Annotated in this window: 50 protein-coding genes and 1 pseudogene; 26 read left to right on the forward strand and 25 right to left on the reverse strand. The window is 73.2% G+C overall.

What is annotated here, in order from left to right; genetic code table 11:
- Positions 1-196 precede the first annotated feature (196 nt).
- Entirely contained in the window at positions 197-1,048 is an 852-nt protein-coding gene (locus tag ACPFP2_RS26555; RefSeq protein ID WP_424092477.1) for a hypothetical protein, read from the forward strand.
- Positions 1,049-1,140: 92 nt separating this feature from the next.
- Here ACPFP2_RS26555 and ACPFP2_RS26560 read toward each other — a convergent pair whose 3' ends face one another.
- From ACPFP2_RS26560 to ACPFP2_RS26570, 3 genes are all read right to left on the reverse strand, one after another.
- Positions 1,141-3,198: a glycogen debranching N-terminal domain-containing protein gene (locus tag ACPFP2_RS26560; protein WP_424092479.1), complete on the reverse strand. Its 2,058-nt coding sequence runs from the start codon at positions 3,196-3,198 to the stop codon at positions 1,141-1,143.
- Positions 3,195-3,572, reverse strand: a complete 378-nt coding sequence (locus ACPFP2_RS26565) for an SCP2 sterol-binding domain-containing protein (RefSeq protein ID WP_424092481.1) — start codon at positions 3,570-3,572, stop codon at positions 3,195-3,197. The genes ACPFP2_RS26560 and ACPFP2_RS26565 overlap by 4 nt, the downstream gene beginning before the upstream one ends.
- Positions 3,573-3,653: 81 nt before the next feature.
- Complete coding sequence (locus ACPFP2_RS26570; RefSeq protein WP_424092483.1) at positions 3,654-4,028, reverse strand: DsrE family protein; 375 nt, start codon at positions 4,026-4,028, stop codon at positions 3,654-3,656.
- 12 nt (positions 4,029-4,040) lie between these two features.
- Between ACPFP2_RS26570 and mtfM the strand changes: the two genes are divergently transcribed.
- Both mtfM and ACPFP2_RS26580 read left to right on the forward strand, forming a co-directional pair.
- A complete protein-coding gene (gene mtfM / locus ACPFP2_RS26575) occupies positions 4,041-4,145 on the forward strand; it encodes a small membrane protein MtfM (protein ID WP_424092485.1) in 105 nt (34 codons plus the stop codon).
- A 63-nt stretch (positions 4,146-4,208) separates the two neighbouring features.
- Positions 4,209-4,799: an FABP family protein gene (locus ACPFP2_RS26580; RefSeq protein WP_424092487.1), complete on the forward strand. Its 591-nt coding sequence runs from the start codon at positions 4,209-4,211 to the stop codon at positions 4,797-4,799.
- A 95-nt stretch (positions 4,800-4,894) separates the two neighbouring features.
- Here ACPFP2_RS26580 and ACPFP2_RS26585 read toward each other — a convergent pair whose 3' ends face one another.
- Positions 4,895-5,749, reverse strand: a complete 855-nt coding sequence (locus ACPFP2_RS26585) for an aminotransferase class IV (protein ID WP_424092489.1) — start codon at positions 5,747-5,749, stop codon at positions 4,895-4,897.
- A 30-nt stretch (positions 5,750-5,779) separates the two neighbouring features.
- Positions 5,780-6,229 carry a hypothetical protein gene (locus ACPFP2_RS26590; RefSeq protein ID WP_424092490.1) on the reverse strand — a complete coding sequence of 150 codons (450 nt, stop codon included), beginning with the start codon at positions 6,227-6,229 and terminating at the stop codon, positions 5,780-5,782.
- 98 nt (positions 6,230-6,327) lie between these two features.
- Between ACPFP2_RS26590 and ACPFP2_RS26595 the strand changes: the two genes are divergently transcribed.
- From ACPFP2_RS26595 to ACPFP2_RS26615, 5 genes are all read left to right on the forward strand, one after another.
- Positions 6,328-7,011, forward strand: coding sequence for a TetR family transcriptional regulator (locus ACPFP2_RS26595; protein WP_424092492.1), 684 nt, complete (start codon positions 6,328-6,330; stop codon positions 7,009-7,011).
- A gap of 31 nt (positions 7,012-7,042) precedes the next feature.
- On the forward strand, positions 7,043-7,447 hold the full coding sequence (locus ACPFP2_RS26600) for a Fur family transcriptional regulator (RefSeq protein ID WP_424092558.1): 405 nt from the start codon (positions 7,043-7,045) through the stop codon (positions 7,445-7,447).
- Entirely contained in the window at positions 7,444-8,556 is a 1,113-nt protein-coding gene (locus ACPFP2_RS26605) for a YgfZ/GcvT domain-containing protein (RefSeq protein WP_424092494.1), read from the forward strand. Before ACPFP2_RS26600 ends, ACPFP2_RS26605 begins: the two co-directional genes overlap by 4 nt.
- Before the next feature lie 125 nt (positions 8,557-8,681).
- On the forward strand, positions 8,682-9,509 hold the full coding sequence (locus ACPFP2_RS26610) for a 3-keto-5-aminohexanoate cleavage protein (protein WP_424092495.1): 828 nt from the start codon (positions 8,682-8,684) through the stop codon (positions 9,507-9,509).
- A 94-nt stretch (positions 9,510-9,603) separates the two neighbouring features.
- Positions 9,604-10,563 (forward strand): asparaginase, encoded by a 960-nt coding sequence (locus tag ACPFP2_RS26615; RefSeq protein WP_424092497.1) that lies wholly within the window; start codon positions 9,604-9,606, stop codon positions 10,561-10,563.
- Positions 10,564-10,660: 97 nt separating this feature from the next.
- On the opposite strand, the gene ACPFP2_RS26620 is transcribed toward ACPFP2_RS26615, so the two are convergent.
- Positions 10,661-11,458 carry an alpha/beta fold hydrolase gene (locus tag ACPFP2_RS26620; RefSeq protein WP_424092499.1) on the reverse strand — a complete coding sequence of 266 codons (798 nt, stop codon included), beginning with the start codon at positions 11,456-11,458 and terminating at the stop codon, positions 10,661-10,663.
- Between the two features lie 111 nt (positions 11,459-11,569).
- Here ACPFP2_RS26620 and ACPFP2_RS26625 point away from each other — a divergent pair, with 111 nt between their 5' ends.
- From ACPFP2_RS26625 to ACPFP2_RS26645, 5 genes are all read left to right on the forward strand, one after another.
- A complete protein-coding gene (locus ACPFP2_RS26625) occupies positions 11,570-12,184 on the forward strand; it encodes a helix-turn-helix domain-containing protein (RefSeq protein ID WP_424092500.1) in 615 nt (204 codons plus the stop codon).
- Positions 12,181-12,840, forward strand: coding sequence for a hypothetical protein (locus ACPFP2_RS26630; protein ID WP_424092502.1), 660 nt, complete (start codon positions 12,181-12,183; stop codon positions 12,838-12,840). Before ACPFP2_RS26625 ends, ACPFP2_RS26630 begins: the two co-directional genes overlap by 4 nt.
- Before the next feature lie 73 nt (positions 12,841-12,913).
- Positions 12,914-13,228: a DUF2516 family protein gene (locus tag ACPFP2_RS26635; RefSeq protein WP_088979414.1), complete on the forward strand. Its 315-nt coding sequence runs from the start codon at positions 12,914-12,916 to the stop codon at positions 13,226-13,228.
- Positions 13,225-14,112, forward strand: coding sequence for an alpha/beta fold hydrolase (locus ACPFP2_RS26640; RefSeq protein WP_424092504.1), 888 nt, complete (start codon positions 13,225-13,227; stop codon positions 14,110-14,112). Before ACPFP2_RS26635 ends, ACPFP2_RS26640 begins: the two co-directional genes overlap by 4 nt.
- 11 nt (positions 14,113-14,123) lie before the next feature.
- Complete coding sequence (locus ACPFP2_RS26645; protein ID WP_091300089.1) at positions 14,124-14,858, forward strand: alanyl-tRNA editing protein; 735 nt, start codon at positions 14,124-14,126, stop codon at positions 14,856-14,858.
- On the opposite strand, the gene ACPFP2_RS26650 is transcribed toward ACPFP2_RS26645, so the two are convergent.
- The gene (locus ACPFP2_RS26650; RefSeq protein WP_424092507.1) at positions 14,855-15,448 is read right to left on the reverse strand and encodes a CGNR zinc finger domain-containing protein; all 594 of its coding nucleotides are present in this window, start codon (positions 15,446-15,448) and stop codon (positions 14,855-14,857) included. The two genes, ACPFP2_RS26645 and ACPFP2_RS26650, sit on opposite strands and share 4 nt — an antisense overlap.
- Before the next feature lie 55 nt (positions 15,449-15,503).
- On the opposite strand from ACPFP2_RS26650, the gene ACPFP2_RS26655 reads away from it, so the two are divergent.
- Entirely contained in the window at positions 15,504-15,968 is a 465-nt protein-coding gene (locus tag ACPFP2_RS26655) for a VOC family protein (RefSeq protein ID WP_424092509.1), read from the forward strand.
- Between the two features lie 42 nt (positions 15,969-16,010).
- Here ACPFP2_RS26655 and ACPFP2_RS26660 read toward each other — a convergent pair whose 3' ends face one another.
- On the reverse strand, positions 16,011-16,748 hold the full coding sequence (locus ACPFP2_RS26660; protein WP_424092560.1) for a nucleotidyltransferase domain-containing protein: 738 nt from the start codon (positions 16,746-16,748) through the stop codon (positions 16,011-16,013).
- A 77-nt stretch (positions 16,749-16,825) separates the two neighbouring features.
- Here ACPFP2_RS26660 and ACPFP2_RS26665 point away from each other — a divergent pair.
- A pseudogene (locus ACPFP2_RS26665) lies at positions 16,826-17,742 on the forward strand (SDR family oxidoreductase).
- On the opposite strand, the gene ACPFP2_RS26670 reads toward ACPFP2_RS26665, so the two are convergent.
- From ACPFP2_RS26670 to ACPFP2_RS26680, 3 genes are all read right to left on the reverse strand, one after another.
- Positions 17,733-18,707: a helix-turn-helix transcriptional regulator gene (locus ACPFP2_RS26670; protein WP_424092511.1), complete on the reverse strand. Its 975-nt coding sequence runs from the start codon at positions 18,705-18,707 to the stop codon at positions 17,733-17,735. The pseudogene ACPFP2_RS26665 and the gene ACPFP2_RS26670 overlap by 10 nt on opposite strands.
- Before the next feature lie 120 nt (positions 18,708-18,827).
- Complete coding sequence (locus ACPFP2_RS26675) at positions 18,828-19,916, reverse strand: ubiquinol-cytochrome c reductase iron-sulfur subunit (protein ID WP_424092513.1); 1,089 nt, start codon at positions 19,914-19,916, stop codon at positions 18,828-18,830.
- A 19-nt stretch (positions 19,917-19,935) separates the two neighbouring features.
- Positions 19,936-20,751, reverse strand: a complete 816-nt coding sequence (locus ACPFP2_RS26680) for a cytochrome c (RefSeq protein WP_424092515.1) — start codon at positions 20,749-20,751, stop codon at positions 19,936-19,938.
- 293 nt (positions 20,752-21,044) lie between these two features.
- Here ACPFP2_RS26680 and ACPFP2_RS26685 point away from each other — a divergent pair, with 293 nt between their 5' ends.
- Both ACPFP2_RS26685 and ACPFP2_RS26690 read left to right on the forward strand, forming a co-directional pair.
- Positions 21,045-21,839, forward strand: coding sequence for an EI24 domain-containing protein (locus ACPFP2_RS26685; RefSeq protein WP_424092517.1), 795 nt, complete (start codon positions 21,045-21,047; stop codon positions 21,837-21,839).
- A gap of 1 nt (position 21,840) precedes the next feature.
- Positions 21,841-22,356 (forward strand): O-acetyl-ADP-ribose deacetylase, encoded by a 516-nt coding sequence (locus tag ACPFP2_RS26690; protein WP_424092519.1) that lies wholly within the window; start codon positions 21,841-21,843, stop codon positions 22,354-22,356.
- On the opposite strand, the gene ACPFP2_RS26695 is transcribed toward ACPFP2_RS26690, so the two are convergent.
- The 8 genes from ACPFP2_RS26695 to ACPFP2_RS26730 all read right to left on the reverse strand — a co-directional run bounded on the left by ACPFP2_RS26695 (position 22,357) and on the right by ACPFP2_RS26730 (position 30,385).
- A complete protein-coding gene (locus ACPFP2_RS26695; protein WP_424092520.1) occupies positions 22,357-23,253 on the reverse strand; it encodes a GNAT family N-acetyltransferase in 897 nt (298 codons plus the stop codon).
- Entirely contained in the window at positions 23,254-23,667 is a 414-nt protein-coding gene (locus ACPFP2_RS26700) for a RidA family protein (RefSeq protein WP_424092522.1), read from the reverse strand.
- Positions 23,668-23,777: 110 nt separating this feature from the next.
- Complete coding sequence (locus tag ACPFP2_RS26705) at positions 23,778-24,785, reverse strand: LacI family DNA-binding transcriptional regulator (RefSeq protein ID WP_424092524.1); 1,008 nt, start codon at positions 24,783-24,785, stop codon at positions 23,778-23,780.
- 19 nt (positions 24,786-24,804) lie between these two features.
- A complete protein-coding gene (locus tag ACPFP2_RS26710) occupies positions 24,805-26,184 on the reverse strand; it encodes a GH1 family beta-glucosidase (protein WP_424092526.1) in 1,380 nt (459 codons plus the stop codon).
- A complete protein-coding gene (locus ACPFP2_RS26715; protein WP_424092528.1) occupies positions 26,181-27,014 on the reverse strand; it encodes a carbohydrate ABC transporter permease in 834 nt (277 codons plus the stop codon). Before ACPFP2_RS26715 ends, ACPFP2_RS26710 begins: the two co-directional genes overlap by 4 nt.
- Positions 27,011-28,000: a carbohydrate ABC transporter permease gene (locus ACPFP2_RS26720; RefSeq protein ID WP_424092530.1), complete on the reverse strand. Its 990-nt coding sequence runs from the start codon at positions 27,998-28,000 to the stop codon at positions 27,011-27,013. Before ACPFP2_RS26720 ends, ACPFP2_RS26715 begins: the two co-directional genes overlap by 4 nt.
- A gap of 74 nt (positions 28,001-28,074) precedes the next feature.
- The gene (locus ACPFP2_RS26725; RefSeq protein ID WP_424092531.1) at positions 28,075-29,379 is read right to left on the reverse strand and encodes an ABC transporter substrate-binding protein; all 1,305 of its coding nucleotides are present in this window, start codon (positions 29,377-29,379) and stop codon (positions 28,075-28,077) included.
- 247 nt (positions 29,380-29,626) lie between these two features.
- Positions 29,627-30,385, reverse strand: coding sequence for a maleylpyruvate isomerase family mycothiol-dependent enzyme (locus ACPFP2_RS26730; RefSeq protein ID WP_424092533.1), 759 nt, complete (start codon positions 30,383-30,385; stop codon positions 29,627-29,629).
- 71 nt (positions 30,386-30,456) lie between these two features.
- Here ACPFP2_RS26730 and ACPFP2_RS26735 point away from each other — a divergent pair, with 71 nt between their 5' ends.
- Positions 30,457-31,548, forward strand: a complete 1,092-nt coding sequence (locus tag ACPFP2_RS26735; RefSeq protein WP_424092535.1) for a UDP-N-acetylmuramate dehydrogenase — start codon at positions 30,457-30,459, stop codon at positions 31,546-31,548.
- 142 nt (positions 31,549-31,690) lie between these two features.
- Here the strand turns inward: ACPFP2_RS26735 and ACPFP2_RS26740 are convergent, their stop codons facing one another.
- Positions 31,691-32,509 carry a class I SAM-dependent methyltransferase gene (locus tag ACPFP2_RS26740; protein ID WP_424092537.1) on the reverse strand — a complete coding sequence of 273 codons (819 nt, stop codon included), beginning with the start codon at positions 32,507-32,509 and terminating at the stop codon, positions 31,691-31,693.
- Positions 32,510-32,554: 45 nt separating this feature from the next.
- Entirely contained in the window at positions 32,555-33,322 is a 768-nt protein-coding gene (locus tag ACPFP2_RS26745; protein WP_424092539.1) for an SDR family NAD(P)-dependent oxidoreductase, read from the reverse strand.
- A 181-nt stretch (positions 33,323-33,503) separates the two neighbouring features.
- Here ACPFP2_RS26745 and mshA point away from each other — a divergent pair, with 181 nt between their 5' ends.
- The 3 genes from mshA (at position 33,504) to ACPFP2_RS26760 (ending at position 36,468) form a co-directional block, all read left to right on the forward strand.
- Positions 33,504-34,868: a D-inositol-3-phosphate glycosyltransferase gene (mshA, locus tag ACPFP2_RS26750; protein WP_424092540.1), complete on the forward strand. Its 1,365-nt coding sequence runs from the start codon at positions 33,504-33,506 to the stop codon at positions 34,866-34,868.
- A gap of 57 nt (positions 34,869-34,925) precedes the next feature.
- On the forward strand, positions 34,926-35,441 hold the full coding sequence (locus ACPFP2_RS26755) for a YbjN domain-containing protein (RefSeq protein WP_424092542.1): 516 nt from the start codon (positions 34,926-34,928) through the stop codon (positions 35,439-35,441).
- Positions 35,442-35,628: 187 nt separating this feature from the next.
- Positions 35,629-36,468 (forward strand): hypothetical protein, encoded by an 840-nt coding sequence (locus ACPFP2_RS26760; protein WP_424092562.1) that lies wholly within the window; start codon positions 35,629-35,631, stop codon positions 36,466-36,468.
- 398 nt (positions 36,469-36,866) lie between these two features.
- On the opposite strand, the gene ACPFP2_RS26765 is transcribed toward ACPFP2_RS26760, so the two are convergent.
- Both ACPFP2_RS26765 and ACPFP2_RS26770 read right to left on the reverse strand, forming a co-directional pair.
- Positions 36,867-38,153 carry an MFS transporter gene (locus ACPFP2_RS26765; RefSeq protein WP_424092544.1) on the reverse strand — a complete coding sequence of 429 codons (1,287 nt, stop codon included), beginning with the start codon at positions 38,151-38,153 and terminating at the stop codon, positions 36,867-36,869.
- A gap of 137 nt (positions 38,154-38,290) precedes the next feature.
- Positions 38,291-39,601, reverse strand: a complete 1,311-nt coding sequence (locus ACPFP2_RS26770; RefSeq protein WP_424092546.1) for an MDR family MFS transporter — start codon at positions 39,599-39,601, stop codon at positions 38,291-38,293.
- A 151-nt stretch (positions 39,602-39,752) separates the two neighbouring features.
- Between ACPFP2_RS26770 and ACPFP2_RS26775 the strand changes: the two genes are divergently transcribed.
- A complete protein-coding gene (locus ACPFP2_RS26775; RefSeq protein ID WP_424092548.1) occupies positions 39,753-40,520 on the forward strand; it encodes a phosphoglyceromutase in 768 nt (255 codons plus the stop codon).
- A gap of 54 nt (positions 40,521-40,574) precedes the next feature.
- Here the strand turns inward: ACPFP2_RS26775 and phoU are convergent, their stop codons facing one another.
- Entirely contained in the window at positions 40,575-41,228 is a 654-nt protein-coding gene (phoU, locus tag ACPFP2_RS26780; protein WP_424092549.1) for a phosphate signaling complex protein PhoU, read from the reverse strand.
- A 201-nt stretch (positions 41,229-41,429) separates the two neighbouring features.
- Between phoU and ACPFP2_RS26785 the strand changes: the two genes are divergently transcribed.
- Positions 41,430-42,722 (forward strand): sensor histidine kinase, encoded by a 1,293-nt coding sequence (locus tag ACPFP2_RS26785; protein ID WP_424092551.1) that lies wholly within the window; start codon positions 41,430-41,432, stop codon positions 42,720-42,722.
- Positions 42,723-42,743: 21 nt separating this feature from the next.
- Positions 42,744-43,427, forward strand: a complete 684-nt coding sequence (locus ACPFP2_RS26790) for a response regulator transcription factor (protein ID WP_088976257.1) — start codon at positions 42,744-42,746, stop codon at positions 43,425-43,427.
- A 21-nt stretch (positions 43,428-43,448) separates the two neighbouring features.
- Here the strand turns inward: ACPFP2_RS26790 and ACPFP2_RS26795 are convergent, their stop codons facing one another.
- On the reverse strand, positions 43,449-44,258 hold the full coding sequence (locus tag ACPFP2_RS26795; RefSeq protein ID WP_424092554.1) for a hypothetical protein: 810 nt from the start codon (positions 44,256-44,258) through the stop codon (positions 43,449-43,451).
- Between the two features lie 74 nt (positions 44,259-44,332).
- Between ACPFP2_RS26795 and ACPFP2_RS26800 the strand changes: the two genes are divergently transcribed.
- Together ACPFP2_RS26800 and ACPFP2_RS26805 are read left to right on the forward strand one after the other, a co-directional pair.
- Positions 44,333-45,277 carry a Ppx/GppA phosphatase family protein gene (locus tag ACPFP2_RS26800; RefSeq protein ID WP_424092555.1) on the forward strand — a complete coding sequence of 315 codons (945 nt, stop codon included), beginning with the start codon at positions 44,333-44,335 and terminating at the stop codon, positions 45,275-45,277.
- Between the two features lie 76 nt (positions 45,278-45,353).
- Positions 45,354-46,160 (forward strand): sugar phosphate isomerase/epimerase family protein, encoded by an 807-nt coding sequence (locus ACPFP2_RS26805; RefSeq protein WP_424092557.1) that lies wholly within the window; start codon positions 45,354-45,356, stop codon positions 46,158-46,160.
- The last annotated feature ends 20 nt before the right edge of the window (positions 46,161-46,180 follow it).

Genomic DNA, 46,180 nt, shown 5'->3' on the forward strand with positions numbered 1-46,180 from the left:
TTCCTCCCTCCCGCCCACCCCCCCCGACCTCTCCCGGCCCCCGACCGTTTCGCCGCACGCGGCGGTCCTCGGCGCCACCGGGCCGCCCCGATGTCGGCGTCGGGGCGGGGGTCCCTGCCGGGGCTGGCCCGCACCGGGTGGTGGGCCCGACCCGGGTCAGCGGAGACGGGCGGCGCACGCGTGACACCATGGCCGGGTGAGCGGTGCTGTCCAGGCGGGGTGGGCCCCGCCGAGTGGTCCCCCCGAGCCGACCCCCCGCAGCGGGTGGCCGCGCTGGCTGCTGGTCGTGACCGTGCTCTGGACGGTGCTGCTCGGCGTGTCGACCTGGTGGTCGGTGCGGACCGACACGCCGACCGTGCGCGAGCAGCGCACTCTCGGTCAGGCCGTCCCGGTGGTCGACCGCTCGGTCGGGCAGCTGGTCGCCGCCGTCGGTGACGGCGCCTGGGCGATGACCGGGCAACGGGTCGAGGAGGGCTGCCGGGTCACCCCGGTGGACGACGGCGCCGAGCTGACCCGGGGCGTCGACGTGGTGGTGGCCGAGGGCGGCGAGCGGGCGCTGTTGGAGTCGGTCGCCGACCGGCTCCCCGACGACTGGCGGGCCGGGGTGCGGGCCGGCTCGACCGGCCCCCGCCTGCGCGCGGACGCGGGCGAGTTCGTGCTGGTCGAGGGGCGGGTGGTCACCCCTGGGCGGGTCCGGTTCGACGTGCAGACCGGCTGCCGGCCGCTGGATGACGTGGCGATCGCCGACCTGCTGCCGGGCTACCCCGGTGAGCCCGCGTTGGACGAGGCGCTGGCGGCGTTGGGCCGCCCGGCCGACGACTCGGTCGAGCAGGTCGTCGCGAGCTGCCCCGGTGGCGGGACCGCGCGGACCGGATGGGTCGACGGCGGCGCCGCGCCGGTGTCGCTGGCCGGGCTGAAGCCGCTGGCCGCCGGCGCCGCGCTGGTCGACACCCCCGAGGTGTACGCCTGGCGGCGCGGCCCCGTCGTCGTCCTGGCCGACGCGACCGGCGAGCGGGTACGCCTCGCCGCCTCCACCGGCTGTTCCTGACCGCCGCGCCGGGCCTGATCGGCACGTCGGCCGCGGATGTCCGGTCCGCGCGGCGGCCCGGGGCCCACGGTCCGGACGGCCCGGGCCCGGGGTCAGTAGGCGCGCACGTTGTCCTGGGCGGTCCGGCTGCGGCCCAGGGCGTCGACCTTGCCCCAACGGCCGGGGATGTCGAGCAGCTCCACCCGGCCCATGCCCTCCGGCACCGCCGGGTCGATGATCAGGTGCTCGCCCTGCGGCTCCAACCCGAGCAGCACCCGGAGCAGCAGCAGGGGCGTCCCCGCCGACCAGGCCTGCGGGCTGCACGCCGTCGGATACTGCACCGGGTACTCGGTGAGGGCGCGGTCGTAGCCGGCGAACGCCTCCGGGAGCCGACCGTCGAAGTAGCGGGAGGCGCTGAGCATGCTCTCGCAGATCTTCCCGGCCTCCTCCCGGAAGCCGTAGCGGGCCAGTCCCCAGGCGATGAACGAGTTGTCGAAGGGCCAGACCGTCCCGACGTGGTAGCCGACCGGGTTGTAGCGTCCCTCCCCGGTGGCGAGGGTACGCACGCCCCAGCCGGAGAAGAGCCGCGGGCCGAGCAGGTGGTGGGCGACCCGCGCGGCCCGGGTCTCGTCGACGATGCCGCTCCACAGCAGGTGCCCGATGTTGGAGGTGAGGGCGTCCACGTGCCGCCCGTCCCGGTCGAGGGCGAGCGCGTAGTAGTCCCGCTCCGGTATCCAGAAGTCGCGGTTGAAGCGCTCCTTGAGCAGGGCGGCCTCCCGCTCCAGCCGGTCCGCGTAGCTGGGGTCGTTCCAGAACAGCCGGGCCATCCGGGCCCCGCGCAGCTTCGCGTCGTACGCGTACCCCTGGAGTTCGCAGGTGGCCCGGGGGAAGCCGGGCAGCCGTCCGTCGGCGTACGAGATGGCGTCCCAGGAGTCCTTCCAGCACTGGTTCTCCAGGCCGGTCTCCGGGTTGCGGGTCTGGTACCAGAGGTACCCGGTGCCGAGCAGGTCGCCGTAGGTGTCGATCCAGTTCAGCGCGGCCCGCGCGGAGAACTCCAGCTGTTTCACCAGTTGGCTGTCGCCGGTCCAGCGCTCGTACTCGTCGAGCAGGATGACGAAGAGCGGCGTCGAGTCGGCCGACCCGTAGTAGGGGGAGTGCGGCTGTTCCTCGAAGCCGGCGGTCTCGCCGTACCGCAGCTCGTGCAGGATCTTGCCGGGCTCCTCGTCGCGGAAGTCGTCGAGGCGGTACCCCTGCAGGCCGGCGAGCATCTTGATGGTCGGCGGCACCAGTTCGGGCAGGAAGGGCAGCACCTGGAGCGAGGTCAGGATGCTGTCCCGGCCGAACAGGGTCATGAACCACGGCAGTCCGGCGGCGAGCAGCCGTACGCCGAGCGTGATCGACTCGTACCGTAGGGCGCCCAGGTCGTTGAGGCTCTGGTGGTACGCCCCGGCCAGCGGCTCGCAGTCGCAGCCCAGCTTCGGCGCCCTGTCGACCAGTTGCTGCTGCTCGATCCGGATCGCCTCGGGGCTGCGGGTGCCGCTCAGGGGGGTGGTGGCCCGGAAGTCCTCGCCCCGGGCGCCGTAGATCGTCGTCGCCACGTGCAGCCGGGTGCTCCACTCCTGGTGCGCGCCGACCGTGACCGACCAGGTCATCCCGCCCTGGTCGACCTGCGCCGGCGCGGTGCTCGTGATCACCGCCTCCCGGTGGAACGCCTCCCGCCGGTAGGTCAGCCGCAGCTCGTTCTCCCCGACGACCGCCGTGGTGGCGCCCTTCTTCCGCCCCTTGTGCTTGATCTCGAACAGGTCGGCGAAGTCGGAGCCCATGTCCATCCGGATGGTGAACCGCATCTCCTGCCCGGAGTGGTTGAGCACGGTCAGTTCCTCGCCGAGGCTGCCGCCGATCGCCCGGTTGCGGATGACCGACACCTTGGCGTCGAGGTAGTGGGTGGGCTCGCCGGGGACGAGGAAGTACCGCGTCCGGAAGGACTGCGCGTCGTCGATGGAGAGGGCGTGCAGCCGTTCGCCGTCCAGGGTGAGCAGCCAGGTGGAGAGGAACCGGGTGTCGAACGAGAAGAGCCCGGTGGGGAAGTCGTACGAGGGCTCGACGTCCCCACGCCGGTCGCTGACCAGGAAGGTGTTGCCGTCGAGGATGCTCACCAGTTGCTTCATCATGCGTGTCGGGCCTGCTCTCGGGTGATCTCCCGGGGGTCGCGCACGCCGGGCGGGTTGGGGAAGAACCGCCGGAAGACGAGGAAGAGCATGACGTTGCCGCTGTAGGTGGTCTCGTTGCGCAGGACCGCGGAGACGCTCTGCGCCCGCCCGGTGACCAGCCGTTCGAAGAGATCGGCGCTGCTGTTCCAGATCGCGTCGGCCGGGCCGCGTGCCCGGTTCACGACCGCCTCGCCGGGACCGAGCTGGACCAGCCAGTGGTCGGTGCGGTTGCCGTTGGTGAGGTCGATCTGGAGGGTCCCGCTGACCGGGGCACGCAGGACCGCCGGGGCGCGCGCCGGCAGCGATGCGAAGAACTGCTCGATCGCCTCGGCCACATCCGAATGGTAGGCAGTCGACCGACACGTCGGGCCGGTATCGGCAGGCCACGTGGGGTGGATTCGGCAGGGTGCGGCCGGTCAGTAGACCAGCGCCTGCGCCCCCTCCGCCATCGTCTCCTCGACGAAGACGGCCGCGCCGGCGATGCGTACGCCGGGGAGCACGTCGCCCGGGCCGATGTCCCGGCGGGCGGCGCACTGGGTGCAGGCGGTCACCCGGCCGGTGGTCAGGATGACGTGCAGCAGTTCGGCCAGGGGCGCGGAGTGCGGCAGCTCGAACTGCTCCGCCCGGCCGGGGAGCGCGAACCAGGTCGACTCACCGGTCAGCCAGAGCGACACCTGCACCCCGGCGGCCGCGGCGGTGGCGGCGACGGTGAAGGCCTGGGCGCACCGCTCGGGCGCGTCCGCCCCGGCGGTGGCCTTGACGACGAGAGTGCGAGCCATGGCAGCCAGCATAGGATGACCATGATGGTTACCGAGATCGGGTTCGTCAGCCTGCTGGTCGCGGGCCTCGGCGCGCTCGCCGGTGGCCTGGTCTACCTGGCGGTACGCATATCGAGAGGACATTGGTGAGCGCGAGGAGCGAGCCGGGTCTGCGAGCCCCGCAGTCGCGAACGGAGAAGGGCGGAGTGAGCGGTGAGCGATGAGAATCCGCTGCAACCGCCGTGGCTGAACGCGCCGCCGGTCGGGGAGTACCCGTACGAGGAGAGCCACGACCTGCGGGTCGGCCCGAAGCTGCACCCGACGCTGGACGGCCTGCTGCCGTACGTCGGGGTGTGGCGCGGCCGGGGCCGGGGCGGCTTCCCCACGATCGAGGACTTCGACTTCGCGCAGGAGATCCGGATCAGCCACGACGGCCGTCCGTTCCTGTTCTACGAGTCCCGCGCCTGGCTCCTCGACGAGCAGAGCCGGCCGGTGCGCCCGGCCGGGCGTGAGGTGGGCTGGTGGCGTCCGGTGCTGCACGGCGACCGGGCCACCGACGAGCTGGAAGCTCTGATGACGACCCCGACCGGGATCATGGAGCTGCACATCGGCAAGCGCAAGGGCACCCAGATCGAGTTCGCCACCGACGCGGTGCTGCGTACGGCCACCGCCAAGGAGGTCACCGCCGGTGCCCGCCTGTTCGGCATCGTCGAGGGTGCGCTGCTCTACGCCCAGGAGATGGCCGGCGTGGGCCACCCGCTCAGCCCTCACCTCTCCGCCCGTCTCGTCCGCGTGGCCGGCTGATCCCGCCCGCACCCCGTTCGCCCTGTCGATCGAGAGGCCCGCGTCGCCGTGACGCGAGCCTCTCGATCGGTGTTGGGGCGGTGGTCCGGTCGACCTCACCGTCCGGGGACGGGGTGGGCCAGGAGGGTCTGGAGCCGCTGCGTGTGGGGGCAGCGGGGGAGCCGGGTGGTGTCGAGGGCGCGGATCTCGACCAGGCCGCGTACGGACGAGGTGAACCAGACCCCGTCGGCGTCGGCCAGTCGTTGCGGGGTCGCCATGCGTTCGTCGGCGGCGAAGCCGACGTCGGCGGCGTGGGCGAGGAGCCAGGCGCAGGTGGTGCCGGGGAGGATCCCCGTCGCGGCGGCCGGCACCGTGCAGAGCGTGCCGCCCTCCAGCCAGACCACGTTGGCGCTCGGCCCTTCCAGCACGTACCCGTCGCTGGAGAGCCAGAGCGCCTCGTCCACGCCGTTGCGGGCCGCCCAGCGCCGGGCCGCGGCGCTCACGGCGTACGAGGTCGACTTGACGCCGGCGGGCAGCCAGTGCAGTGCGGGGCGGGCGGCGGCCGGGACCCCGAGGGAGAGGCCGGCCGCCGTGACCCCGTCGCGCCGGGCCCGCTTCGAGGCGGCCGGCACCTCGGCGAGGGTGGTGTAGACGGTCGGCAGACCGCCGCCCTCCGGGCCGCGCGTGCAGACCAGCCGTAGCGCCCCCTCCACCTGTGCCGGCCACCCGACGGTCACCGTGTCCAGCAGTTCGACCAGGGCGTCCTCCGGCGGCAGCGGCAGCTCCACGGCGGCGGCGCCGGCCCGCAGCCGGGCCAGGTGTGCGTCCCGCAGCCAGGGCCGGCCACCACGCAGGTGCATCGTCTCGAACAGGCCGTCGCCGTGCAGCACGCCGAGGTCGTCGCCGCGCAGCACGGGATCTCCCGCCGGTACGACTCCCCGACCCAGCACGGCGATCCTCGGTGCCTCCATGGCCGTCCAGCGTACGGCCGGGTGTCGGGTCTAGCCCTCGGCCGACGCCAGCTCGGCGTTCGCCCGCTGGGTGACGAGGGTCAGCACGCGCGCGGCGGTGGCCAGGTCGTCGGTCGGGATGTCGGCGTACACCCGCCGGCCGATGCCGGTGGCGATCTCGGCGAGCCGGTCCTGATGTGCCGTGCCCGCCGCGGTGAACTCCAGTCGGGGGTCCGCACCCGGCGCCGCCTGCACCAGCCCGGCGTCGACCAGTTCGCCGACCGTGGCCAGCGCGGCGGACGCGTCGAGCTTCAGGCCGTCGGTCAGCTGGGCGACGAGGTGGGAGCGGAGGAGCGCGCCGCCCGCCCTGGCCATCGCGGTGAGGGCGACGGACTGGCGGAAGGTCGTCCCGGTGGAGGCGAGCTGCTGTTCCAGGACCGCCCGGGTGGCGTGGTGGGCCAGTCCCAGGATCCGTCCGTCGAGGGTCGGGGTGGTCGACATGGTTGCTCCCTTGCTCGATCAAGTGACGCCGATACCCTACTGACACTGAGTCTCAATTGGCAAGCAGTGTCAATAGATGCGCCGGTTAGGGTGCTGCCATGACCTCGCCGTCGAGCCCGGACCGGGCCCTGCCGCTGCGGGAGCGCAAGAAGCTGCGCACCCGCCGGGCGCTCGCCGACGCCGCCCTGCGCCTGTTCACCGAGCGGGGCTTCGACACGACCACCGTCGACGATCTGGTCGACGCGGTGGAGGTCTCCCGGAGCAGCTTCTTCCGGATATTCCCGGCGAAGGAGGCCGCCGCGATCGAGGCGGAGGTGGAGCTCTGGTCGGCCTACCTGGCCGCGCTGGACGGGCATCCGCTCTCCGGCGGGGTGCTGACCGGGTTGAGCGACCTGCTGCGGGCCGTGGTGACGGGGCTCGGACCCGACTGGGCGCAGCGCTACGTCGCCACCCGCCGGCTCGTACGGACCGCCCCCGCCCTCCTGGCGTACGCCGAGCACCACCGGGTCGAGGTGGAGCAGCGTCTCGCCGAGCGGGTGGCCGACAAGCTCGCGTTGCCGCCGGGAGACCTCCGGCCCCAGGTCCTGGCCGGCCTGCTCCTCACCGCCTGGCGCCTGGCCGCCCGGGCCTGGGTGCTCGACGGCGGCCCGGGAGGACTCGAAGCCCTGGTCGAGCGGATGGAGCAGGCGTTCCGGGCGGTACCCGCCAGCCTGGAGCTCTCCGCCGGGAGCCGACCGTCGCCCGGCGACGGTCGACCGGGGCGCCGGGCGGCCGAACTATGATCGAACGGTGTCCGAATCCTCCCTCGCGGAAATGCTCCGCTCCCGTGGGCTGCGGCTGACGGCCCAGCGGCAGCTGGTGCTCCAGGCCGTGCTGGATCTGGGACACGCCACGCCGGAGCAGGTGCACACGGCGGTCCGTGAGGTCGCCGCCGGGGTCAACATCACCACCATCTACCGCACGCTGGAGCTGCTGGAGCGGCTCGGGCTGGTGACCCACACCCACCTGTCGCACGGCTCGCCGACCTACCACGCGGCCGGTGAGCACCAGCACGTCCACCTGGTCTGCCGGGAGTGCGGGGCGATCGACGAGATCGACCCGGAGCTGATGCGCCCGCTGGCCGACCGGCTGGCGACCGAGCGCGGGTTCCGGGTGGACATCGGGCACGTGGCGCTCTTCGGCGTCTGCGGCAACTGCGAGGACGGGGAGCCCAAATGATCGACATCGCGGGAGCGGTGGCCGTCGAGGCGATCGACGAGGCCAGCCGGGACCAGCCGGACCCGGAGCACCGGGCGGCCGGGGTCCGGGGCGTGGCCGCGCACTACGGCGACCCGATGCGTGAGCAGCGCACCCTGGAGACGGCCGTGGCGCTGGTGGACCGGTCGCACCGGGGCGTCGTGGCGGTGCCCGGCGAGGAGCGGATCGGGTGGCTGCACACCCTGACCAGCCAGCACCTGGCGACGCTGCGGCCCTGGCAGGGGACCGAGCTGCTGGTGCTCAGCCCGCACGGTCACGTCGAGCAGCACGCGATGGTCGCCGAGGACGGTGAGACCACCTGGCTCGACACCGAGCCGGGCATGACCGCCGGGCTGCTGTCGTACCTGGAACGGATGCGGTTCTTCAGCAAGGTGGAGCCGCGTGACGCCACCGCCGACCACGCGCTGCTCTCGCTGGTCGGCCCGGAGGCCGCCGAGGCCGTCGGCACGCTCGGCGTGACCGGGCTGGCCGAGCCCGACGCGGTCGCGGTGCCGGGTCCGAAGTTCCGTTCCGGTGAGCTGCCACCCCGGCCCACCGTCGTGTACGACGTGAAGCCGCTGCCCGCCGGCGGCTGGGCCCGCCGGGGTCCGCTCGGGGTGGACCTGCTGGTGCCCCGGCCGGCCATGGACCGGGTCGTCGCCGAGTTGCGCGGCAACGGGGTGCCGGTGGCCGGGCTGTGGGCGTACGAGGCGGTGCGGGTGGCCGCCCGGCGGCCCCGGGCCGGGGTGGACACCGACCATCGGACCATCCCCGCCGAGGTGGGCCTGATCGGCTCGGCGGTGCACCTGGACAAGGGGTGCTACCGAGGTCAGGAGACGGTGGCCCGGGTGCACAACATGGGCAGGCCGCCGCGTCGGCTCGTCCTGCTGCACCTGGACGGGGTGACCACCGACCAACCGCCGGCCGCCGGCACGCCGGTCACGCTCGACGGCCGGGCGGTCGGCTTCGTCGGCACCGCCGTGCACCACCACGAGCTGGGTCAGGTCGCCCTCGCCGTGGTCAAGCGCAACGTCGCCGACGACGCCCGGCTGCTGGTGGGGGAGAGCGCCGCCGCGATCGACCCGGCGTAAGGGTGACCGGCCTAGGCGCATCTCGCAGGAAGGTTTCCGCTCCGCCGGCGTGACACGCGCGATTCTTCCGTCGTGACGCGCTCCGGGCGTCGACTCGGTGACGGGTGGGCGTCTAGGATCCGGGCATGACGACAGGGACGTTGATCACGGTTGCCCCCACCGGCGCGGAGTCGGCCAAGGCGGAGGTGCCGGCGCTGCCGGTGACCCTCGACGAGTTGCTGCTGACCGCCAAGGAGTGCGAGGCGCTCGGCGCCGCCGTGATCCACGTCCACATCCGCGACGACGAGGCGAAGCCGACCCTGGACCAGGGCCGGCTGCGGGAGACCGTGACCGCGCTGCGGGAGAGCACCGACCTGATCGTGCAGCTCTCCTCCGGCGGCGCGGTCACCGACCCGGAGTCCGCCCGGCTCGCCGTGCTCGATGCCGGCCCGGACATGGCCTCCTGCACCATGGGCACGGTCAACTTCGGCGACGACGTCTTCCTCAACCGCTGGGAGTTCATCGTCGACCTGCACACCCGGATGCAGGAGCGCGGCGTCGTGCCGGAATACGAGATCTTCGACCTCGGCCACCTCACCGCCCTCCAGCGGCTGCTCGGCAAGTACGGCCTGCCGCACGGCGGCCACGTGCACGTCGACTTCGTGATGGGCGTGCCGGGCGGGATGCCGGGCACCACCGCCACCCTGGTCGCCGCTGCGCAGATGCTGCGCGACCTGCCCGAAGGCGCCACCTTCTCGGCCACCGGCATCGGCCGCAGCACCATTCCGGTGATGCTGGCCTCGCTCTCGGCCGGCGGTCACCTGCGCGTCGGCATGGAGGACACCGTCACGTACGCCAAGGGGCGGCCGGTGGAGTCCAACATGCAGCTCGTCGCCCGCGCGGTCGGTTTCGCCCAGCTCGCCCAGCGCCCGCCGCTGACCACCGCCGAGGCCCGGCAGCTGCTCGGCCTGTAAGGCCGCCGCCGCCCACCACCCCTGTACGTGCCGCAGCCGCGTCCCTGGTCACCCCGGCGGCGACCCGGTCGGGGGCCTCGGTACCGTCCACTCCGTGGGAAAGACGTACGAGGGCGGCGCGCCGCTCGCCGAGGTGGTCCGGTCCGGTTTCGTGGAGGGCGTCCACCGTGGCTCGGTGGTGGTGCTCGACGCCGCCGGCACGCCGGTGGCCGGGGCGGGGGACGTCGCCTCGCCGATCTTCCCGCGCTCGTCGAGCAAGCCGATGCAGGCGGTGGGGATGCTCCGCGCCGGGCTGCCGCTGACCGACCCGGCCGACATCGCGCTGGTCTCGGCCAGCCACGCCGGCGAGGAGTTCCACCTGGCCCGGGTCGGGGCGCTGCTGGCCGGCGCGGGGCTGGACGCCGACGCCCTGCACTGCCCGCCGGACCTGCCGGTCGGTGACGCCGCCCGGGCGGCGGTGCTGCGGGCCGGTGGCGGGCCGACCCGCACGCAGATGAACTGTTCCGGCAAGCACACCGGGATGCTGCTCACCTGCCTCGCCGCCGGCTGGCCGCTGGACGGCTACTGGCGGCCGGAGCACCCGTTGCAGCAGCGGCTGACCGCCGCGATCGAGGAGTTCACCGGGGAGGAGACGGCAGCCGTCGGGGTGGACGGCTGCGGCGCCCCGGTGCTCGCCGTCTCGCTGAGCGGGCTGGCGCGGGCGTACCTGCGGCTGGTCTCCGCCGAGCCGGGGTCGGTCGAGCGGACGGTCGCCGACGCGATGCGGGCGTACCCGGAGCTGGTGGGCGGGACCGAGGCGGACGACACCCGGCTGATGCGGGGCGTACCCGGGGCGTTGGCCAAGGTGGGCGCGGAGGGCGTCATCGCGGCGGCCGTCCCGGGCGTCGGCGCGGTCGCCCTGAAGATCGACGACGGCGCGGGCCGGGCCCGGATGCCGGTGCTGGTCTCCGCGCTGCGCCGGCTCGGTGTCGAGGCCCCGGTGCTCGTCGAGTACGCGGAGCTGCCGCTGCTCGGCGGCGGCCTGCCGGTGGGCGCGGTACGCCCCGTCTGGTGACCCGCCCCGGACCGGCGGCACGGCGCCGGTCGGCTCCGGCGGCGTGGATCGGTGTCCGACGGCAGGCACACCGCCGCTCGCCGCCGGGGGACCCGGGTCAGGGCAGGAAGTCGCGCAGGGCGGCGGCGACCGCCTCGGGGCGCTCCAGCGGCAGCAGGTGGGCGGCGTCCGGCACGTCGGGCAGGCGCACCGCGCCGGGCACCTCGGCCGCGATCCGGTCGGCGAGCCGGGCGATGTCCCGGATGTCGGCCGCCCCGGCGGTGACCAGCACCGGCAGCCGCAGCTCGCCGAGACGCCCGATCGCCGGCGGGTCCAGCTCCTCGACCTCCACCGCGCTGAGCGCCACTTCGGCGGCGAGGGCGCGCTGGTCCATCTCCTCGGCGAACGCGATCAGCTCCGGGTCCACGTCCCCGGGCCGGCGGGCGGGGCCGACCACCCAGAACCGGACCTCACCGGCGGCAGTCGCGGCGAAGTCCTCCGGGTCGACCTCGCCGACCAGCTCCTCCCACAGCCGTTCGGTCTCCTCGGACCACTCGTTGCCGGAGATCGCGGTGCCGAACAGGGCGAGCGCCGACACCCGGGCGGGGTGGGCCAGCGCGGTGTCGATCGCCACCGCCCCGCCGAAGGAGCAGCCGACCAGGGCGGCCCGGTCGATACCGAGCGCGTCCAGCAGCCCGACCACGTCGTCGTGGTGGGCGAACGGGCCCGGTGGCAGTTCGGAGTCGCCGTACCCGCGCAGGTCGAGGGCGATCACCCGGTGCCGCTCGGCGAGGCCGGCCACCTGCCCCTGCCACATCCGCCGGTCGGCGATCCCGGCGTGCAGCAGGACCACGGCGCTGCCGCTGCCCAGGTCGTCGTACGCGAGCGACGCCCCGTTGATGTCGATCTTCGTCACGACGAGCAAGCTACGGACCGCACAGCTGGTCCGCAACCGAACTCTGTGGCCTTGCTAACTATGGCTAGCGCTTTGCTTGCTGGAGTTAGCAGTGCGGGCTACCGTTGGGGCATGGCCGCACCCAAGGATCTACCCGACGTCGGCGGATTCATCCGTGACCTGCGCCGGAACGCCAAGATCTCGCTGCGCCAGCTCGCCGAGCAGGCCGGGGTGAGCAACCCCTACCTGAGCCAGATCGAGCGCGGACTGCGCAAGCCCAGCGCCGAGGTGCTCCAGCAGCTCGCCAGCGCGTTGCGGGTCTCCACGCCCGCGATGTACCTGCGGGCCGGGCTGCTCGACGACAAGGAGGGTCAGGGGGTGCTCGCGGCGATCGCCGTCGACCCCGACCTGACGATGGCGCAGAAGCAGTCGCTGAGCCAGATCTACGAGACCTTCCGCCGGGAGAACCTCCGGCTCGCCGAGGCCACCGCCGAGGCCGGCCAGGACGCCACCCCGACCGCGGAGCCCACCGCGCCGGCGGCGCCGACCGAGGCGGCCGCCACCGCCGCGCCGGCCGCCACCGGTCCGACCACGCCGGAGGGCACCCCGACCGAGGCCGTCCTCGAATCGGTGGCCGTCACCGAGGCGGGCCCGGCACCCGCACCCACCACCAGCGCCCGCACCAGCAAGGCCGCCCCGAAGGCGGCCCGGAAGGCCGCCGGAGCGGCCGAGGAGGAACAGTCATGACCCAGCCGAAGACCAACCGCATCCCGGCCCCGCTCTACGCCGCCGCCGGCGCCGGCGAGCTGGCGTACCAGCAGCTGCGCAAGCTCCCCATCGTGGTGACCGAGCTGCGCGACAAGGTCGTCACCGACGGCACCAAGGTCGTCACCGAGTTCGGCGGCAAGGCCGTCGTCACCGGTGTCGAGCTGCGCCAGAAGGCCACCGAGACCTTCCGCACCGCCAACCTGACCGCGACCGGCCTGCGCGAGAAGGCCGTCCCGGCCGACCTCGACCTGGACAAGCTGCGCGAGGCCGCCACCCGCAACGCCGCCGCCGTGCTGGCCGGCGCGCACGCCGCCCAGGAGCGGGCGCTGGCCGCGTACGGCGCGCTGATCGCCCGGGGCGAGCGCGTGGTCGGCGCCGGTGTGCTGGAGGCCGCCGACACCGTCAACGCCGACATCGAGGCGACCGACGCCACCGTCGGTGCCGAGGTGAAGACCGTGCCGGCGGAGACCCCGGTCGCGAAGACCGAGGTCCCCACCCCGGCCGAGGTGGCCGAGGTCGTCGAGGCCAAGCCGGCCGCGGCGAAGGTGACCCGCCCGCGGGCCACCCGGGCCGCCGCCACCCCGTCGGCCAAGCTGCCGAAGGCCACGAAGCGGACCCGCCCGGCCGCCGAGTAAGGATCCGACGCCGGTACGACCCCGGAAGCGTCCTGTGGGACGTTTCCGGGGTCGTCGGCATATGCTGGCCGTCATGGCCATCGCCGCGCCGATCTTCGTCTTCCAGATCGTCTCCGTGATCGATCTGATCCTGCTCGTCTTCGCGCTGATCGTGCAGGGAGTCGCCCTGGTGCACGCGATCACCCAGCGGGGTGACGCGTTCCCGGCGATCGGCACCCTGCCCAAGGGCGGCTGGATCGCCATCCTGGCGGTCTGCCTGGTGCTCACCCTGCTCGGCTTCGGCGCGCTCAGCATCTTCGGGCTGATCGGCATCGCGGCGGGCCTGATCTACCTGCTCGACGTCCGGGTCGGGCTGCGCGACCTGCACGACGGCAAAGGGTTCTGGTGAGGGGTTTCCGCTGGCCCCCGCCACCGGACGGCGGTCCCCGCACCTGGGGGCCCGGCCCCGGCGCGCCGCGTACCGGGCGGCCCGCGCTGCCCGAACCGGAGACCGAACTGGTCGCCACGCCGCACGACGTACGGCTGGAGCGGCTGGTCACCGGTGCCGGTGACCCGGTCACCGTCTTCGCGCACGGGTTGGGCAACGGCATCGCCACCACCCGCCCCTTCGGCAGCGCGGTCACCGGTCGCCGGATCTTCTTCCAGTTCCGTGGGCACGGGCGCTCGGACGCGCCGCCCGGCCCGTGGACGTACCTCGATCTCGCTCGTGACCTGCGGGCGGTGGCCGACCTCGGCGGGGCGACCCGCGCCTTCGGGGCCAGCCTCGGCGCCGGCGCGCTCTGTCGGCTGCTGGCCGACAGTCCGGACCGATTCGAGAAGCTGGTCTTCTTCCTCCCCGCCGTGCTGGACACCCCGCGCGGCCCGGACGCCCGGCAGCGGCTGACCGACCTGCTGGACGCGGTGTCCGGTCAGGACGCCTCCGCCGTCGCCGAGGTGGTCGCGCTGGAGCTGCCGCCGGCGGTGCGCAACACCCCGGCCGGCTGGGCGTACCTGCGGCAGCGGCTGGACCAGCTGCTGCGCGACGGGCTCGCCCCCGGCCTGGCCGACCTGCCGGAGCAGGTCCCGCTGCGCGACGTCTCGGCGCTCGCCGCGGTCACCGCCCCGGCGCTGGTGATCGGCTGTGTGGGCGACGACCTGCACCCGGCGCACGTCGCCGAGGAGTTGGCCGCCGCCCTGCCGCACGCCACCCTGCACGTGTACGACCGGCCGGGCTTCGCCTGGACCGAACGCGCCGACCTGCGGGAGCGGATCTCGACGTTCCTCAACGGGTAACGTCACCCGTCATGGGCGTCACACACCACGGCCGTACCCATCGCCTGGATCTCGCCGACCCCACGCTGCGGGAGTGGGAGTGCACGGTGCTGGCCGCCGACGAGCAGGGCATCGTGCTGGACCGGTCGGCGTTCTACCCGGGTGGCGGCGGCCAGCCGCCCGACCACGGCGTCCTGCTCTGGCAGGGCGTGCAGACCCGGATCGTGGGCACCCGCAAGGGTGACGACCTCTACCTGATCCCCGCCGAGGGTGACCCGGTGCCGCCGCCCGGCACGCCGGTCACCGGCGCGGTGGCCGACGAGCGGCGCACCCGGCTGATGCGTACGCACTCCGGGCTGCACGTGCTCTGCGGGGTGGTGTTCCGCGACTTCGGGGCGCTGGTCACCGGCGGGAACATGGAGCCCGGCGAGGCCCGGATGGACTTCAACCTTCCCGAGGTGCCGCCGGACTTCAAGAGCCGGATCGAGGAACTGGTCAACGCCGAGGTGGCCGCCGACCGGGCGGTCGCCGTCCGGGTGCTGCCCCGGGCGGAGGCGCTGGCCCTGCCGGACATCATCCGTACCCAGTCCAACCTGATCCCGCCGGACGAGCAGGAGGTCCGGATCGTCGACATCGTCGGGCTGGACGTGCAGGCCGACGGCGGCACCCACGTCGCCTCCACCGCGCAGATCGGCAAGGTCCAGGTGGTCAAGGTGGAGAGCAAGGGCCGGGCCAACCGCCGGGTCCGGGTCCGGATCGTCGACTAGTCGCGGCGGCTGCGCAGCGCACGGACCTTGTGCCGGGTGCCGCAGCGCTCCATCGCGCACCAGCGCCGCTGCCCGGGCCGCGAGGTGTCCACGAAGACCAGTTGGCAGTCGTGTGCGGCGCACTCCCGGATCCGGTCGGCGTGGCGGCCGGTGAGCAGGTCGACGGCGTCGCGGGCGATGCTGCTCAGCGCCTGGCCGCCGGTCGCCGGCAGCCGCCAGGCCCGCCCGCCGTCGGCGGTGACCTGCGGGATCAGCGGCGGTGCCGCGGCGGCCTCGTTGACCAACGCCAGGTCCGCGGGCTCCGGCGCGTCGCCCCGGGTACGCCGTCGCGCGATCCGCCACAGCGCGTCGCGCAGCCGCCGGGCGAGGGTCAGGTCGTCGGCGTCGGTGTCGACGTCGGCCGGGTCGACGCGCAGCCGGGACAGTGCCAGCCAGTCGGCCAGGTCGCGGGGCTGGTGCAGCACGTCGTAGCGGGCCAGCGCGCCGGGGCCGCCGGTGGTCAGGAACTCCAGGCAGAGCGCGCCGGGGTCGAACCGGTAACGGGTCCCTTCCGGGGAGATGAGGGTGAGTCCGCTTGCCCCGTCCGTCATGTAACCACTATAACTGGTTACAGGTGTCCGGTCGTCCGGCCGGGGTGATCGACGAGTGACGGAGGACGCGATGGCGCTGCACTGGAAGCTCGTGATCGACTGCGCGGACCCGATCCGACTGGCCGGATTCTGGGCGGAGGCCCTCGGCTACCGGGTCGAGGACCACACCGCCCTGATCGACCGGCTGGCCGAGGCCGGGGCGCTCCCGCCGCAGGCGTACGTCGAGGTGGACGGTCGGCGGGCCTTCCGGGAGCTGGCGGCGGTCCGACACCCGGACGACCCGGCGGACCCGGCCAGTGACATGGGCCTGGGCCGCCGGCTGCTCTTCCAGGCCGTGCCGGAGCCGAAGCAGGTCAAGAACCGGCTGCACATCGACCTGCACGTCGAGCCGGGCGCCCGGGAGGCCGAGGTGAAGCGCCTGGAAGGGCTCGGGGCGACCGTGCTGCGCGAGGTGGCCGACCGGGGCAGCCGGCACACCACCATGGCCGATCCGGAGGGCAACGAGTTCGACGTGCAGTGACCGCCCGCCGGTGGCCGGGCACGGAGCCGGCCGGCGGACGGGTCAGCGCCCGGTCGGCCGCGGTGGCAGGTGGGCGGCGCGGACGTCGAGCAGCCAGCGTTCCACCACCGCCTCGTCGGGCCGCTGCGGCAGCGGGGTGCGGATCCGGTCGAAGTCCCGCTCCGCCTCGGCGACCAGCGCCTCCGCCTCGTCCAGCGCGCCGCCGGCGACCCGCTCGCCGAACGCCTGATACCACTGCGGGTCGGCCAGCCGGATCTCCAGGATCCCGGTCGCGTAGAGCACCCGGCCCTGGTGCAGCAGCCGGGCCAGGTGCCGGGCGTGCTTCGCCGAGCGCCGCCGACCGCCCACCTGCGACGACTCCGGCTCGGCGCGTCCGACGCCGCGCCGCGACCTGGAGCCGTCGGCGTCCCGGGTGGTCAGCCTGCGGAACTGCTGCGCGGCGTAACCCAGGTAGGCGTCGCGAACCCGGGGCGCGCTGAGGAACGCCGACCGGATCCCGATCAACCGCTCGCCCAGGTCCGTCCGGGTCTCGTAGCAGTCGTCGGGCAGCCACATCAGCTCGGTGGCGGTGGGGTTGCCGCTCAGCGCCAGCCGGGCGTACTTCCCGGCCTCGTGCAGGGTGACGTCCGGGTCGGTGGTGACCACCGACTCCCGGGGCGGGTGCAGGCCGTGGAAGGCCACCGTGGGCGCGGCGAACACGCCGATCCGGTCGGTGTCCGAGCCCGGCCCGGCCAGGCCGTACGCGACCGAGCCGACGATCCCGGAGAGCAGCAGGTGCATGCCGGCGAGCATGACCCACGACACCTGGTTCGCAAAACCGGACTTCGGCTGTCAGGTATCACTGACAGGCTCGACGCATGACGACGACACCGCTGGAAGGGAAGATCGCGCTGGTGGCCGGGGCGACACGGGGCGCCGGACGGCAGATCGCGATCCAGCTCGGGGCGGCCGGGGCCACCGTCTACGCCACCGGCCGCAGCACCCGGGCCGGTCGCTCCGAGATGGACCGGCCCGAGACCATCGAGGAGACCGCCGAACTGGTCACCGCCGCCGGGGGCACCGGCATCGCGGTACGGGTCGACCACACGGTGCCCGAGCAGGTCCGCGACCTGATCGCCCGGATCGACGCCGAACAGGGCCGGCTCGACGTGCTGGTCAACGACGTGTGGGGCAGCGACCACCTGGTCACCTGGAACGAACCGGTCTGGAACAGCCGCTCGACAAGGGTTTCCGCACCCTGGAACTGGCCGTGCACACCCACCTGATCACCAGCCACTTCGCGCTGCCGCTGCTGATCCGCAACCCCGGCGGGCTGGTGGTGGAGATCGGTGACGGCACCAAGGCGTACAACGACACCCACTACCGGCTGTCGGCCTTCTACGACCTGGCCAAGACGTGCGTCAACCGGCTCGCGTTCGTCCAGGCCGAGGAGCTGAAGCCGCACGGGTGCACGGCGGTCGCGGTCACCCCCGGCTGGCTGCGCTCGGAGGCGATGCTGGACCACTTCGGCGTCGCCGAGGAGAACTGGCGCGACGCCGTCGCCAAGGAGCCGGACTTCGTCATCTCGGAGACCCCGGCGTACGTCGGGCGGGCGGTCGCCGCGCTGGCCGCCGACCCCGACAAGGACCGGTGGAACGGGAAGTCCACCGACAGCGGCGAACTGGCGACCGTGTACGGCTTCACCGACCTCGACGGCAGCCGGCCGCAGGGCTTCAAGTACATCGCGGAGGTCGTCGAGGGCGGCCGGAAGGCGGACGTCTCCGACTACCGCTGAGCGCCGTACAGCTCGCCCAGGCGCCGGGCCGCCTCCGCCAGCCGCTCCCGCAGCTCCGGCGGGTCGAGCACCTCCAGCTCCGGACCGACCCGGAGCACCAGGTCGTACGCCACGTCGACGGACTCGACGGGCAGCCGGGTGACCAGCCACCCCTGCCCGTCGGGAACGCCGGCGGCGAGGGCCTCGTCGTAGCCGAACGGGGTGTCGGAGGCCCGGCGCAGCGCGCCCCGGCCGGCAGGGCTCACCCGTACGGTGATCCACTCCCGGAGCATCGCCCGCAGGAACGCCTCGGCCTGCTCCCGCCAGTACCCGCCCAGGTCGAAGTCCTCGTCCCGGGTGAACCCCTCGGCGGCCGGCACGACGTCGAGCACCCGGTCCACCCGGTAGGTGCGCGTGTCGTCCCCGACGCGGCCGACCAGGTACCAGGTCCCGCTCTTGAGCACCAGCCCGTACGGCTCGACCCGGCGGGTGACCTCCCGGTCGCCGCGCCGGTATCGCAGCTCCACCACCCGGTCCGCCCAGACCGCGCGGGCCAGGTCGGCGAGCAGGGGCGGCGGGGTGGAGTCGCGGAACCAGCCCGGCACGTCCAGGTGGAACCGCTGCCCGGTGCGGGCCGGCGCGTCGCGCAGGCTCGGCGGCAGCGCGGCGAGGACCTTCAGTTCGGCGGCGGCGACCGCGTCGGCGAGCCCCATGTCGCCGGCCGGCCCGGGCAGCCCGGCGAGGAAGAGCGCCTCCGCCTCGTCCCGGGTCAGCCCGGTCAGCCGGGTCCGGTAGCCGCCGAGCAGCCGGTAGCCGCCGGCCCGGCCCCGGTCGGCGTAGACCGGCACCCCGGCGGCGGAGAGCGCCAGCACGTCCCGGTAGACCGTCCGCTCGGAGACCTCCAGCTCCCGGGCCAGCTCGGCGGCGGTCATCGTCTCCCGGGACTGCAGGAGCAGGACCAGGGAGATCAGCCGGGAGGCACGCACCCCGCCATCCTGCCCCAGCCGGGTCCACGGCCGGGACGCGCGCCTCGCCCGGCCGTCGGCTCAGGTCGCCGGCCAGAGCGTGCGGCGGGAGCGCTCCGGGCACGACCGGCAACCGGCCGGTCAGGGCCGCTCCCAGAAGTCCGGACCGATCGCGTCCTGATAGTCGGACCTGGCGACGAAGAAGCCCTCGTCGTCCACCTCGATCGGCAGCTGGGGCAGGGGCCGGTTGGCCGGGCCGAAGATCGGTTTGGCGTTGTCGGTGATGAGGAACTGGGACTGGTGGCAGGGGCAGAGCAGCCGGTTGGTCTGTTGTTCGTACAGGCTGGCGGGGCAGCCGGCGTGGGTGCAGATCTTGGAGTAGGCGATGTAGTTGGCCCACATGTAGTCCTGCTTGCCGGCGCGCAGGTTGTTCGCGCGAGCGACCTGCGCTTCCTCCTCACGAAGGTGGATCAGCAGCGTCGGCGAGTCCGCGTAGCGGTTGCTCACGCCCTGCGGGATTCCGGGGAAGACGGTGAGTTGGCCGGCAGCACTGATGTCCGCCGGGCGGACGGCCCGGCCGTCCTCGCGGACGAGTCTGATCCGGGTGATCACTCCGTCGTTGTCGGCGGGGGCGAACCCGGTCCGGAAGAGTTGGTTGTTCTCGTGCGGGTCCTCGATCAACCCACCGATCAGGGGTGCGGCGGCGACCGCCGCTACCGGTGCCAGGCCGGCGAGCAGGGACACGCCGAGCAGCGGACGCCGTTTCACACCGAGTTCGTCGGCCATGTAGAGCATGGTCTGTGCGGTGAGTTCCCGCTCCTGCGGGCTGCTGGGGGTGTCGTGGCGGTCCTGGACCGAAACCTCCTTCGGCAGCAGCTTCTTGCCCCAGGTGAGGACGCCGAAGCCGATGCCGAGCAGAGCGATGCCGAGGGTCGACCCGAGCAGCGGGGTGTAGAAATCCTGGCTTCCGCCGCCGAGTCGGAACCGCCACGGCCACCAGATGTAGACGACCAGGAAGGCGATCGCGGCCAGGCCCGCGAGGAAGAAGAACGCCATGACCGTCCGGGCGAGTCGCCGCTCAGCCGCCGACCCGGGTCTCGCCTGCGGCTCGTAGTGGACGATCTCGATGTCGTCGCGGCGCGCCCCCTCACGCACCACGTCGAAGCGGGACGCCTGACGAAGACCCGGGCCCGGCGATTCCTCACGCCTGCCCTGACTCCGGCGGCTCACGACGCACTCCCCATCGTGATCACGATTTGCCGGCGATCCAGAGGCTGGCGAAGACCAGCGCCACGATGCCGACGAGGAAGATCGCGACCCCTTCCGTCGACGGCCCGTAACGGCCGAGGTTGAAGCCGCCCGTGTCCTGACCGTCCTGCAGAACCTGCTGGATGTAGGCGATGATGTCGGCCTTCTGCTCGGGGGTTATCTGGGTGTCGCCGAACACCGGCATGTTCTGCGGCCCCGACAGCATCGCCGCGTAGATCTGCTGACTCGTCGCGGGGTACAGGCTAGGAGCGAACTTTCCCGAGGAGAGCGCGCCGCCGCCGCCACCGAAGGCGTGACACTGGGAGCAGTTGATTCGGAAGAGGTCGCCGCCAACCGACAGGTCCGCGCCCTGCGTCAGGTCACCCTCGGGTACCTGCGGGCCGCCACCGAGTTCCTGGACGTACTGGCCCAGCTGGCGAACCTCCTCGTCGCTGTACTGCGGCGGCTTGCGCCAGGCCTGCGCCTCCTGCCGCGCCAGTGGCATTCTCCCGGTCCCCACCTGGAACAACACCGACGCCGACCCGACCCCGACCAGGCTCGGCCCACGCCCCTCCACGCCTTGGGCGTTGCGGCCGTGGCACGTCACGCAGCCCACCTCGAACAACGCCTTGCCCTCCAGTGCCGCAGCGCTGAAACCAGGCGCGTCCTGAGCCTGTGCCTCCGGCGCGAAGGCTGCGTAGACGCCCCCGGCAAGCATCATGGCAATGCCCATCCGAAGGATTCCGACGAGCCGCCGACGGGTGGCGCTCAGGGTCCGCCGCCGGCCGGGAAGCCCAGGGTGCGCCGCAGCGGTCATGTCGGTCCCCAACTCCACTTGGGCCGAGGACTGTGCCCCGGCCAGTGAACATGCTCGTCCGATAAGTCCAATTTCTAGCACTGGCGGCTTCCGTCCGCAGCAGTTCTCGACATGCGTGTGCCTCAGCCCGGGACGCCCCTCGGCGGTCGTCGCCTCCCGGGTCGAGCCAGGGGGCGGGACGGAGACGCTCGTGCGACGTCGATCGCAGTGGTTGACAGGACTGTCACCGCGTCGGTGCTGCTGTCTCGACGGCGGCTGCACCGACGGAGCACCACTGGCTAGGCTCTGCGCTCGTGAACGCACCCCGCGACATCGCCGCGCCGGTGGCCGGCGCCGCCGGCCGCTTCTTCTCCGGTGTGGGTCTGCTCCTGCGCGGTCTCGGCCTGTACGTCCGCAGCCCGGGGCTGATGCTGCTCGGCGTCGTGCCGGCGCTGATCTCGGGTGCGGTGTTCGTCACCGCGTTCGCCACTCTGGTGTGGTTCGTCGACGACCTCGCCGCACTGGTCACGCCGTTCGCGGACGACTGGTCGGCGACCCCGCGCAGCCTGGTCCGGGTGATCGCCGGGCTGGCCTTCCTCGGTCTCGGCGGCCTGCTCTCGGTGGTCAGCTTCACCGCGGTCACCCTGGTCATCGGCGACCCGTTCTACGAGAAGATCTCCGAGCGGGTGGAGGAGCGCCTGGGCGGCACCCCGGGCGCGGTCGAGGTGCCGTTCTGGGCCTCGCTGCGGCGCAGCGTCGTCGACTCGCTCCGGCTGGTCGGCCTCTCGGTGCTCTTCGGCGTCCCGCTCTTCGCCGCCGGCTTCATCCCGGTCGTCGGGCAGACCGTGGTGCCGGTGATCGGGGCGGCGGTGGGCGGCTGGCTGCTCGCCGTGGAACTGGCCGGCGCGCCGTTCTCCCGGCGTGGCCTGCGGCTGCCCGACCGGCGGTCGGTGCTGAAGGCGGACCGGGCCACCACGCTCGGCTTCGGTGTGGCGGTCTTTCTCTGCTTCCTGATCCCGCTCGGCGCGGTGCTGGTCATGCCGGCGGCCGTCGCCGGCGCCGCCCTGCTGACCCGCCGGTCGCTGGGCCAGTCCACCGAGGAGCGTTGACGTGGAGATCACCCTGGTCGAGGGGGACATCACCGCCCAGCACGTGGACGTGGTCGTCAACGCGGCCAACTCGTCGCTGCTCGGCGGCGGGGGAGTGGACGGGGCGATCCACCGCCGGGGCGGCCCGGCCATCCTGGCGGAGTGCCGGGCGCTGCGCGCCTCCCGCTACGGCCGGGGCCTGCCCACCGGGCAGGCGGTCGCCACCACCGCCGGGAACCTGCCGGCCCGCTGGGTGGTGCACACCGTCGGGCCGGTCCACTCGGCCACCGAGGACCGCTCCGGCCTGCTGCGCGACTGCTACGCCAACAGTCTCGCCGTCGCCGACGGGCTGGGCGCGACGACGGTGGCGTTCCCGCTGATCTCGGCCGGGGTCTACGGCTGGCCGGTCGACGACGCCGTACGGCAGGCGCTGACCGTGCTGCGGGCCGCCGACCCGGCCACCGTCACCGAGGCCCGGCTGGTGCTCCTCGGCGCGGACACGTACGCCACCGCCCGCCGGGTGCTCGACGCCGGCTGATCAGGCCAGCTCGCGCAGGCAGGACCACTGGGACGCCACCGGCCGGTAGCCGAGCCGGGCGTTGACCGCCAGCATCGGCGCGTTCGCCTCGTCGTTCGAGGTGTACGCCGTGCGTACTCCCCGTGCGGCGGCGCGGTGCAGGGCGGCCTGCTTCGCCAGCCGGGCCAGCCCCCGCCCCCGGTACGCCGGCGCGGTGCCGGTGAAGTCGGACCACATCCGGTCGTCGTCGCGTACCACCAGGCTGTACGAGGCGAGCACGCCGTCGACCTCGACGGCGGTGCTGGCCTCCCGGTCCAGCCCGACGTTGTCCCACACGTCGTAGCGCCAGCTCTCGTAGCTCAGCACGTCGGAGCTGATGTCGTCGGGCTCGTCCGCGGCGCTGGCGACCTCCAGGTCGTACACCGGGCGCGGGTCCAGTGCGGCCAGCGGGCGCAGCCGCACGCCCGGCGGCGGCGTCGGCGCGGGCGGGGCCGGGTGCAGGTCGAGCGCCGAGGAGCGCACCTCCCGGCTGGGGACGAAGCCGTTGCGGCGGGCGAAGTCCAGCGAGCCGGTCTGCGCCCAGGTGCGGATCCGGCGTACGCCGAGCGGCAGCAGGTGACCCAGCGCCCGGTCGAGCAGTTGGCGGCCGAGGCCGCGCCGCCGGTGGTCGGGGTGGACGTGCGGCAGGGCGATCTCGCCGACGCCCTCCTCGGAGGTGCGGACGTTGCGGTACGCCGACGCCCACCCGACGATCCGGCCGTCGAGCTCGGCCACGAAGGCCGTCCAGTCCTCGCCGGGCGGCGGGTGCGCGATCATTCGGCGGGTCGACTCGACCCCGCGCACCAGGTACGGGTGGACGACGGCGCGCAGCGCGACCACCCCGGCGGCGTCCTCATCGACGGCGGTGCGGACGCGCACTCAGCCCACCGCCCGGACGGCGGCGACCGCCTCGACCTCGACGAGCTGGTCGGTGTAGCCGAGCACGGCCACCCCGAGCAGGGTGCTCGGCGGATCGTGGTCGCCGAAGGCGTCCCGGACCACCTCCCAGACCGCCACCAGGTCGGCCTGCCGGGACGACGCCACGTACACGGTGGTCTTGACGACGTCGGTGAGGCGGGCGCCGGCGGCGGCCAGCGCGGTCTCCAGGTTCGCCACCACCTGGCGGGCCTGGGCCACCGGGTCGCCGGGGGCGACCGTGCGGCCGTCGGCGTCGAGCGGGCAGGCGCCGGCGGTGAAGACCAGCCGGGCGGGCGGGTCGACGGTGGCGGCGTAGGCGTACTCGGCGACGTCGGAGAGGGCGGGCACGTGGATCAGGTGGCTCGGGCCGGTCATCCGGCGACGCTACCGCCGCGGGGCCGCGCCGCTCGACCGGTTAACGGCCCGCCCCGCAGACCACCGGACCGGCCGAGCCCGGGGCGTCGCGGTGACGCCCCGGGCGGTGCTCACGCCGACTCGCGCAGCACCAGCTCGGTCGGGAGGATCAACGCCTCGTCGATCGCCTCGCCGGCGGTCATCCGCAGCAGCTGGCGGGTCAGCGCCCGGCCCAGCTCCACGATCGGCTGCCGGACGGTGGTCAGCGGCGGATCGGTGTACGCGGCGGTCTCGATGTCGTCGAAGCCGATCACCGCCACGTCCTGCGGCACCCGCCGCCCCGCCTCGCGGAGCGTACGCAGGGCGGCGTGCGCCATCAGGTCGGAGGCGGCGAAGACCGCGTCCAGGTCGGGGTGCTCGGCGAGCAGTTGGTGCATCGCCCGGGCGCCGGACTCCCGGGTGAAGTCGCCGTACGCCACCCGCTCCGGCAGTCCGGCCTCGGCGATCGTGTTCCGGTAGCCGGCGAGCCGCTCGATGCCGGCGACCATGTCCTGCGGGCCGGCGATGGTGGCGATCCGCCGCCGACCGTTCGTGATCAGGTACCGGACCGCCCTGCTCACCCCGCCGACGTGGTCCACGTCGACGTACGGCACCTCCGCGCCGCCGAGCGGGCGTCCGCTGCACACCACCGGGATGCCGAGCTGGGCGAGCTTGCCGGGCAGCGGGTCCGCGCCGTGCAGCGAGGCGAAGAGCACCCCGTCCACGTGCCGGCCGGTGGTGTAGCGCTCCACCCGGGCGTGCCCGGCGGGGGAGCCGGCCAGCATCAGCACGAGCTGCTTGTCGGCCGCCTCCAGCTCCTGGGCCGCGCCCCGGATGATGCCGGGGAAGACCTGGTCGTCGGAGAAGACCCGGGTGGCCTCCTCCGGCATGACCAGGGCGACCGAGTCGGTCCGCTGGGTGACCAGGCTGCGGGCGGCCAGGTTCGGCACGTACCCCAGCTCGGCCACGGCCCGGCGGACCGCCTCCTGGATCGGCCCGGCGACGGTGGTGGAGCCGTTGACCACCCGGGACACGGTCGCCCGGGACACACCGGCCCGGCGGGCGACCGCCTCCAGGGTCGGTCGCTGTGCCGTCGTCATCCCCGTTACCACCGCCTCGTCACAGCCCGTTCCGGGAGATCACCTCCTGGTACCACCGGGCGCTGGACTTCGGTGTGCGCCGCTGGGTCAGGTAGTCGACGTGGACGATCCCGAACCGCTTCCGGTACCCCTCGGCCCACTCGAAGTTGTCCAGCAACGACCATACGAGATAGCCGCGCAGGTCGACTCCCCGGGCGATGGCCTGGTGCGCGGCGCGCAGGTGGCCGTCGAGGTAGGCGATCCGGTCGGTGTCCGCGACCTGGCCGAGCCCGTCCGAGCCGTCGATGCCCGCCTTGTCCGGGAACGCCCCGCCGTTCTCGGTGATCATCAGCGGCAGCCCGGGGTAGTCCCGGCCGATCCGCTCCAGCAGCCGGGCCAGCCCGGCCGCCTCGATCATCCAGCCCATCTCGGTCAGCGGGCCGGTCGGCGGCAGGAACTCCACCACGCCCTCGGTGCCCGGGTACGCCCCGCCGCCGCCCGCACCGGGGCGGCCGGCGACGTAGGTCGGGGCGTAGTAGTTGATGCCGAGCAGGTCGATCGGCGCGGCGATGGTCTTCTCGTCGCCGTCCCGGATGAAGGTCGGGTCGACCAGCCGGCTGACGTGCTCCAGCACGTCGGGCGGGTAGCCGGCTCCGGTCAGCGGGTCGAGGAAGATCCGGTTGTGCAGGCCGTCGACCAGCCGTACCGCTTCGGCGTCCGCGGCGCTGGCCGGGTCGGCCGGCTGCACGTCCGCCGGGTTGATGGTGATCCCGAGGGTCTCCGCGCCGGCCGCGCGCAGCGCGCGGGCCGCCAGGCCGTGCCCCAGCAGCAGATGGTGTACGGCGGCGAACGCCTTGCCCGGGTCCTGCTCGCCGGGGGCGTGCACCCCGTTGCCGTAGCCGAGGTAGGCCGAGCACCAGGGCTCGTTGAGCGTGGTCCAGGTGCGGATCCGGTCACCGAGCCGGGTGTGCACGGCGACCGCGTAGTCGGCCAGGTGCTCGGCGGTGTCCCGGTTGGCCCAGCCACCCTGGTCCTGCAACGTCTGCGGCAGGTCCCAGTGGTAGAGGGTGACGATCGGGTCGATGCCCCGGGCCAGGAGGGTGTCGGTGAGCCGGTCGTAGAAGTCCAGCCCGCGCGGGTTGACCGGGCCGGTGCCGTCCGGCTGGATCCGGGGCCAGGCCACCGAGAAGCGGTACGCCCTGAGCCCCAGCTCGGCCATCAGCGCCACGTCGTCGGCGTACCGGTGGTAGTGGTCGCAGGCGACGTCGCCGGTGTGCCCCTGGAAGACCTTGCCCGGGGTACGGCTGAAGGTGTCCCAGATCGACGGGCCGCGCCCGTCCTCGTGGACCGCGCCCTCGATCTGGTACGCGGCGGTGGCCGCGCCCCAGACGAAGTTCTCGGGAAAACGGAGCTCGCTCACGCCTTGACCGCACCTTCCATGATGCCGCCGATGATCTGGCGGCCGAACACGACGAAGACCAGCAGGAGGGGCAGGGTGGCGATCGCCGTCCCGGTGAACACCTGCGACATGTCCTGGTAGTACCCGTCGGACAGGGCCCGCAACGACAGCTGCACGGTGGGGTTCTCCGGATCGTTGAGCACCGCGTACGGCCACAGGAAGTCGTTCCAGGTGGTCATGAAGGTGAGCAGGCCGAGCACGGCGGCGGCCGGGCGCAGCGCGGGCAGCACCACGTTCCAGTAGATCCGGGCGGTGTTGCAACCGTCCACCCGGGCGGCCTCGATCAGCTCGTTGCTGACCGCCTGGCCGGCGTACTGGCGCATCATGAACACGCCGAAGCCGGTCACCAGCGCGGGCACGATCACCGCCGGGAGGCGGTCGTTCCAGTTCAGCTTCGTCATCAACATGTACAACGGGATGACGCCGAGCTGGGTGGGCACCATCATCGTCGCGATGATCACCATCAGCAGCGCGTTGCGGCCGCGGAAGCGCAGCTTGGCGAAGGCGAAGCCGGCCAGGGTGGAGAAGAAGACCACCGAGACGGTGACCGAGACCGCGACGATCGTCGAGTTGATCAGGCCGGTGAGGAAGTACGCGTCGGTGTTGGCGAAGAGCCGGGCGATGTTCGCGCCGAGGTTGCCGCCGGGCGTGACCGGGGGTGGCACCTGGCCCATCGCGTCGCTGGTGCGGCTGGCCACCACGAACATCCAGTAGATCGGGAAGATCGACAGGACGGCGGTGAGGGCCAGTGCCGCGTAGGTGAGCCGGCCGGCCGACCAGAGTCGGGTCATCGGGATCCCTCCTTGCGCCCGCCGCCGCCGAGGCGGCGCAGCACCAGCACGTTGATGGCCGCGACGATCGCGATCAGGGCGAAGAGCAGCCAGGCGACGGCGGAGCCGTAGCCGAAGTTGTAGTGCGGCGCGAAGGCGTTCTCGAACATGTACATGGTCACGGTCTGCGACTCGCGCAGCGGGCCGCCACGGATGGCGTTGGTGCCGGAGTGGAAGAGGCGGGGCTCGGTGAAGAGCTGGAGCCCGCCGATGGTGGAGATGATGACGGCGAAGATGATCGTCGGCTTGAGCAGCGGCACCGTGATCGACCAGAACTGCCGGGCCCGGCTGGCCCCGTCGATCGACGCGGACTCGTAGAGGTCGCGCGGGATGGCCTGCATCGCGGCCAGGAAGATCAGGGCGTTGTAGCCGGTCCACCGCCAGTCGACCATGGTCGAGATGGCCACCCAGGAGGCGATCCGGTTCGACTTCCAGCTGATCGCGTCGATCCCGACCAGGTCGAGCATCCAGTTGATCATGCCGAACTCGCGGCCGAAGAGGACGCCGAAGACGATCGCCACCGCGGCGGTGGAGGTGACGTTCGGGACCAGCACCGCCATCCGCCAGCCGGTACGCGCCCGCAGTTGCCGGTTGAGCAGGTTGGCCAGCCAGAGCGCGAGGAGCAGCTGCGGCACCGTCGAGAGGACGAAGATGCCGAGGGTGTTGACCACCGAGTGCCAGAAGTCGGGGTCGGCCATCAGCTGGCTGTAGTTCTGCGCCCCGATGAAGGTGGGGTTGGCGCCGAGCAGGTCCCAGTCGTGCAGCGAGACCCAGAAGGTGTAGACCAGCGGGTAGACGCCGAAGACGGCGAAGAGCAGGAAGAACGGGGCGATGTAGAGGTATGGCGAGAACCGGGTGTCGAACCGGGTGAGCCGGCTGCCCCGGGGCGAGCGGGCGTGGCGCGGCGCCGGTACGACCGGCGGCCGGGCGTCGAGCTGGACGGCCATGCCGTGAGACTCCTTCTTCCGCCGTACGGGCGGGTCCGGTAGCACCCCGGGCCCGCCCGTACGTTCGACTCGGACTACTTGGCGGCGGCCTTCTTGGCGTTGTTCACGGCGTCGGTCCAGCCCTGCTCGGGGTTGCGCTGGCCCAGCTCCACCGTGCGGACGGCGTTCTCCACCTCGGTGCGCACGGCCTGGTTCTTCGGGCCCATGTAGACCGGCTTCAGGCTCTTGGCGCCCTCGGCGAAGATCTTTCCGACCGGGGCGCCGGAGAAGTACGCGTTCGTCGAGTCGACGATCGCCGGGTCCTGCAGCCCCTGCGGCGAGGACGGCAGCGCGCCCTTGGACTTGAACGCGCCGATCTGGCCCTTGGCGCTGGTCAGGAACTTGGCCAGCTCGATCGCCTCGGCCTGGTGCTTGCTCTGCTTCGGCACGGCGAGGAAGGAGCCGCCCCAGTTGCCGCCGTCGCCGGGGATGTCGGCGACGTCCCACTTGCCCTTGGCAGCCTCGCCGGCGTTGCCCTCGATGACGCCGGTCATCCAGGCGGGGCAGGCGATGGTGGCGAACTTCGACTGCTTGAAGGCGGAGACCCACTCCTCCGACCAGGAGCCGTACTTGCCGGAGAGGCCGGAGTCGATGATGTCCATCGTGGTGTCGTACGCCTGCTTCACGGCCGGGTTGCTGTCGACGACCAGGTTGTCGCTGGTGTCGTAGTAGCTGTAACCGGTGGAGTTGCCGGCGGTCTGGAGCAGGACGGTGTTGAAGGTGTTGGTCGCGCCGTCGAGGAACGAGGCGCCGGTGTTCTTCGCCTTGAACTGCTCGCCGACCTTGATGTAGTCCTGCCACGTCGGCCAGAGCTTGGAGACCTCGTCCCGCTCGGTGGGCAGGCCGGCCTTGGCGAAGAGGTCCTTGCGGTAGCACATCGCGATGCCGCCGACGTCGGTGCCGAGACCGATCAGCTGCTTGCCGTCGGCGGTGAGCCCCTGGTTCCACTTCCACTCCAGGAAGTTGCCCTTGAGCTCGGCCCCGCCGTGGTCGAGCAGGTTGACGAAGTTCTGCGGGTTGGCCTTGTACTCGACCAGCAGCCCTTCCTCGATGGCGACCACGTCGCCCGCGCCCTTGCCGGCGGCGAGCCACTGGGTCAGCTTCGGCGAGTACTCGTCCAGGTTGCTGCCGGTGCCCCGCTCGACGATCTTCACGTCGGGGTGGCTGGCCATGTACTCCTTGTAGAGCTCCTCGTAGCCGAACTGGCCGAAGACGTCCACGGTCAGCGTGATCGGCCCGTCCTCGGCCGCCTCGTCACCGCCGCACGCGGTGGTGCCGAGCAGCGCGGTGGTGGCGACGAGGGCAACGGCCGCCAGGCGGCGGCGCGAAAAGGTACCCATCTTCCTCGGATTCCTCTCAGGTCATCAGGTGGTGGTGCGAATGAACCTGCTGGTGAGCGAGCCGCAGCCATCTCCCGAGGTGGATCCGAGGGGCTGAGAGAGCGCTCTCACGTCAGCCTGCCGAGTGCCCTCACGTTCTGTCAAGAGAGCGCTCTCTCGTGAATCCGAGCCGTGACCTTCGCTGCCGTGGAACGACGAGAGCGGCCGGGCCCGGGGAGGGGACGGCCGCTCTCGGAAATCCGTCGGATCAGCCGGTGCGCAGACCCTCCAGCAGGGTGCGGTCGCCGGTGACCCCGAGGGTGTCGAAGCTGACCCGGCCCCAGAGGGCGAGCAGCAGGTCGCTGGCGGTCCCGGTGACCTGGGCGCGGGCGTGGTGGTCCTCGTGGCCGAAGACGGTGGCGGTGTCGAGCAGGGCCACCCCGTCACCGCGCAGCCGCAGGTACCACTCCTGGGCGACGTCCGTCGCGGTCAGCTGCACCACCCCGTGCCACTGCCCCGGCGTCGCCCGGCGGCCGGCGGGCAGCCAGGTGTCCAGCACCTCGCCGACACCGTCGGCAGCGAGCTTCGCCTCGATCGGTCCCCCCGCGGCGATGGCGAGCTGGGCGTCCCAGCGGTGCACCGCCGTCTCGTGGGCCATCCGGCGCAGCCAGAAGGCGGCCTTCTTCGGCTGCGGCGCCCAGTTCCACGCCGGGGCCTCCGGGTCGAGGCCGTCGAAGAGGGTCATGAGCTGGTCGTACCCGTGCTGCCAGAGCTGTAGCGGGGTCACCCCGGTGGGGAGTTCGGCGTCGTCGCGCCGGGCCGGCTGGCCGGCCTCGCCGGAGCCGGCGAAGGAGTGCACCCAGTGGTAGATGCTGGCGAGGTGCAGCGTGAGGTCGGCGACCGTCCAGCCCGGACAGGAGAGCACCGGGGTCTCGGGCGGGGCCTCGGCGACGGCCGAGGCGAACGCCGGGCCGTCGGCCCGCAGCGCGCCGATCCAGAAGTCCTTCGTGCCGTGCAGTCTGCTCATCCCAATCCTCCCCGGGGGTGACCGGGCCACCAGTGGGTGCCGCGGCTGCCTCTCAGCCTAGGGTGAAAGGCGTGTCTGACGTCTACGCCGAACCGACGACCGGAGCCGGTCCCGCTGCCCCGTCCGCCCTGGCGCGATACACCACGCTCCGCCTCGGCGGCCCCGCCGGCCGGCTGGAGACCGCCGGCAGCGCCGAGGAAATCGTACAAAAGGTGCAGGAGGCGCAGCGGCGGGACGATCAGGTCCTCATTCTCGCGGGCGGCAGCAACGTCGTGGTGGGCGACGCCGGCTTCCCCGGCACGGTCGTCCTGGTGCGCTCGCGAGGGCTGCGGGTGGTCGCCGAGGACGCCGACACCGTCACCGTACGGGTCGAGGCCGGTGAGCCCTGGGACGACCTGGTCGCCACCACCGTGGCCAACGGCTGGTCCGGGCTGGAGTGCCTCTCCGGCATCCCCGGCTCGGCCGGCGCCACCCCGATCCAGAACGTCGGGGCGTACGGGCAGGAGGTCGCCGAGATCATCACCGGTGTCGAGGTGTACGACCGCCGGGACGGCCGCGTCGACCGGATCGACGCCGCGGACTGCGGCTTCGCGTACCGGTCCAGCATCTTCAAGTACAGCGACCGCTGGGCGGTGCTCACCGTCGACTTCCGGCTGCGCCGCTCGCCCCTCTCCGGTCCGGTGCGCTACGCCGAGCTGGCCCGGGCGCTCGCCGTCGAGGTCGGCGACCGGGTGCCGCTGGCCGACGCGCGGGCGACCGTGCTGCGGCTGCGCGCCGGCAAGGGCATGGTGCTCGACGCGGCCGACCCCGACACCTGGTCGGTCGGCTCGTTCTTCACCAACCCGGTGCTCGACCGGGAGGCGTACGAGCTGCTGCGCGAGCGCGCCGCCGAGCTGGGCGAGCCGCCCTCCTGGCCCTGCCCGGGCGACATGGTCAAGGTCAGTGCCGCCTGGCTGATCGACAAGGCCGGCTTCGGCAAGGGCCACCCCGGCCCCGAGGGCACCGCGATCTCGTCCAAGCACACCCTCGCCCTCACCAACCACTCCGGCACCGCCAGCACCGCCGCCCTGGTCGCGCTGGCCCGCGAGATCCGCGACGGCGTCCACGAACGCTTCGGCGTCCCCCTCCACCCCGAACCCGTCCTCGTCAACTGCCAGATCTGACCCGGCCCCCCGCCCCGGCCCCGGCCCCCCGACTCCGGCCCTCCCGGCCGGCCCGGCTTCGGTCAGGTGATCAAGAAGTCTGCGTCAGAATCCGGCCCTCGGGCCGCCGACGCAAACCTCTTGATCACCGCCGACAGGGGGGTCAGCGGGGGGAGACGGCGGGCCAGGGGAGGGTGAGGTGGCCGTGGCGCCAGTGGTGGGGGCGGCCGATGACCGGCCAGCCCGCCGCCCGCACCGCGCTCACCGCCCGTAGCCAGCGCTGGCGCGGGCCGAAGGGGGCGTAGCCGGCCGCCGAGCGCCAGGCGTCGTCGAGGGCGCGGAGCAGGTCGTGGATCCGCTCACCGGGGACGTTGCGGTGGATCAGGGCCTTGGGCAGGCGCTCGGCGAGTTCGGCCGGGCTCTGCAGGGTGGTGAGCTTCGCGGCCAGGGTGAGCGTCCGAGGGCCCTCGGCGTCCACCCGCACCCAGCCGCCGAGCCGGCCCAGCTCGTCGCAGGTCCCCTCCACCAGCACCCCGCCAGGAGCCAGCCGGTCGGTGACCGTACGCCAGGCGTCGGCGACCTCGCTCTCGTCGTACTGGCGCAGCACGTTGAACGCCCGGACCAGGGAGGGACGCAACCCGCCCAGCTCGAAGCCGCCCCGGGCGAAGGTCAGCCACGGCGGGTCGGCCGCGGGCGCGGCGGCGGCGACGCGTACCGGATCGATCTCCAGCCCGACCACCCGCACGTCGGGGCGGACCCCGGCGGCCAGCCGGGCGCGCAGCTCCACCGCGGTGACCGGCGTGGATCCGTAGCCGAGGTCGACCACCAGCGGGTCGCCGGCCGCGCGGAGCAGGTCGCCGCAGTTCTCGACGATCCAGTTGTCCACCCGCCGGAGCCGGTTCGGGTTGGTCGTCCCCCGGGTGACGACGCCGAGCGGCCGGGCCGGCGCCGCCCCCGTTCCGGGCCGTCGGCCCGGGCTCACCGGGTCCGTCCCCCGGGCTCGCACTCCCGGCTCACCCCTCGCGCGTCACCGGCCGACCCGGTGCACCTTGTGCTGGGCGGCCTGGGCCAGCGGGCGGACGACGAGGCGGTCCACGTTGACGTGGTGCGGCCGGGTGGCGCACCAGGCGATGCAGTCGGCGACGTCGTCGGCGACCAGCGGCTCGGCGACCCCCGCGTACGTCGCGGCGGCCTTGTCGGCGTCGCCGTCGAAGCGGACCAGGCCGAACTCGTCCGTCTTCACCATGCCGGGGTCGATCTCGATCACCCGGACCGGCCGACCGCAGAGCTCCAGCCGGAGCGTCCCCGCCACGGCGGTCTGCGCGTGCTTCGCCGCGGTGTAGCCACCCCCGCCCTCGTAGACGGTGAAGCCGGCGGTGGAGGAGACGATGACGATGGTGCCGGCGCCGGACGCCTCCAACGCCGGCAGCAGGGCCTGGGTGACCCGGAGCGTGCCGAGCACGTTCACGTCGTACATCCACTGCCAGTCGCCCACCGAGCCGGACTCCACCGGGTCCAGCCCGCGCGCGCCGCCGGCGTTGTTGACCAGCAGGGTGACCGGACCGGGCGCGGCGGCCGCCGCGGCTGCCAGCCCGGCGACCGATTCGTCGGAGGTGACGTCGCAGGCCACGGCGGTGGCCGTGCCCCCGGCCGCCTCGATCTCGGCGACCAACCCGGCCAGCCGGTCGGTACGCCGCGCGGCGGCCAGCACGTGGAAGCCCTCGGCGGCCAGCCGGCGGGCGGTGGCCGCACCGATCCCGCTGGACGCCCCGGTGACGATCGCGACTGAGGTCATCCGGCCATTGTCACCCGCCCGTCGTGGGCGGCGGCGGGGGCCCGTCGATGAGGTCCGTCACCCCCGGCCCCCGCGAAAGAGCATGTCCATTGCGCAATCGGGAAGATGACATCCGGCGTGGAGGTTGACCGAGAAGCGCCGGTCGTGCGGGACGGCATCAACCGTGACAGAGGGAGCGGACGTGGCGGAGTTGCACACCGGTGTCGGTCGTCAGCGCGGTGCCCTGCCGTGGCCCCGTCCCCGCCGGATCGCCACGGTCTCCGTGCACACCTCCCCGCTGCACCAGCCGGGCACCGGTGACGCCGGTGGGATGAACGTCTACATCCTGGAGGTGGCCCGGCGGCTCGCCGAGGCGGACGTCGAGGTGGAGATTTTCACCCGCGCCACCTCCGGTGACCTCCCCCCGGTGGTCGAGATGGCCCCCGGCGTGCACGTCCGGCACGTCACCGCCGGTCCGTTGGAGGGGCTGACCAAGGAGGAGTTGCCCGGCCAGCTCTGCGCCTTCACCGCCGGGGTGCTGCGCGCCGAGGCGGCCCGCGCCCCCGGCCACTACGACCTGATCCACTCGCACTACTGGCTCTCCGGCCAGGTCGGCTGGCTGGCCAAGGAGCGCTGGGGAGTGCCGCTGGTGCACACCGCGCACACCCTCGCCAAGGTCAAGAACGCCCAGCTCGCCGCCGGTGACCGGCCGGAGCCGAAGGCCCGGGTGATCGGTGAGGAGCAGGTGGTGGCCGAGGCCGACCGGCTGGTCGCCAACACCCGCGTCGAGGCCCACGACCTGATCGGCCGGTACGACGCCGACCCGGCCCGGGTCGCCGTGGTCGAGCCCGGTGTCGACCTGGACCGGTTCCGGCCGGCCCTCGGTGACCGGGACGCCACCACCGTCGCGGCCCGCCGCCGGCTGGGGCTGCCCACCCAGGGGTACGTGGTGGCCTTCGTCGGCCGGATCCAGCCGCTCAAGGCCCCCGACGTGCTGATCCGGGCGGTCGCCGCGCTGCGCCGCCGTGATCCCGCGCTCGCCGACGAGCTGACCGTGGTGATCTGCGGCGGGCCGAGCGGCAGCGGACTGGAGCGCCCCACCGCGCTGATCGAGCTGGCCGCCTCGCTCGGCATCGCCGACCGGGTGCGGTTCCTGCCCCCGCAGACCGGTGCGGACCTGCCCGACCTGTACCGCGCCGCCGACCTGGTCGCGGTGCCGTCGTACAACGAGTCGTTCGGGCTGGTCGCCCTGGAGGCGCAGGCCTGCGGTACGCCGGTGGTGGCCGCGGCCGTGGGTGGTCTGGTCACCGCCGTCCGGGACGGGGTCAGCGGGGTGCTGGTCGACGGGCACGACCCGGTCGAGTGGGCCCGTACCCTCGCCCACCTGCTGCCCGACCGTGCGCGGCGGGCCCGGCTGGCGGTGGGCGCGGCCCGGCACGCGCGGAATTTCTCCTGGCAGCGGACCGTCTCCGGGCTGCTCGGCGTCTACGGGGAGGCGATCGCGGAGCACCGGGAGCGGCTGTCGGTCCAGCTCGCCGGGGACGCGGCCATGTCCTGTTCGTGGTGACCCGGGCCACCCGTCGCCGTCCGGTGCGGGTGCCGGGCCGGCCGTAGAGTGGGTGCGATGAGCGCGAAGAGCGAGCTGGCCGCCCTGATCGAGTCGGTCTGCGCCGAGCGGGAGCTGGCGTGGGAGTCGACCGGTGAGCACTCGTACGCGGTGACCCTGCCGGGCACGCACAAGCTCAAGACGGTCTGCAACCTGATCGTCGGCGAGCACGCGCTGCGGATCGAGGCGTTCGTGATGCGCCAGCCCGACGAGCGCCGCGAGGAGCTCTGGGCCTGGCTGCTGCAACGCAACGCCCGGATGTACGGGGTCTCGTTCTCGATCGACGCGGTGGGCGACGTCTACCTGACCGGGCGGGTCAACCCGGCCGGCGTCGACGCCGACGAGCTGGACCGGCTGCTCGGCGCGGTGCTGACCTACTCCGACGAGTCCTTCGACACGATGCTGGAGATCGGCTTCGGCAGCTCGATCCGGCGGGAGTGGGAGTGGCGGGTCAAGCGGGGCGAGTCGACCGCGAACCTCGCCGCCTTCGCCCACCTCTTCGAACCGTCCTCCGGAGGTTCGGACCGGTCCTGACGGGTATGCCGCACCGCTGCGGTGCGGCGTTGTGGGACCCGCCGCAGGCCGAGGACGGACTGTCGAGGAGCGTGCCATGGCTCAGCGGAACAGCTCAGGTCGCGGCGCAACGGCGACCGGGACGAAACGTCAGGCGGGCAACCGGACCCCGAACACGCCCGGGATCTCCGAGTCGGAGATCTCCCGGATGAAGGTGGACGACATCCGTGGGCAACTGCGGCGGCGCGGTGTCCCGGGCATCTCCGCGTTGCGCAAGCCCGATCTGGTGAAGACGCTGGCGCGGACCCTGCGGGCGGAGGGCGGCGGGGCGGCCCGGCGCGGCACCGGCCCGGCCGGTCGCGCGCCGGCGAAGAAGGCTCCGGCGAAGAGGGCCGCCGCGAATAAGGCCACGGCGACGAGGACGACGGGCGCCCGGAAGGCGGCCCGGGCGAAGGCCGCGCCGGCTCCCGCCCGCAAGGCGGCGGCCCCCCGGAAGACCACCACGGCGGCGGCTCGGCGGTCGACGGCCACCCGGGCGGCGACCGGGGCGAAGGCCGCGCCGGCGAAGGCGGCGAAGTCGGCCACGACCCGGGCGAAGGCGACCACGACGCGCGCGAAGTCGACCACGACCCGGGCGAAGGCGGCCCCGGCCCGGGCGAAGGCGGCTCCGGCGGCGGGTGCGCGCACCGGCCGGTCCACCGCCCGCTCGGTACGCTCGTCGCAGCTGATCAGCTCGCCGGCGGACCGTCCGGAGCGTCCCGGCCGCAGCCTCGTCACCACCAGTCACGACGTGATCCGGAACTGGGCGCGGGCCCGGGGCGCCAGGCCGGCCACGATCGCGGGCACCGAGCGCGAGGGCCGGCCGGGGGTGCTCACCTTCGAGATCCCGGGCTACCGGGAGAGCAGCCGGGTGCAGGTGATCACCTGGGACGACTGGTTCCGGACATTCGACGCACGGCGGCTGAACCTGATCTATCAGGAGCAACTGCGTGACGGGCGGCAGAGCAACTTCTTCCGGACGGAGTCACCTGATCGGGAGGACGCCTGAGGGTTTACGGGAATGGTCGCCGGGAACGCCGTGTTGACCACCTCCGAGGCCCGGAGCACGGTCGCCAGATCTCCGACACCGTCGCTGTGACGGGCGAGACAGCGATCCAGGTTGAATCCGGAAACTGGGCGAACTAACTTTATTGCACCGCGCCACGCTCGGAACCGTTCGGGGGAGCGGCGGATCGATCAGATCCGTGCACCGAGCGAGGCGCCGAACGGGTGGAGCACATCGTTGGGGGACGGTGCCACCCGTGGAACCGGCGGCGCGAGCGGGCGACGCTTACGGGGGTGAGTGTCGCCCGCCGCCGCCGGGCAAGCGGTGCGAGCGCCCGTTCCGACTCCGGTCGGGGCGGGCGCTTCGCCGTTGCCCCGCCGTCCGGCCCGAAGATGCCGCCCTCAGCCCACCGGCGTCCGTTCGGGGGCGGCCCGGTGGGCGGCGCGGGCCGCGACCCGGCGCTCCCGGGACGGCCCGGCGAGCAGGTGACCGGCGGTGGCGAGCAGACCCAGCGCCCCCACCAGCAGCCAGTGCCGCTCCCCGAGGTGTTCCAGGCTCACCCCGCCGAGCGTCGGCGCGACGAAGGACGCCGCCGGGAAGGTCAGGTAGAACACCGACTGGTAACGGGCTCGTAGCTCAGGCGGGGCCAGGTCGGCGTTGATCTGCGCGTTGGGCGGCGCGGCGAGCATCGAGCCGACCGTCCAGACCACGGCGGCGAGCAGGTAGACCGGCAGCAGGTCGGCGACAGCCAGGGCCCCGAAGCCGAGCGCCAGCAGGCCGGTGGAGACCGCCAGCACGTAGTGCCCGCGGTGCCGGTCGATCAACCGGGGCACGAAGAGTTGTCCCACCACGATCAGCGCACCGCCCAGCGCCACCACCGTCCCGTACGCCGACGGGCCCAGGCCGTCCGCCCGCATCGCCAGCGGCATGATCGTCGACGCCTGCATGGTCAGCACGGCCAGCACGAACGTCAGCCCCACGAACACCAGGAACGTGCGGTCGGTCAGCGCGGTGGCCAGACCCGGCCGCCGTCCGGCCACCAGGTCCGTGCCGCCGGCCGGCGACCGCCCGGACGGGGCCGCGCGGGGGCCGGTGGCGCGGGGCAGGGTCTCCGGGACCTTCCAGGCGATGAGTACGGCGGCGGCCAGGGTCGCGGCGGCGTCGACCAGGAAGAGCGCGATGAAGCTCGCCTCGGCCAGCAGGCCCGCGAGCAGCGAGGCCACCGCCATGCCGAGGTTGAACGCCCAGAACTGGAGGTTGAACGCGCGGGAGCGGCGGTGCTCGGGCACCACGTCCACGATCGCCGCCACGAACGCCGGGCTCGGCATCGAGTGCGCGATCCCGACCAGCGCGGCGAGGACGGCGATCAGCGCCAGGTGGGTGCTGAACGCCAGTGCCAGCATCAGCCCGGCCGCGACGAGGTGGGCGGCGAGCAGGGTGGCCCGCCGTCCCCAGCGGTCCGCCAGCACTCCGGCGAGCAGGACGCCGACCGCCCCGCCCGCCCCGTACGCCCCGACCACCGCGCCGGCGAGGGACTCGCTGGCGCCGCGCGCCTCGGTCAGCCAGAGCGGCAGGAAGAGCACCGCGAAGGCGCCGGCCCGGTTCACCAGCAGGCCGGTCCAGAGGTACCAGAAGACGGCGGGGAGCCCGCCGGCCGTGTCGTCCCACCAGCGCCGCAGGCCGCGCACCCGTCCTCCAGGCAAGTTTGTTGACAGTTGCGCCCCCGACCGTAGGGAGGCCCGTGGCCGTACGCCACCGTGTTCCCGGTCACCGTCCGGCCGGTGCCCCGGGTGCGTGGCCGGGGGCGGGGAGGCTGTCCGCGTACTCAGGAAGGAGCCGGCGCGGTCGCCGCGGCCTCGGCCGCCTGCGGAGCCGGCGGTCGCACGGCGGTGACCGGCGTGACCGGCTCCACCGGCGGGCGGAGCCGGGCGGCGCGCCGCTCCCGGGCCGGACCGGAGACCAGGTGGGCGACCGCCATGAGCCCGCCGATCGCCGCGCAGCCGGCCCAGAGCGCGGCGTTGCCGGCGTGCTCGCGGACCAGACCGCCGGCCACCGGCGCCACCGCGCCGGCCACCTGCCAGGAGAGCGAGAAGACGCCCTGGTAGCGGCCGCGCAGCTCGGCGGGGGAGAGTTCGGCGATCAGGGTGGCGTTGGACGGCGAGTTGAGCATCTCGCCGAGGGTCCAGATCAGCACGGTGAGCCCGTAGAACCAGGCCGCCTCGGCGAACGCGGTGAGGCCGAAGCCGACGCCCATCACCAGCGAGGCCAGGGCGAGCACGTGCGACCGGCTCCGCCCCTTGATCAGCCGGGGCACGAAGAGCTGCCCGACCACGATCAGGACGCCGTTGAGCGCGATCACCGAGCCGTAGGTGGCGGGACTCAGGCCGGAGTCGCCCATCGCGATCGGCAGCATCGAGATGTGCTGGAGGAAGACCAGCGCGCCGAACAGGTTGAGCGCCACGAAGCCCAGGTAGACCCGGTCGGTGAGGATGGTCCGCAGCGCCCCGGCGGGGGCCGGGCCGCCCTTGGTCGCGGCGGGGGTGGTCACCCGGCGGGTCTCGCCGACCCGGGCGAAGATGATCAGCGCGGTGACCAGGGTGGTGACCGCGTCGACCACGAAGAGCAGCAGGTAGCTGGACTGCGCGGCGAGCCCGGCGAGGACGGCGGCGCAGGCGAAGCCGAGGTTGATCGCCCAGTAGTTCAGGGAGAAGGCGCGCAGCCGGTCGGACTCCGGCACCACGTCGACCATCATGGCCCCGAACGCCGGTCGGGCCGCCTCGGCGAACATGCCGAGCAGCAGCGCCCCCACGGCCACCGCCCACAGTGGCCGGGCCAGGCCGAGGGCCAGCATCATGGTGGCCGCGCCGAGGTGCGCGGTGAGCAGGGTGGGGCGACGTCCCCACCGGTCGGCGAGGGTGCCTCCGACGGTGGTGCCGACCGCGCCGCCGACACCCCAGAGCCCCAGCACCAGGCCGGCCTGGGCGGCCGAGAAGCCGCGCTCCTGGGTGAGGTAGATGGCGAGGAAGACCAGGACGAAGGAGCCGAGCCGGTTGATCAGGGTGCCGGTCCAGAGGTACCAGAAGGTCCTCGGCAGCCCGCCCGTCGTGTCCCGGAACCAGCTCGTCATCGTCCGCACGCCCGCGCCCCCGCTCAGGTAATGACCGTCTTCTGTTCAGCGCCTTACAACCTAGTGTCCGGCCGAATCACCGGTCACCGGTTTTTCCACGTGGTGGTCGTCACGACCACTGACCGCGTGTCCTCCGGTGGCGTGCGGCAGGATGATCGGCATGACTGCGAGCGAAGGGCCCACCGTCGGGACGCTGGTCCTGCTGCGGCACGGCGAGAGCGACTGGAACGCCAAGAACCTCTTCACCGGCTGGGTCGACGTCGACCTGACCGAGAAGGGCGAGAAGGAGGCGCGACGCGGCGGCGAGCTGCTGCGCGAGCACAGCCTGCTGCCGGACGTGGTGCACACCAGCGTGATGCGGCGCGCGATCCGCACCGCCGAGCTGGCGCTGAACGCCGCCGACCGGCACTGGATCGCGGTGCGCCGGTCGTGGCGGCTCAACGAGCGGCACTACGGCGCCCTGCAGGGCAAGAACAAGAAGCAGACCCTGGAGGAGTACGGCGAGGAGCAGTTCATGCTCTGGCGCCGGTCGTACGACACGCCGCCGCCGCCGATCGCCGACGACGACGAGTTCTCGCAGGTCGGCGACGCGCGGTACGCGCTGCTGCCGACCGAGCTGATGCCGCGTACCGAGTGCCTCAAGGACGTCGTCGAGCGGATGCTGCCGTACTGGTACGACTCGATCGTGCCGGACATCCTGGCCGGTCGCACCGTGCTGGTCGCCGCGCACGGCAACTCGCTGCGCGCCCTGGTCAAGCACCTCGACCAGATCAGCGACGAGGCGATCGCCAAGCTGAACATCCCGACCGGCATCCCGCTGCGCTACGACCTCGACCCGAACCTGCGTCCGCAGGTGCTGGGCGGGACGTACCTCGACCCGGAGGCGGCCAAGGCCGCCGCTGCCGCGGTCGCCAACCAGGGCCGCTGACGAGACGACGAGGGGCCCCCGGGGAGTTCCGGGGGCCCCTCGTCGTGTCCACGGTCAGTTCGGCGAGGGCGAACTCTCCCCGGTGATCAGGTAGACCACCTGCTCGCCGGCGTTCACCGCGTGGTCGGCGAAGCGCTCGTAGAAGCGGCCGAGCAGGGTGGCGTCGATCGCCGTCTCCACCCCGTACGGCCAGTCCTCGCCGAGCAGGATGCCGAAGAGACTCTTGTGCAGGTCGTCCATGGCGTCGTCGTCGCGGTCCAGTTCGGCGGCGAGGTCCGCGTCGGGGCTGGCCAGCACCTTGGCGATCTTCTCGGCCATCCGGTCGGCGATGGCGGCCATGTCGGTGAAGACCGGCCGCAGCTCGGCCGGCACGGCGGGCGAGGGGTGCCGGCGCAGCGCCGTCTTCGCCACGTGGTCGGCCAGGTCGCCCATCCGCTCCAGGTCGGCCGCGACGTGCAGCGCGGTGATCATCGCGCGCAGGTCGGAGGCGACCGGCGCCTGCCGGGCGAGCAGGTCGCAGACCCGCTCCTCGACCTGCCGGTAGAGGTCGTCGATCTCGGCGTCCCGGGCGATCACGGCCTCCGACGCCTCGCGGTCGGCCTTGAGCAGGCCGCGGGTGGCCCGGTGCATGGCGGCGCGCACCCCCTCCGCCATGTCCACCAGCAGTTGGCTGACCGTCTGCAGGTCGGCCCGGAACTCGTCGCGCATCGTCACTTCCTGGGGTTCGGTGGTCGCCGGGGGTCCGGCGGGTCCGGTCGGCGGTGCGCGGCCCACCGTAGGCCGGGGGAACGGACCCGAGGTGAACTCCGGTGAACGACGCGGGACCCGAAAGTGAACTTCTGCGGAAGTGAGGGTGGTTCGTCCTGATCTGGGCGTTCCTCAGGTTAACAATGACCCTACGATCGCCAGGTGGATTGGGTGGTGGCCGCCGTCGTGGCCATGGCACTGGTGACCGGCCTGGTCGCCGGACTGCTACTGTCCCGGCCCCTCGGGTCGTGGCGACGCCGCACGGCGTCGTCGGGGAGCCACGGCTCCCGATGGAGCATGGGGAGGCTCGCGATTCCCGACGACCAGCACGGCGGGCTCTCCGGGCTCGGCCGCAAGACGATCGACTCGCTCCGCGCCGGAGTGGTCGTGCTCGACCCGGACGACGTGCCGGTCCTGGTCAACCCGGCAGCCCGGGCGATGGGGCTGCTGCGCACCGGCGGCACGCCCGGCTCCATCGCCGCCCACCCGTTGATCCGTACCCTGGCCGGGCAGGTGCGTCGCACCGGCGTGCGGCGCGAGATCGAGCTTGACCTGCCACGCGGCCGCGACAACGCCGGGGAGAACCCGCTCGGCGTGCACCTGCGGGCGATGGGCCTCGGCGCCGGCTTCATCTCCGTCGAGGCCGTCGACGTCACCGAGTCGCACCGGCTCGCCCGGGTACGCCGCGACTTCGTGGCCAACGTCAGCCACGAGCTGAAGACGCCCATCGGGGCGCTGCAACTGCTCGCCGAGGCGCTGCTGGACGCCACCGAGCCGGCCTCCGCCACCGCACCCGACCTCTCCGAGGACCTGGTCGCCGCCCGCCGCTTCGCCGAGCGGATCCAGCACGAGTCGACCCGGCTGGGCCGGCTGGTGCAGGAGCTGTTGGAGCTGACCCGGCTCCAGGGGGCCGAACCGCAGCCGGCGCCCGAGCCGGTCTCCGTGGACTGGCTCCTCGCCGAGGTGCTCGACCGGACCAGGACCACGGCCGCCGCCCGGGGCATCCAGGTGGTGACCGAGGGCGAGAAGGGGCTGACCGCGTACGGCAGCGACAGCCAGCTCGCCACCGCCGTGGCCAACCTCGTGGAGAACGCCGTCAACTACTCGGGCGAGGGCACCGTCGTCCGGGTCGCCACCCACGCCGACGACGACCACGTCGAGATCGCCGTCACCGACCAGGGCATCGGCATCGCCCCGAACGACGTGGACCGGATCTTCGAGCGGTTTTACCGCGCCGACCAGGCCCGCTCCCGCTCCACCGGTGGCACCGGCCTGGGCCTGGCCATCGTCAAGCACATCGCCAGCAACCACGGCGGACGGGTGGAGGTGTCGAGCACCCTGGGCGGGGGCTCGACGTTCACCCTCCGGCTACCCGCGAGCCCCCCGGACGACCTGGAGACGATACTGCCGTCGGCTGGGATCGAGGCCGGCCCGGCCGAGCTCCGGCAGGTCTGACCAAGGAAAGGAAGCACCCCGTTGAGCCGCGTACTGGTGGTCGAGGACGAGGAGTCGTTCTCCGACGCCCTGTCGTACATGCTTCGCAAGGAGGGCTTCGAGGTGTCGGTCGCCGCGACCGGTCCCTCCGCCCTCACCGAGTTCGACCGGACCGGCGCGGACATCGTCCTGCTCGACCTGATGCTGCCGGAGATGTCCGGCACCGAGGTCTGTCGGCAGCTGCGGCAGCGCTCGCACGTGCCGATCATCATGGTCACCGCCCGGGACAGCGAGATCGACAAGGTGGTCGGCCTGGAGATCGGCGCCGACGACTACGTCACCAAGCCGTACTCGCCGCGTGAGCTGGTCGCCCGCATCCGGGCCGTGCTGCGCCGGCAGAGCCCCGAGGTCGCCGAGTCCGGCGCGCCGACGCTGGCCGCCGGCCCGGTCCGGATGGACATCGAGCGGCACGTGGTCACCGTCGACGGCGCCCCCGTCCAGCTCCCGCTCAAGGAGTTCGAGCTGCTGGAGCTGCTGCTGCGCAACGCCGGCCGGGTGCTGACCCGGGGCCAGCTCATCGACCGGGTCTGGGGCGCCGACTACGTCGGCGACACCAAGACGCTGGACGTGCACGTGAAGCGGCTGCGCTCCAAGATCGAGCCGGAGCCGTCCGCGCCGCGGTTCATCGTCACCGTGCGCGGGCTGGGCTACAAGTTCGAGCCGTAGGCCGCCCGCCGGCCGACCCGGTCAGCCCTCGCTGGCCGGGTGCGGGGCGACCTGGCCCTGGCGCAGCCGCGCGCTGCACACCTCGGCGAGCTTCGCGTACGCGGGCGCGCCGATCAGGGCGGTCAGCTCCGGGCCGTACGAGACGTACATCGGGTCCGTGCCGACGTGCGCGTCGGTGGACGAGGTGCACCACCAGTCCAGGTCGTGCCCGCCCGCGCCCCAGCCCCGCCGGTCGAACTCCGACAGGCTGGACACCAGCACCTTGGTGTTGTCCGGCCGCTTGTGCCACTCCTGGTCCCGGCGGATCGGCAGCTGCCAGCAGACGTCCGGCTTGTACTCCAGCGGGTGCACCCCGTCGCGCAGCGCCTGGGCGTGCAGCGCGCAGCCGCCCCCGGCGGGGAAGTCGGCGTCGTTGAGGAACACGCACGGCGCGTCGACGGCACGGGTGGCGGTACGCCGGGCCGGGTTCTCGCCGTCGATCGTGTCGCTCTCGGTCCAGTTCTTGAACCCCTTGCGGAAGTGCTGCCAGGTGGCCGGGGTGAGCCGCTTGACCGCCGCACGGACCCGCTTCTCGTCGTCCGAGTCGGTGAAGAACGCCCCGTGCGAGCAGCAGCCGTCGGCGGCCCGGCCGGCCACGATGCCGTGACAGCCCCGGCCGAAGACGCACGTCCAGCGGGACAGCAGCCAGGTCAGGTCGGCGCGGACGATGTGCGTGGCGTCGGCCGGGTCGACGAACTCGATCCACTCGCGCGGGAAGTCCAGGCCGACCTCGCGGCTGCGTGGGTCGTCCGGGTCGTCCACCAGCACGTGCAGTTCCACCTGGCTCGTCACCCGGACCAGCCTACGCGGGGTGACGCGGCCCGGCCGGCGAGCCGGCCGAACGTGTTGGTCCTAGGCTCGACGGCATGCGACTGGGTGTCCTCGACGTCGGCTCCAACACGGTGCACCTGCTGGTGGTCGACGCCCACCACGGCGCGCACCCCTGGCCGGCGCACTCCGAGAAGGTGGTGCTCCGGCTGGCCGAGCAGATCGGCCCGGACGGCGCGCTGACCGAGGAGGGCGCCGACGGCCTGGTCAAGGCGGTCGGCATGGCGCGTACCGCCGCGGCCGGGCTGGACGCCGACGACCTGCTGGCCTTCGCGACCAGCGCGGTCCGCGACGCCACCAACGCCGCCGAGGTGCTGGCCCGGGTCCGCGACACCACCGGCGTACGCCTGGAGGTGCTCTCCGGGGCGGACGAGGCGCGGATGACCTTCCTCGCGGTGCGGCGGTGGTTCGGCTGGTCGGCCGGGCGGCTGCTGGCGATGGACATCGGCGGTGGCTCGCTGGAGTTGGCCGCCGGCATCGACGAGGATCCGGACGTGGCGATCTCGCTGCCGCTGGGCGCCGGGCGGCTGAGCCGGGAGCGGCTGCGGGTCGACCCGTCGGGTCTGACGCCGCCGTCGGCGGAGGCCGTGGAGGAACTGCGGGAGTACGTCGACGAGCTGCTCGACCCGGTGGTGGAGAAGCTGACCGAGGTGGGCTGGGAGCGGCCGGTCGCCACCTCGAAGACCTTCCGGATGCTGGCCCGGCTCGCCGGGGCGGCCCCGTCCGGCGCGGGGCTCTGGGCCCGGCGCAGCCTCACCCGGACGGGGCTGCGCCAGGTGCTCGGCTTCATCCGGCACATCCCGCCGGCCCAACTCCCCGAGCTGGAGGGGGTCAGTGCGCAGCGGGCGCACCAACTGCTCGCCGGGGCGGTGGTGGCGGAAGCGGTGATGCGCCGGCTCGACGTGGCCTCGGTGGACATCTGCCCGTGGGCGCTGCGGGAGGGCGTGATCCTGCGCCGGTTGGATCAGCTGGAGCCGATGTGACGCTCGGCAACCGAACTGGGCGGTTTGCGGTTGCTCGTCCTGAAGCGGTGCGGTGGGCAGGGCTACCCTGATGGGTGTGACTTCCCGCGTCCCCGTGCTCCTCTCCAGTTCCTCGGTCTTCCCTGAGCGGACCGCGGCGGCCTTCCAGATGGCCGCCGCGCTCGGCTACGACGGCGTCGAGGTGATGGTCTGGACCGACGCCGTCAGCCAGGACGCCGGCGCGCTGCGCGGTCTGGCCGGGCACTACGGCGTGCCGGTGCTCTCGGTGCACGCGCCCTGCCTGCTGGTCACCCAGCGGGTCTGGAGCCCCGACCCGTGGGAGCGGCTGCGCCGGTCGGCGGAGCTGGCCGAGACGCTGGGGGCGCCGACCGTGGTGGTCCACCCGCCGTTCACCTGGCAGCGCGACTACGCCCGCACCTTCGCCGACGGGCTGGACAGGATCGCCCGTCAGCATCCCGACCTGCGCTTCCCGGTGGAGAACATGTACCCGGTGCGGATGGCCGGCCGGCAGTTCGTCCCGTACGTCCCGGGCTGGGACCCCACCGAGGCCGGGTACGCCTCCTACACCCTCGACCTGTCGCACTGCGCCGCGTCGCACACCGACTCGCTGGAGATGGCCGACCGGATGGGCGCCGGCCTGGCGCACGTGCACCTGGGCGACGGCACCGGTGAGGGACGCGACGAGCACCTGGTGCCCGGTCGGGGCAATCAGCCCTGCGCCGAGCTGCTGCGCTCGCTGGCCGGCCGGGGCTTCACCGGCTCGGTGGCCGTCGAGGTCACCACCCGTGGCGCGAAGAGCCGCCAGGTCCGCGAGGCAGACCTGCGCGAGGCCCTCGAATTCGCCCGCGCCAACCTCACCGCCCCCTCCCCGGTAACCCCCTGACCCCGACCCCCCGACCCCCT

This window comes from Micromonospora citrea, assembly GCF_049629545.1.
Lineage (GTDB): Bacteria > Actinomycetota > Actinomycetes > Mycobacteriales > Micromonosporaceae > Micromonospora > Micromonospora citrea_A.

Bases quoted from the DNA above. Each gene is read 5' to 3' on its own strand.
- ACPFP2_RS26660 (WP_424092560.1), bottom strand. From the start codon at position 16,748: ATGCACCTGCTGCTCTCCGGGATCGTCGGCTCGGTCGCGTACGGCCTG.
- ACPFP2_RS26800 (WP_424092555.1), top strand. From the start codon at position 44,333: ATGCGACTGGGTGTCCTCGACGTCGGCTCCAACACGGTGCACCTGCTG.
- ACPFP2_RS26760 (WP_424092562.1), top strand. From the start codon at position 35,629: ATGAAGGTGGACGACATCCGTGGGCAACTGCGGCGGCGCGGTGTCCCG.
- ACPFP2_RS26745 (WP_424092539.1), bottom strand. From the start codon at position 33,322: ATGACCTCAGTCGCGATCGTCACCGGGGCGTCCAGCGGGATCGGTGCG.
- ACPFP2_RS26730 (WP_424092533.1), bottom strand. From the start codon at position 30,385: ATGAGCAGACTGCACGGCACGAAGGACTTCTGGATCGGCGCGCTGCGG.
- ACPFP2_RS26725 (WP_424092531.1), bottom strand. From the start codon at position 29,379: ATGGGTACCTTTTCGCGCCGCCGCCTGGCGGCCGTTGCCCTCGTCGCC.
- ACPFP2_RS26680 (WP_424092515.1), bottom strand. From the start codon at position 20,751: ATGACCGCTGCGGCGCACCCTGGGCTTCCCGGCCGGCGGCGGACCCTG.
- ACPFP2_RS26705 (WP_424092524.1), bottom strand. From the start codon at position 24,785: ATGACGACGGCACAGCGACCGACCCTGGAGGCGGTCGCCCGCCGGGCC.
- ACPFP2_RS26595 (WP_424092492.1), top strand. From the start codon at position 6,328: ATGACCTCGCCGTCGAGCCCGGACCGGGCCCTGCCGCTGCGGGAGCGC.
- ACPFP2_RS26775 (WP_424092548.1), top strand. From the start codon at position 39,753: ATGACTGCGAGCGAAGGGCCCACCGTCGGGACGCTGGTCCTGCTGCGG.
- ACPFP2_RS26635 (WP_088979414.1), top strand. From the start codon at position 12,914: ATGGCCATCGCCGCGCCGATCTTCGTCTTCCAGATCGTCTCCGTGATC.
- ACPFP2_RS26625 (WP_424092500.1), top strand. From the start codon at position 11,570: ATGGCCGCACCCAAGGATCTACCCGACGTCGGCGGATTCATCCGTGAC.
- ACPFP2_RS26650 (WP_424092507.1), bottom strand. From the start codon at position 15,448: ATGACGGACGGGGCAAGCGGACTCACCCTCATCTCCCCGGAAGGGACC.
- ACPFP2_RS26605 (WP_424092494.1), top strand. From the start codon at position 7,444: ATGATCGACATCGCGGGAGCGGTGGCCGTCGAGGCGATCGACGAGGCC.
- ACPFP2_RS26645 (WP_091300089.1), top strand. From the start codon at position 14,124: ATGGGCGTCACACACCACGGCCGTACCCATCGCCTGGATCTCGCCGAC.
- ACPFP2_RS26715 (WP_424092528.1), bottom strand. From the start codon at position 27,014: ATGACCCGACTCTGGTCGGCCGGCCGGCTCACCTACGCGGCACTGGCC.
- ACPFP2_RS26560 (WP_424092479.1), bottom strand. From the start codon at position 3,198: ATGATGAAGCAACTGGTGAGCATCCTCGACGGCAACACCTTCCTGGTC.
- ACPFP2_RS26630 (WP_424092502.1), top strand. From the start codon at position 12,181: ATGACCCAGCCGAAGACCAACCGCATCCCGGCCCCGCTCTACGCCGCC.
- ACPFP2_RS26700 (WP_424092522.1), bottom strand. From the start codon at position 23,667: ATGACCGGCCCGAGCCACCTGATCCACGTGCCCGCCCTCTCCGACGTC.
- ACPFP2_RS26610 (WP_424092495.1), top strand. From the start codon at position 8,682: ATGACGACAGGGACGTTGATCACGGTTGCCCCCACCGGCGCGGAGTCG.
- mtfM (WP_424092485.1), top strand. From the start codon at position 4,041: ATGGTTACCGAGATCGGGTTCGTCAGCCTGCTGGTCGCGGGCCTCGGC.
- ACPFP2_RS26600 (WP_424092558.1), top strand. From the start codon at position 7,043: ATGCTCCGCTCCCGTGGGCTGCGGCTGACGGCCCAGCGGCAGCTGGTG.
- ACPFP2_RS26570 (WP_424092483.1), bottom strand. From the start codon at position 4,028: ATGCTGGCTGCCATGGCTCGCACTCTCGTCGTCAAGGCCACCGCCGGG.
- ACPFP2_RS26585 (WP_424092489.1), bottom strand. From the start codon at position 5,749: ATGGAGGCACCGAGGATCGCCGTGCTGGGTCGGGGAGTCGTACCGGCG.
- ACPFP2_RS26590 (WP_424092490.1), bottom strand. From the start codon at position 6,229: ATGTCGACCACCCCGACCCTCGACGGACGGATCCTGGGACTGGCCCAC.
- phoU (WP_424092549.1), bottom strand. From the start codon at position 41,228: ATGCGCGACGAGTTCCGGGCCGACCTGCAGACGGTCAGCCAACTGCTG.
- ACPFP2_RS26755 (WP_424092542.1), top strand. From the start codon at position 34,926: ATGAGCGCGAAGAGCGAGCTGGCCGCCCTGATCGAGTCGGTCTGCGCC.
- ACPFP2_RS26720 (WP_424092530.1), bottom strand. From the start codon at position 28,000: ATGGCCGTCCAGCTCGACGCCCGGCCGCCGGTCGTACCGGCGCCGCGC.